This window comes from Pedobacter ginsenosidimutans, from assembly GCF_001442625.1.
In the GTDB taxonomy this organism is placed as follows: Bacteria; Bacteroidota; Bacteroidia; order Sphingobacteriales; family Sphingobacteriaceae; genus Pedobacter; species Pedobacter ginsenosidimutans.
The window spans coordinates 1-57,671 of sequence record NZ_LMZQ01000001.1 but is presented as its reverse complement, the minus strand read 5'-3'; the positions used below and the strand labels follow the sequence as shown (position 1 = coordinate 57,671).

Sequence of the window (57,671 nt, the reverse complement as noted above, 5' to 3'; positions counted from 1 at the left end):
AATGTAAAGGAGATTAAAAACAAAGTTTCGATTCTGGATCTCCTAAAAAAAATGGGTTTTTCACCAGTAAAGGAATCTGGTGGCGAACACTTCTTTCTAAGTATGCTGAGGGAGGAATATACACCATCTTTGTGCGTGAACGATGAATTAGGTGTATGGTATGATCATGGCGGTGCAGGAGTTTCTGGGATTAGGAGCGGTAGTGTCATTGATTTTGGGATGGCATATTGGTATCCCTCTTCTTATCCTGAAGTCCTGGCAAAGATAGTAGAGTATTCGCAGCTAGATACGGTAGCTTTCGAAGACAGGAACCAGGGATCCATCCCGAAGAAACGTATAGATCGGGAGCCTCGTTATGGTATTGATTCAATTGAAATTTTAGGTGCAAACACTGCCATTGTAGGATATCTAAATAATAGGGGGATTCTGGGAGCTGCACCTGGGAATGTCTATGAAATATACTATCATGTCCTGGATGAAAAGAAAGGACGTAGAAATTACTTTGCATCTGGCTGGCCTAATGAAAACGGTGGTTGGGAAGTTAGAAATAAATATTTTAAAGGATGCCTTGGTCACAAAGGGATGAGCTTCGTGGTGGGCTCAGCTGACAGGCTTTGTGTTTTCGAGGGGTATTTCGATTTCTTAAGCTGGCAATTAGAAAATCAAAATGATCCTGCTTCGGTATTGGTTTTGAACTCCCTTTCGTTTCTTCAGAATGCAAAAGCCAGGACAGCTGGTTATGCCATGGTAGATCTTTTTTTTGATCATGACAAGGCTGGCTTTGCCGCAACCCGGGAGTTTCTTTCAGATATAAAAATCAGTAGGGATTGTTCGCTGGCTTATAGTGGATTCAAGGATTATAACGAAAAAATTGTTGCGGAACTGAAATCTAAAAATGTTGGCTATAAACAACTCGATCAAAATATCATTTCTGAATACGATAGGACTAGGTAATTGCTTTGTCTTAGTTAATTAGCTCAATCATAATCGTTTCCCTGGATTGGTAAGAAATAAGTTTCCTGCTGGAGCCTGGTAGCTTATCACATCTATTAGTAATGTGTTTTTGTTTTAACTCTAATGCTTTAAAGTTATGGATATCAAATTTGTAGATGCCCTATTTTATAACCTTGAGCTTGAACTTGTAGAAAATGGAACAAGTCTTGGATTTTATGCTCAAAGGTTATCCATTATTTCATCCGCTCTAAAAGTGCTCAAAGCACACGTGCTATCAGATGGTTTTATAAATGAAGATGAAGAAATATACTTCTTTAAATATTTGAAACCTCGTTTTTATATGCTTTATGTTTATGAGGTCGAACTATATAATCTGATTAGCGGAATCCCAATTGGTACAGATGAGATGGTATGGAATTACTATCTCTCGGAGCTTTCTGCTTTGAATCGTTTTTTTTCGCAGCATAACTTCATTTATAATTATTATGCTCGTGAGGAAAAGGGTATGGATGATTCTTTTTTTCTTCGACGTAATTTAGATGTTTTAAATCCTGATGTGGCAAGTAGTATCTTGCCTGGTATCACTGATGATGGATTCACCACTAATCAGGATTATAATTTTTCTAAGTTCAAGGCTTTGGAAAAGTTGCGCGATTACATCTTGGGCAGGATCAGATTGGTTTATGTTAAACCTGAACCAACTTTTACTGTGGGTTCTGAATTAGGTAAGAAACTCAAGTGGACTGGTGAGAAAGTTGAATTGGTTGAGCTCGCTTACGGTATTTTTCTTTCCCAGTCGATTAATGCTGGTAAACTGGAAATTGCTGATATTGTCAACTGGCTAGAGCAGAGTCTGAACATTGATCTTGGTGTGGCTTATCGAAAGTTTATTTCCATAAGCAGAAGAAAGAATCTAAGCTACACAAAGTATATAGACGGAATGAGAGACAAGATCGTTGCATATATTTCCGAGAAGAACCGCTATATTCCCAAGGGTTTCTAGTTATTTGATGATTTTGACTGAATATGAGTTTCAGTCTATCAAATTTTTCAAAATTTAAAGAAGGTCGCTTTCATCATGAGGCTGATTATGCTTTATTAAATATTTTTATGCAAATTCTCCAAAAGCAGATTTATCCGACAACTAAGTTGCTCATGAGTCTCAAGTGTAGATAACTATTCTCATTAAATTTCTAGAAATCCCAGTCATTAATACCTGAAATAATGCGTTTTGAGTTGAACTATTTGCTCATGTAGTTAATAATTCCTAGTAAAAATATAAATGTGTTTTTCTGATAAATGTTTTTAGTTTGGCAATGTAATCTTGAATTATATGCGAAATTTGAATCCCTAAAGCTCTTATCTTTTAACTATCTTAGTTTACACTAAATATCCTCGTTAATTATAAAACTTCATAATATTGGTTATGCAGATACTTACATTAAATTCTTCTGATTTTCTGAATTAAATATTTAATCCGCCAAAAGTGCTAACAAGTATAATCGATAGTACAATCAAAGTGATGATTACGTACAATCTGTCTTTTTCGATAGCGAAGGCGGTGAGCGAAAATATGATCCGCATAATTGGGGTCATGATTAGAAGTAAAGCTCCAAACTGTATGATTGCCATTGGGTTCATTGTAAAAATGCCCATAAATATCCCTTTAAAAGTAACCAGGCTAGCCTGTTCTCCTTTAAATATATCATAATCGGGTCGGGGCTGTGAGCCAATACTGAAAAGGTATAAAATACCGCCGATAAGGACAATTATGCTCGATGTTACCACTCCAAACCTAAGGAGTTGCCCTACTGATTTTTCTACATCGCGTTCGGAGAGTGCAATTTTATTTTTTTGTACGTTCATGGCCTGATTTAAAATTTGTGTTGTATGCCATTATAGATCATCTCGATGGCGATAAATGTAATTGCAATGCAAAATATAATTCTCAATGTCGATGCATCGATTCTTGTTAATAGCTTTGCACCTGTAAACGCGCCACCCAATACGCCAAGTACTACCGGAAAAGCAATTCCAGGATCCATGTAGCCGCGTTGCAGGTACACTACCGCGCTAGCTGCCGCGGTAACGCCTATCATAAAGTTACTGGTCGTTGTACTGACTTTAAAAGGAATCTTCATTGTGGTATCCATAGCCAGCACCTTGAGCGCACCTGATCCAATACCTAGTAATCCAGACATTATACCCGCCAGTCCCATGATGGAAAAGCCTCCGGTAACATTGGCAAGCTTATATTCTACTTTCCCTTCTTTGGTAGGGTAGCTTCCGTTTAATTTAAGTATTTCTGCAAGCCGGCTTCCTTTATTGAGCGCATTTTGATTTTTCTTTCTTAAAGTCATCGCTGCAGAAAAAAGCAATACTGCTCCAAACAGGATAGCGATTGTATTAGTTGGGGTATAAACAGCTATGAGTGCGCCTCCAACTGCACCAAGGGTGGTTGCAATTTCAAGGAACATACCCAACCGGATATTTGTGATGCCTTCTTTAATATATGCGCTGGCTGCGCCAGATGAATTAGCGATAGAGGCCAGGAGTGCCGCTCCAATGGCATAGCGTATATCCACATGAAAAACTAGTGTTAATAGTGGTATGATTACCACTCCGCCGCCAAGACCAGTGAGGGAACCAACTAAGCCTGCAAGATATGCACCCAAGATAAGTACGAGCGTAAAAGTGAGTATAGACATAATGTAAATATTTAATGGTTATTATTTAAGATGTTTGTAATGATGGAAAGTGCGTGATGTGTATTCTGCTGCAATATTGCCTGATGTAAATCCTGATGAAGGTGATGGCTCATTGCAAAATGCGTAATTCCTGCAGGCTCTCTTCTTGAGAAAAAATCCTTTATGATATTCGTGAAGCTTTTATACAAGTCAAATAAAACTGTATTGCCAGAACCTTTAGCGATAGCCAGGTGGAAATTAACATCGGCAGCGATACATTCCTGTCTTTTGCCTTTTTCAATACATTGTTTTCGCAAAGTCAACGCAGCTTCCATTTCTTTAAGATCTTCATCATTTCGATTTAATGCGCAGAGCGCAACAATTTCCCTTTCCAACATTGCCCTCACATAATTTATATCCTCGAAGTCTGACCCTCTTAGGCGCTGTTCAAGTGGTTCTGATGGTATCTCGTTTATGATTGTTCCCAGGCCTTGCTGAACCGTTAGTATTCCAGAGAGTGTCAGCGATTTAATAGCCTCTCTAATTGTTGAGCGGCCGACATTGTAAAATTCCATTAACGCTGGCTCTGAAGGTAATTTAGTCCCTGAAGGAAATGTTTTATTCTCTATTTTTTTTCTGATATCTGCAGCTATTTTCTCAAAAAGTCTATTCGATTTTTCCATGGGAATAACAATAATTTATTCAAAGGTATGATGTTTTAATTAAACATAAGATGTTTAGTTGTCATATTTTTGTTTTTAATTTTTAGAAAAGTGCTACCGCTAAAATTTTTCTAAGTTTAGCCCATTTGGAAAGCTTGGCTTCTAAGTCTGGAAAAAATCAAAATATATTCTTTTATAGCTCAACCATCTTTTCCTTTAGGAGTAACCGTAAACTAAACAAACAGTTGATAAGGGGATACTACTAGAGATTAAATGAGGTATTTTCTTATTTTGGCCTTTAAAGCTGTAGCCAGAAATGGCTGGTGTAGAATTCCGGCTAAAGCGCAGCTTGGAGCATTGATTTAGTTATTTTCTTAAAAGAATTTATTTCTCCTGGCGGAGTAAAAAATGAGCCTAAATGTTTATACAGTATGAATACCGTATAGGTGTAGATATCTAGGGGATATCTATTCCCTTTAGCAAGCTGACACCTTTTCCATACCAGCAATACATTTTATCTGAATTATAGGAAAGGTCGTACGTTTTCCAAGGTGTCTTATTACAAATGGAGGAATTTTCTTTTCGCATTTTCAGATCGCATGAAGTAAAAAATGGACAACAAACTTCATCCTCGCCGGCCTCAAAAAAATCTATCTGTTCCTTCAGTGTGTAGAAGACTACACTGGCATAATGGGTGTGTGCAATAAAAATATTATGGTGAGCGGCAAGCTCGATGCCCCCAATTTGTTTGAATTTAGTTGTACCATAAAAATCACGCATGAAGGTATTTTTATTGTTAAACACGTATGTAAAATCGCAAGGTGGAACCAGGTTTAGAAGATCTTCAAGCGGTTTGTCAAATATCATGTCCACTTCGAATGCCGGATTTTTTGTTCTTTGAAATCCTGAAGTCAAATAGTGCTTAATCAGTTCAGTGAAAGCGATAATTAATGACGATCGGTTAGAATATGATTGAGCTATCGCGTAAAGTGCCGCACCTAAAAGATTATGCCGGTCAGCGTATACTGTTGCCACATTTCCCCTGATCATATCTATGACCTGAGTTTCAATCTTCCCGGTTTTTAGCTCAATTTCCAGCCTTTCCAGCATAGAAATATATATAGCACCACAATTTACGTATGCGAGCGAACAAGATGCAAGGATAAGCATAGTTCTTATGCTTATCGAGGGAACGATGTGCCTGGATAAATAACGCAGTATAGTATACTCCGTTCCATCTTCCTCATCTTCATGTGCTAACATAACCTTGTAAGAAAAGACCCTTTCAAGTTCGTAAGCCAAGCCCTCATAAAGATAGAATTTGTTGAACTTTAAGTATTGTTTGCTACAGCCGTTGATCACTTCCAGTTCTGGGATTTCTATCTGCTGATCCACAAGTTGCGAATCATGAGGAACTTTAATTGTTACCCATTGGAGCGTATAGTTGTTAATTGATTTCACTAAAGAATCTGGATACATATCGCCAATGAGGCAATCTATAGTGTCATCAATCCCTGCCATGAAATTGGCATCTTCGAGGGAGAGTGCAAGATCTATATCTGAATTTGTTAGGTCTTTAGAAACATATTTTGAAAGTATGGCTCTCAATAAGACAGAATAACCCAATCCCAATGTGCCTACATAGGTGCTAACTTCGTGAAGGTAATGCATGTACTCATGGACAATTGATACAATGTTATCTGTCTGTAACTTTCGGATATCTTGGTCGGCGACCTTTCCTCTTTTTACCTTATTGGTATAAATTTTAAAGAAGAACTGATCCATAAAGTATTCCCCAAATGCCGAGGATTTTAATAGATGCCGCTTTCTGATTCTTGGTTTATTCATATCGGCCTGATTTATGGCAATTTTAGAAATATTGTATCGTAGATAGAAAAGTCACTAATTCCAAAAATATGAAAAACAAATTTGCATGAAGCTCAGTACGCCGGTTGCAATGACTTCTACGCCTTATATTTGAAACAACTTCGCATTGTTTAGTAAAATATCACCCGGCCTTTTATTAATTTCTAATTCAGACGGTTGAGTTCGTTTATCTTTTAATAGGACTGAACTACATAAAAAAACGGAAACAAAGCATACGCCTTATTCCCGTTATCTAAATTAACGCTCTCATCGCTAATTTATGGGATGTTCTAAGTATATCCAAATTTTTACATGAATTTATTTATATGTCTTTTAGAAGAATGGTGATCTGAAAATTAGTTAAATCTGGTCATTATCTAAATATGTTCTATATGGTCAGCAGGAATCTAGAGATAGTATGCAAAGGATATCTTGCTCGATAAATGGTTAATATATACTTAGATGACCTTAATGATGGGTTTATTTTAAACATTGATCTAAAACATTAACAATGAAATTTGATTATTTTCTGGATTTAGAGTAAAGGTTTTTCTATAACATCTCATTTGTGTACTAAAACAATTATGAAGTTAATTCGTTAATTTAACAGTTTGTTTGGTGGAGTTTTACTAGTGGATGCTACTTAGAACTCATTATGGCCCCTTGATTGGGGCTTTCTTTTTGGTCAAAAATCTGGTAGAGATAATAGGAAACTCTATATTAAGCAAATGTCATAATTGTTTTTATTAAGCTTCAGTTGATGTATAAAGTACGCTAAAAATTTGTGTCATGCAGTCGAAAACCTTTTAAAAAATAATTTTATTACCCCTTTTTTTAGGTTAGTGTGTCTTTATTATAAACTACATGAAAAACTAGGCGGTTATTTCTAACAATATCAATTAGTGTAGTTAGGGTTACCATTTATTGCGCCTCGCTGGATCATTTTCGGAGCTCAATTTAAGTGAAATGGTGAATTAGGAACAGTAAAAGTTTGAACAGAATTAGTTTATTAGTAGAGTCTTATGAAAATAAATACTAAAGTGATTTATAGCTTCGTAATCTTCGTTGGTGTCACGTATTGGTCTTGTACTAAAAAACTTCAACCAGAAGCTAAAAGTGGTCATCAGATTAATAAAGGATGGGACCGCAATCAATATTTCCCTACAGGAATTAAGTCAATAAAGGATAGTATTACATCGGTAAGCTTCTTTCAAACCGCCCGGCCCTTCTATCTGGAAATGAAAGATTCGAGAAGTAAAAAATGCTTAGACATGCTACAACGGGCGAGAAATGAGCAATCATTAGTAAATATAAGACTTGAAGGCAATTCAGGTAAAATCGTAGAGGTGAAGTTTTCTGCGAAGCAATCCAATGAAATATTTCGTCGGTCAGTAAATATTACACGCAAAAAATAATCAAATTCAACACATAGAATTTTGCTATCAACCTGAGAAACCTTTCAATTTAGATTTGGAAGAATACAGAAGCAATTTTAGATTATGTTGCTGAAAAGCCAATACAAATAAGGCCCTTTTTACCGTAATTTTAAAACAGCATTATCCATGTCAGTCAATCATCATGATGTCTTACATCAAGCAATTTTAAAAAAGCTTCAAGTAAGGAAAAAATGTATTCTGAAATGAGTGCTAGAAATAGAGAATAGACTTTAAAATTATATAGACATCAAAATATATCAATTACAAAAGTCCTAGAATACAAATTCTTTACGAAGCGGATTAGTTATCTTCTCGGGATACACAAAGCTGATAAAGCCAGGCTTGCTTTTTATCAATCCCTGTTTACTTCTGTCAACTATCTACAATATGAAACTCATGTAGATCTAATGAAGTAAAGTATAGAAATTTTATTATCCATGTGAGTTAGTCGGGTCAAATATTTTAGTATTAACCATTTAACCATTTTTTATGGTGTAAAATATTTTTATCTTAGTGGCTAACAATCTCAAATTAATTAACGTGACGCTACTCCTCCTCTCAATTAATCCAAATGTTTTAATCATTGGATTTACCGCAATTTTAGCATTCATTGCTGTTCCCATCGCAAAGAAAAATAGAGATCAGAGTACCATTCTAAAAAGGTACGATGTTAAAGCCAAGATTAGCTTGGTAGCGATTTTTCTAGTTGGCGCCTTAAGTTTGTGGAATGAGCATGATAATGCGCGGGATAAAGAAAAGCAGGGCCAGGAAAATGAAAATCTGCGTTCGAGCATTAAGAGTTTGAGTAGTGAGAATACCTTTATTATGTTGAATCTAAAGCTACTTGGACTTGATTATCGCAATGGCCAATTTTTTCCAGCTACTGAAGTCGCCAGACAATTGATTGCGGAAATGAACAAAACTAAAGGCTCAGAAGATACCTTTTCGCTTGGTTTTAATTCATCTTTTATCAGAGAATATATTGAGAACCATAGCAAGCATAAATATTCCCTTCATTCACCATTAGTCATAAAAATTGGGTATAGTGGAGAAATCATCAAAGAGAATAATGGACTCTATCAGTATCCGGGGGGCTTTTTGACTGTTGAGATCGATAAATTAAAGCAAAAACAAGTCCTAGATATCGAACTTACTAGAACTTACCAGGCAGGTAGCCAGCTCTCCTCCGTTGAAAAGGATTTACAGGCACAGATTGAAGTGAGCACCAGAAATAGCCCGATGAAAATCGCCAAAGCCATCCTTCAATGCTTAAATTAAAGCCGATAATTCTAGTTGTCTGTTCATTGTATAGTTTTTTTCTCCAGGCGCAAGAAAAAAATACAATTCTAATACATGCCAAAAATGAGCAAATTTTGTTGCCTGTGGTTGAAAAAGTGCTAGATACAATTACTTTCCGTGGTAAAAAAGTGTTTGATTCAACTACCAATCTCAATAAGTTGTTTTCAAGTATCGAAAATGAAAAATCCAGTGCTGCTGCATTTAGCTTTTTGACCAACAAAAACCTTAAGCTTTCCAAAAAAGATATGTTGCTATATGATAGCCTGGCTTCGCAAATAGCCAATTATAAATATTTTCTCAATGTACATATCAATAAGATCAATAACTTACTGGAAATTCAGTTTTATCTTTATAAGACCAGCAATCTCGGGGTAAATGAGATTAGTGCGGCACAAGATATGATTGCAGTAGCAAAGGTGAGCAAACCTGAATACTATACCTCTTTCATCATTGATTTGGTTAAGAATGACTATAATGAGCGCATACATTGGGAAGTCTCGAAGATGCTGCCTGATTTTAATGAGGTTCCCAAGGCTGTGATTTAAAATAATATGGTGGTAAAAAAAGAATATGACCTGGCAGTTGGCGATACATTATCGCTAGGAGCAGATTATTCGAGCGATAAAGAGACTGGAGCAAAATACCTTTATTTTACTTGGTCTAGAAAAAAAGTCAGTAGTTTGGATAAAACCGTAGAAGGGATGAAATCCATTTTTTCTTCCTCTTCAAGAATCGGGTTTGTGGCCCCTGATCCCGGTAGATTTCGATTATATCTTTCAGTATCAGATGGTGCGAATATTTCTTTAGAAGATTCTGTGGATGTGCTGGTCAATTATAAGCCTAGAATAGAGATATCTTCAAGAACCCAGATACAATATACATATCGCTCGGTTTTCCGTGACAGATACCATCAGCCCGCAACATTTTTTGTTAAAGTTGATAATTTTTTCAAGCCTTTTCCAGAACTACATATCAATAGGGATCCAGTTGATTCAATAAAGCAGGAAGAAAAGCTTAAAAAAACTTTTAGTTATCGCATGATTTCATTACTCTTCCCAAGCTTTACAAACTTTCCAAGACTTTCAGGTTTGCATTTTGAACGGGAAGTAAAGGTTATCAAACCATATACAGTAGATACTCTTTCAACTGGTTATTTAATTAAAATAGCTCAGGACAAGGCTTTTGAAGATTTTCAAGCGAGCTATGAGGTGTCTATTTCTCACCACAACCTCAAGAGTGAATCATTAAAAATACAATATCAAAACATTGTTTACAATGCGATCTCTTTATATGCTGCCTATGAAACTTTTGCTTTTGGCCGCTTTCCGGAAAACCGTAATATGCGGGCTGTCTTCACCAAAAAAAGGATAGTCAGATTTGGCTTCGCATATAATTTTAGTCCAGAATTTTCCAGTCTTAGAGGACTCTATGGAACATTTAGCTTTGGAAGCTGGAAATATAATATGGTTGATGGGATTGATGTTGAGTCACCTGTTGAAACTTCACTTTATTTTAAGTTTGCTAATTTTTTTCCAATGATATTTGGTGCATATGGTCGGGTAATCAACATACGCACCAGTGAAATAGAAGTACCAAAGTTGGCAAAAACAACGGATAACTACAAATTAACCGCGGGAGGTTTAATCGGATTTTATCTCCATCCGACGAAAAAACTGCCTTTGGCATTAATGCTCAGTACTGGGGTATAGTTCTCTCCAATTAGGGTTAATGAACCAGAAATTGGATATGGATTTTGGAATGTTGGCCTAAAATACTTTATAAGAGAATAAAGTAACAAACCTGCATACGTAACTATTGGCGTGATAAAATATCCTTCGCCGAAATCTAGATTAACATCCAGCTATATTCTATATTTAATAATCATAAATGCTAGTAAGCCCATTTGTTTTTTTCCTGGTCAGCATGCCTCCTCCAATATAGTGAATTGAATCGAAAGTTGGTTTTTCCTTGATCATAATCGCTTTGACAAAATAGCTTATCATTTGGATGCATTCCAGTTAGATTTGGGAGCCCATTTAGAAAAGGTATAAATACTCCAGATAAGGATAATTGTGCTGTATGCTACCATGTCGATCCTGAGGAGTTGTCCAGCTGACTTCTCTACATCGAGTTCGGAGAGTGTAATTTTAATTTAGCTTACCACCATTCCTGAGAGTTATTCTCATACAGGAAAATTCTTTCCTCATTACCACTGGTATGATTTCTTAGCCACAAAAGTGCGCCAATTGGAACGTTTTTGAATTTCAGCTTACTAACGTTATCGTATACGCCATGCCCGAGTGAAACCCAGTGGTCGTCCCAATAATAAAGTTCATAATTCATGCGTTGATCAATTCCGTTTTCATCATTACGCGGACTAAATCCAATACCCGCAATGTTTTTTGGGCTTCCAAAGTCCAATCCGACCCACTCATGATCATAATCAGCTAAGCCTGGGGTATTGATATACTTGCTTAAGTAACCATCAAATGCCAGTTGCGTATCTCTATCCGACACCTTAGATGAATGTATAGGCATGCCCTTTAAAGCCTCAGTTAAACTAGAATCCCCATAGAAGCAGATTTCAGCAAGTGACCCGCCGGAGCTTTTAGGGAAACAGTAACGAACGTACCTGAAACTTTGCCGGGATATCGGTCGCCTGTTAAGCATCATGTAAAATGGATTTTGAATATTGTATAAAGTTTTTGATCCTGAGAAATCAGCTGTATTGGCACCCTCAAATCTTCCATCCAACATCAGCTTAATCCAATCCAGCTTCTCTTGAGATAATGGGTATTTTCGGGATATGGAAATGGTATCGGTGGTTAGTTTATCAATTTGTACAGCCCTTACAGATTGATCCTTTTGCAGGATCAGGGGCGGGGATACCGGAATAAGTTTATCCCGTAATACCATAGGCAGATAAAGCACACCAAGACCCATATCCTTAAATAAAACGGTCATGCCATCGGCTGAAATGGATGTGCTGACGGGAATCCAATAGTGATTATCAAAGACGCAGAGTTTCACCGTTTCCCCTGCATTTACTGCACCTGGCCGTAGCTCTACTATTAGATTATTAACAGGAATAAATTGCTGTGTAGCATCGGTTCTGAATCGATCTCTGTATTCTGACCATGCGCCCCTGCCCATTTCGTCGGCCAATAGACTGTCATCTTGAATAGCATAGCCCAAAGTATATATTTTGGGAGCCACATAGGGCAGCTGATATTGATTTGGAGGGACCTCGGCCCCCAGAAAAGAGACAAACTTACCATCTTTATTGAGTACACTACTAAAATCATGTCCGAAACTTCGGTTTGCCCATTGCTGAACTACTTCAAGCGTTACAGGAATTCCCATCGCGCGCATTGCGAAATTGGCGATTCCTGCCTGATCTAGACATTTTCCCAGTCCTCCATCTAACAAGCTATTGGGCCCCAATGCTTTTCCGTATCTTCCAAATTCTCTGTTGAAAGGGAACTCACGTCGAAGTGATTCATTGATCAGCTTACAGGCAAGGACAGGATCTGAACTATTACCCATCGCTTCTGCAAGCCAGGAGAATTTCTGCATATAGCGTGGACGCCAGGATTCCAGAGCTTCATCGTAGAAGCGGTATGGAAGGACATACGAACAAAATTCATCAAAGCACAAGTGGCGGCTCCAGGGCATTTCCCAGGCTTTGAAAGCATAGTCAATGTTCTCGATAAGCAACTTCGCTGAAATCACCTTGTTGTCAAATAGATAATCTTCACCTGCATGGCTTGTTGCTGCATTTGCCATAACAGCGTTCCAAAGCTGGTTTATCTGTGCGTCGTTCTCTTGTTGCCAAAAGTCATAACCTGATATCTTCTTTGTCCTGGTTCCGTAACGGATCAGCGAATCTATACCTTGTTGCAAGTACCCTCTGTAACTGAAATGTCCGGTCATATTTGCTATCAAAAAATAAGCAGCTTTAAGTTTTAAACTATCTCTTTGGGATCTGGAATAATGGTCAATAACCTGCTGCAGTTCTGTTTTATTTTCGCCTGCGAAATTCATGGAAATACTAAACTTGTGATAAGTTAGGAATTCAGGTTTCTGCGAAAATGCACAGAAAGTAGATAAGCAAATAATCAAAAATATTAGTGTTTTTGGTTTCATAAAAAGGTTTCTTCGTATCGTGCTATGGTATCTTTAAGATTCATAGTCTGTATATAGAAATTTTGATGATTTGTTACAAGTAGAAAACTATTCAGGGTGTGTTCTTTGCGGGTAAGAAGTTGTAAGCTGAACCCAGCTTCTTCGAATTCTGAGCAATTTTTAGTATATCAATTGCCAAATTATTGTTAACTCTTGAATTAAATAGAAATATTCTGTCTAATTCAAGAGTAGCTTATTCAGGTAATTAATTCTGATCCTTATTTTTTTTATTTATATATTTTAATATTCTTATCATGAAATAAATGATGAAAATTGTTAAAATAATTCCAAAGGTTACCCAAATAGTTAGCGGAAAAGAGCTTACTTCTAAATTCATATATTATATATTAAAGTTATTAAAATTGTTCTAGAGAGGTCATAGTTCCCGTATACTTGTTTACTTTCATTATAAAATTTAGCTTCTGCTTATAGACGGTACCATGACCCTCTATGAAAACATTATAATTTAATTTTCCATATACACGTATGGTTAATTCAGTTGATGATGCTGTACCGTCTACTGTATAATTTGATTTATTATAGCTGAAAAAAGCGGTTATACCCCATTCGTCCGTCGTTACTTCCGAAACACTATAATTTCCAGAATTTTTTGATAACTTAAGATCAATATCTATCCCCATGGTATGCGTATAACCTAACGTAATATGTGCTCTAACCAATGTATCAGCTCCATTTGTATTCGTGCTATACGTAACGGACATTTGCGATGCAGCATCTAAGTAATTGGTTTGAAAATCATCAACAGAATTAGGTGTATATCCATTGTAAGAATTGATTGAGTTATCAAATGTGTAAGAGTCGCCAGATTTCAATATAGCGTTTAGTTTATTAGCAAGATTACTATTGCCGGAACCTGGGTCTGATGGATCACCACCTCCATTTTCATCACCCAGAGACATCACCGTCAGGTTATTTCTCGCAGCGCTTTTTTCCCAGGTTTTAGTAACGTGATAATTGCCTGTAATATTGATAAATCCTTCCTCTATTGGCTTCCCATTAATGCTATAAACACGAACGGTAGTAAAATATTTATCAACCTTATTGTACTCTTTTATAATACCAGTGTATGTGTCTTCAACAATGCTTATGACTGCCTCTCGGCTTGTGTTTCCCTTAGTATACAAGGGGGTCGTAAAAATACGGGTATCTCCAACTTGTTTAATAGTCATTTCATTCCAGTTGGGGATGTTTCTTGACGCAAAGCCAGTATCAGATCCAGTTTTGATGAGCTGGTTGTTATACCATTGGGCGATTTCTGTTGCATCTTTTTCCAGAACAGATTCGGAACTTTGCGGTACATAAAGTTCCTTTTGACATGCGCCAAAAAACAGCGTGGTTGATACTAGCAGGGCCTTTACCCATGATGAATAATTTTTGATCATTTTTTTAAAAGGTTAATTAAGATATTTACAATATTATTTTTTATTTAAAAGAGGTGGCTTATCATTTTGAGATACAAATAAATACTGCCGGGCAGCATTTTTGATCTCAGATATTCTTAAAGAAGGTATTTTGACTGGTTTGTCGATAATTTTTCGGGCAATATTCTGAGCTTTAAAAGTTTGTCCTGTGTTTCTGTAAAAAACAAGCAGGGTATTGAACGGGACAAACCTTTTTGGCTCCATGTAGGCGCATGATAGATAATATCTTTCTGCCTTTCCGTAGTTTTGCATCCTGTTATAGATTATCGCCAGGATTGTTGCCAGTTTTGGATTGCTTAGATAGCGCTGTGCGCTGGTCAATATATTCAAGCTCTTATCATTTACATTCATATCTGCCAGTAAAGCGCCATAGTTAAATAGAAAAGCACCGTTGTTGTCCAACACATGATAAATTTTCTCATACTTTCTTAACGCATCGCCTTCGGCATAAACCATGCTGCTTTGCGCTTTTCTCCAATCATTCAGCGCATTTATTTTTCGCATGGATAGCCCGAACAACAGAATTACAGGAATAAGCATTGATATCTTTTTGATCCTGTTAAAATTAAAAGTGTATAATGACATTTGAAAGGATGCGATCGCTGCAATAGAAAAGTAGAATACACAGTTGATGGCATCACTTTGGAGTGGATATGAAAACATGCCGAAAATCATAATAACGATCAACATAGATATAAAAACTATTAGATGGGGGTATTTTGCCTTAATCCGACTCCAGCTTCGGATACAAAGAATTAGCATCCATAAAAACAAAGCAAGACCGATAATTCCATTTTCGACGGCAACCTTTAAAAGCTCGTTAAATGGATAGTAATTCAACCCGGCAGTTTTTACTTCCTGCAATGTCCCATTACCTGATTGAAAATATGCAGCCTGGTAATTCCCATATTCTGTAAAGAAATTGCCATACCCAATTCCAAAAACAGGGTAATCCATAAACATTCGAAAGCTGATCTTCCAGATCAGGAATCTGCCCGAAACCGACAAAGTATTTCTTTGCCACAAATAATAGAAAAGACCAATAAAAGCGATGATGAAGGCACCCAGAAGTAAAAAGCGGAAGCGCATAAACCATACGTGACATTTAAAATCAAGGCGAGGGGACAACAAAATGCCTGTCCCTAACAGAGCCGCAATGTATGCTGTACGGGAGAGAGAAAATATGAGGGCGGCCAAAACCAGCATAGTTGTAGTAATTAAAAAAATCAAACCTGGTTTTGTCCCTTTGTAAATAGTAATCAGGTGAATGATAATAATCAATCCAACAGCCATAAAGCAACCATATATACCGGGGTTGATAAAGCCTCCCTGGATGCCTGATCTTCCAATATATACTGGTGATAAGGTTAAATATTGTAACAAACCCCAGCAAGCTTGTAAAAGTACTCCTGAAAGAATCCCATAAAGTAAAAATGTGCCCTCACTGCTAAAATATCCGCTCATCCTCATCCAGCTGTAAAATGCAATAAACCCAAGTAGACCATAGATACGGTCTGAGGGTAGAAATGGAGATGCCAAAAGATAGGCACTTGAAATACTGTATATAAAAAAAATAAAGATTACAATATCAATAGCATTTAACTGAACAACGCCCTTGTGAAAATTAATTGCAAATGCAGTAAAGAAGCATACTATTGAGCATAACAAATATTGAGGCAACTCCACCGCCCAGAAGATTTCTCTGAATTTAAAATAGTTAAGCGAGGAAGTGATTATTAGAACGATTGTTAATGAAAGTACCGAATAAAGGCATCTAATATTTAAGCTTACATACTGATGAATTAAGGAACTTGAATTTTTATTGACAGGATGCAATATAATTTTTTTTAAAATTGTTAAACTAATATTTTTCTATTTTAACATAAATCATAATTTTCTTATTATGTCATATCAATACTAAAGACACATAAGAACTTAAAAAGGGGTAATCACCAATCTTTTTTTTTAAATAATTAAAAATATAGGCCGTTTTCACCCATCAACATATTTTCATATCCTTGCATAATATTTATTTCTTTTAAGTGGGAAATGTGTGATTTTGAGTTTTCACATTATGATTGATTTCTAAATGCCTTTGTTTTACAAAGTCAAATAAAATGGATGGGATGGGCCTGAACGCTAGATTAGCGATCCATTAAAGAATTGAATAGATACTTAATTACAGGCAATGATTTTTGAGTACTTATTCAAGGTCTGCAGAATTATAACCTGTAAATATTAATGGAATTCTTTTACAGCTGTTTGGAATGTCAGCTTTTTTATTTGTAGTATATAACCGGATTTTGGATCCATGGTTATAGTTGAACTCTAAATATTTAATTAATCTCATAACAATTGTCGATAGCCTATCTTAGTCAAAGGATTTCGTAATGAAATTACGGCGAAATAATCAATGGCTGTCTGCGCTCCAGTAATGGAAGAAATGATGAAAACTAGCAAATCTTAGAATAAGATGCTATTCTAATCACCCTATTTAATTATTGCATTTTAAGTGTAACAGATAGAATGAGCTTATTTGTTACTGGAAATGTTTCTTAAAATTGTCGAGAATTTATATAAAATGTCAATTTTCTGCTTTTTAATGAATTTTGAACAACTAAAAATTCGTTTTTCAAATACAGGAGTGAAATATTGTCCAGCTTTGGCTGGGAATTTTGCGAAGTTTCCAGATTACCTTGAAATGGTGAATGTGTACGGGCATAACTAAAGCCCTGGTCAGAGAATATTACTTGAGTAATTCCGAATTATTTAGAAATATTTTTTTATACCTTTTTTACTATAAAAATTTAAAAGGACTGTAAGCCGCTTTTTTGATTGATAGTTCGTTAAGCATATTAAGTTCGACTTTCGCATTTGAAACAATAATTATTAAGTTTAGTGACCCTATTGCAACTTTCATAAATGCATTAACTGGTCTTTTTGATGAATTATTAATTACAATCATCTCTTCCCAATTATAGTAAAACCATTTACCCTTATTCCCTATTGTTTAAATTTGTAATTGGATAAGGCTTGGGAATAATTCAATCAATCTTCAATATTCATTTCACAATCGTATAGTCCTTCGGAAGTTATCTCCATCTGACTAAAAAACTGCCACTGGCATCTAATACTGAGTAGTATAGCAAAGTTTTCTACGTTCAGGTTTAACGGATTGGAACTTGGATATGGATTTAGGAATGGCGGCCCAAAATACTTTACAAGAGATTAAATTAACTAATAATCTGCATCATCAATCATTAGCGGGGTTTCTAGTTGAATTCAATTGAAAAACTAAAGCAAATAAAATTTATTAAGCCGACCACATTATTAATTATCCAAAATTGGAAAAATCCAGTGGCAATGAAATTATAAATACTGTGTATAGATAAAATCTGCAGGATATTTATCTATAGCCATTAATTTAAAGATTACCACGCACAAATTAATTACGATATTTCTTCAACTATCAGATACTAATGGTAAACAATAATCTTGTCCGCAAATAGCACATTATCGGTACTTATGATAAAAAAAATCTTTTTTTTTATAGTATTTTTCTTTGTTCATATATGGCCGGAAGAGGTCAGTTCATATCGAATTAATTATTAAATTAATTTCCTTACCTGTGCTATTAGATTATCATAATCGAAGGGTTTCGCAATGAAAGCCGATGCAAAATGGTCATTTGCAATCTGCTCCCCATCCCTGCTGGCAGAAATCATGATTACTGGCAAATGCTTATAAGCAGGTGTTGTTCTAATCATCTGTAAAATCTGATCACCAGAGAGTACTGGCATCCATAGGTCAAGGATTATCAAATCGGGCATTTTTTTTTCAATCAATGACCGAACATTCAGACTGTTTTTTTCAGGAATAATTGTATGCCCAGTCTCCTCTAATATGAGCTCCAGCACATCCAAAATTCCTTCATCATCGTCGCAAATCAATATGTTCTTACTGCTCATCACTACCTTTTCCATTTTTTGGCAACGTAAAACTAAATATTGAGCCTTTTCCTTTTTGACTTTCAACCCAAAGCGTTCCTTTATGATTTTTGATTATCTGATCACAAACATAAAGTCCTATTCCCATACCAGGGAATCGCTGCTGAATTTCAGAACCCCTAAAAAAGCGTTCAAAAACTCTTTTGGTATCTTGTGCACTCATTCCTACACCAAAATCTTTTACAGAAACTTTTACATATTCACTTACATTGGATATATTGACTTCAATAATTTCTGAATCAGGTCCATATTTTATCGCGTTGGACAAAAGATTATTCAATACCTGTATTATATGGGTTTCATCAGCAAGGATACTCGTATTTGTTTTTCCCTTTAAGATTATCTTATGGTTATGTGCAGAAGACTGGATGCCGTCGACAACATCTGATACCATTTTATCGAACTCAAATCTAGCTTCATGGAGCTCAATATTTCCAGTCTGAATCCTTGATACATCAAGTAGTTCAGAGATGAGGTTATTCAGCCTTTCTACATATTGGCTCACCTTTCCGATTGTAGACTTAAACTTTTCTGAAGCTTCACTCGGTAAACTTCTTTCAATAACTTGCATGTAGCCCTTAATAGTAGTCAGAGGGGTTTTAAGTTCATGGCTCGCAATGGAGAGAAAATCATCTTTTCTTCTTTCTATTTCTTTTCTTTCAGTGATATCTTCAATAGCTAGCAAAATCTGATCTTTAAACTGTCCTTCAAGTTCAATTCGATAAGCATTAAGAAGCATAAGCTTTTTTCCTATGTGGGGAAATTCATGTTCAACCTCGAAGTCAACTACGGGATTATTGGTAGGTAATATTTTAACCAGTAGGTTACGAAGTAAGGGAATATCCCACTGATTATTTCCAAGCGCATAAAGCTGCTTTCCAACGGTTTCTTCAACAGTTACTTTGAAGGTTTTCAAGAAGTGATAATTGGCACTCAGCACCGTAAAGTTTGGATCTAAAACCAACAATCCTTCTCTTACTGTCTCGATGATACTTGTCAAAAATGCTTCACTATCCCTTAATGCAAGCGTTCTTTCTTCGACCATTTTTTCCATATTTGCCTTTTGTTGACGCAAATCATGTTCAACCTTTTTTCGATAGGTAACGTCATTCTGTACTCCAATAAAGTGTGTTACTTTACCATCACCATCTTTGACAGGTGACATATATAGTTCATTCCAGAAAAGGTCACCATTTTTTTTATAGTTACGGATCTCTACAGTACAACCCAATCCTTCGTTCACAGCTTTGGCAAGGATCTCGCGCTCTTTCTGACTTCTGTCATCCGCCTGTAGAAACCTGCAATTATGACCAATGATTTCATTTCTACTATAGCCACTCATGCTTTCAAATGCACCGTTACAATATACTATAGGATTATCAGGTTGACTATTATCCGTTATAATAATTCCTGAAATGGATGCGTCAAGTGCTTTAGTCAGCAGCTCAAAACTTTCATTCTTAGTAGCTCCGGAAAATAAAAATTTTCCTCTCTCAAATGTATTCAAAATAGTAGTTTAATATTTGTCTAGTTTGGCTTATAACTTTCAATATGAAAAGATATTATATAACCATTAAAATTTAATTTAGTTTTCAATTAACATAAGTAACCTTTAAATGTTAAATGGATATAATGTAATCGTAAAAATTCTCTAAATTTACAATGGAAATTAATCGAATGTCTGCTATTGTTTATCATTCTCTAAAAGATATCTCGATTTCGTTCATGTTGCGTTCTTATGCCAAATTTTCTGTACTTAAATTCAATACATTGTCCCTTTCTAAATCATCCTAAATCCTTCGTAAAAGTTATTTTAGTTTTCGGTAAAATGTTCTTTAGGCTATTACTGTAAATTAAATGGTAGCATAGGGCTATATTAATAAAAGACACCAGTTTCCTCTCCATCGAGATTGTTAAATGACTGCTGTATAAATTTCTTCTATCAAAAAAGAGTAACTAGATCAGTATCTATATGCACCTGTAGTCTATGCCGAGATTAATTATTTAAAAAATGATTCTCGTTGAATCTTTTCATGATTAAGAGCTCAAGTCTACGGAAATCGTTTTATTTCGCCATAGAGAGACTTTTTAAGCCATATTATTAGTATGATTTAAAATCGTTAGCACTTTGGTTAAAGTGTCAATTTTCTGCTTTTTTCCTGATGAATTTTGATCAACAAAAAATTGGTCTTTGACATACGGGAATGAAACATTATCCAGCCTCGGCTGGAAATTTTGCGAAGCTTTGAGATGACGTCAAAAAGGTGAAAGCGCATAGGCAGGCCTAAAGCCCGGATCGGAGGATCTGACGTGAGTAATTCCGAATTATTTATAAATATTTTCTTAGTTCTTTTTTACTATAGAAAATTCTACAGGGGCGGTAAGCCCCTTTTTTGTTTCTTATTATTGTGAATTTAGAATAATGCCTGATTTTGCTATATATGAGTATAGATATATAATTATTTATGCTATATCTAAATATTAACCTATTCAAATATGCAATGCGATACTAATTCACATTTCTACATGTTTTTATAGACAAATATTTCTATTTACCGATATACATATATTGGAATATAAACGTAGATGAATATTCCGATAGACCGATATGTACATAGGATCATAGCTGAATATCAAAAAATATGCATAGATGGATATTTCGATTCAGCAGTTGAGGATCGACCTTTGAATTCGAGCCAATAATTATTTTTATAAGTGACGGTATTGCATTTTGCATAAATGCATTAATTTATTTTTTGATGCTGTTAAATTATAATCATCATTTTTCCGATTACTATACAACCGTGTACCCTACATATTTCCTATTATTTAAATTTGTAATTAGATATGGTTTTGGGAACAAGTTAATCAATCTTAAATATTCATTTCGTTATAGTATAGTCTTTGGTTTTTTATCCTGCAAGTTGTGTTTTTGTTGCACAAAAACCCTTTAACTTGCCCGCCTTTTTTGCCGGTAATCGGCAGCGGGGTGAAAAAATTCGCAACTCGTTTTTCTCTTGGAGGATCAAATTAATATTTTATGGGCACTAAGCAGAAGAATGGAAGGCCGTTGAAGCTTAAGGGCAAAAGAACAAAACATATCAAGGCCAGAGTAACAGAGGATGAATATAGCTTAGCCACAAATCAGTGGAAATCCCTTTCGATGAAGGAAAGCGATTACGTGCGTTTGATGGTTTTGAAGCCTCATTCTATAAGTCTTAAAGTCAATGCGCATGAGGTGATACGGCTACTCGACCATTTGGGTGGTGAATTAGGCCACTCCGGAAACAACATCAATCAACTTGCACGACATGCAAATTTTTTCAATAAGCGAGGAATGCTTAATGCTGAAATAGTAGTGAAGTTTAATGACCTGTTTTCAGAATACATATCCATTTTGCGAGAAATAGAGAAACAAATGAGGCTACTCTTGCGGGAGTTAAAAAGTTAGCCATGATCGTCAAGATATTGCGCAAATCTAAAACATTCAGAGCTGTTAGGTACAATACTAATAAAGTTGAAAAGGATAAAGGCGAGCTTTTAAAAGTTTCAGGCTTTGAAGCGTTATCCGGTTTTTCTGAATTAAAACCTCAGGATTATATCAACTATCTATCCTCAGTTGCAGCATTAAATAAAAGGGTTGTTTATCCACAGTTCCACGCAATGATTTCCTCAAAGGGAAGAGCAGCGGATAAGGAAAGCCTAGTGCTTTTGGCAGATAAATGGTTATCGGGAATTGGCTACGGAAGTCAGCCGTATATGCTTATATTTCATAAGGATACGGATAACAATCATATCCACATCGTATCTTCCAGAGTTGATAGGGAGGGGAATAAAATATCTGATGCCTTTGAAAAGATTCGTGCATACCGTGTGCTTAACCGTTTAATCGGCCAGGATGAAAAAAAAGTGGCAAGTGAAGCGGTCATGAGAGCACTGAAATATAAATTTTCCACAGTAGCACAGTATTTACTGATTTTAGAGGCAAGAGGATATTCTGTCAAACGGGTTGGCGATACTTATAACGTTTCAAAATTTGGTGAGCTGGTTGCGCAGGTAGAGCTTTCTAAGATCCAGAACAGTTTAGCCGAAATGGGGTTTTCTGAACAGCGGAAACTTCAGTTGAGAAAGATTTTTGAAAAATACAGTTCATTGGTAGATGCTAAACTTTTACCCATTTTTGAAAAACATTCTGCTTGTGCAAATGGAAAAATATTAAAATATTTCTCTGGCTTAAGCGAAAGACTTTCTGCTGACTTCGGGCTGGAATTTGTTTTTCATTTCAAAGATGACAAAATTCCTTACGGATACACCGTTCTTGACCATGTTCAGAAAAATGTTTTCAAAGGCGGCGATATCATGTCGCTTGGCAAATTTTCAGCGTTTGCAACTGTAGAAACTCGTCAATCAAATGAAGCCTTCCAATCTGGTATTTTATCCCCACCTGTGCATTTTCCCCAGGAAGATATGCTGCTTGAAGCCTCAACACTAACATTTACTGATGATTTGTATTGCGAATTTGAAAACGGAAATCATATTGGCGATTTCTCATTCGGATTTGATATCGCGGATGATATCGATGATGAGCAAATTAATGGTCGAAACCGCAGAAAACAAAGAAAGGCAAGGACAAACACACGATAAAACTTATTTGATATGGTTATACTACTAGGCAACCAAAAAGGAGGCGCTGGCAAAAGCACGCTTTGCCTACTTCTCGCATATTACCTTTCTTCAATACAAAAAGCAAAGGTTACCGTACTGGACATGGATTATCAGGCCTCAGTTTCAGGTAAGTTCGAGAAGGCAAAGATTCTGGAGAATGAACCTATTTACGAAGTTATAGCATCGGACCTTAAATACTATCCTGCTTTACTCGAACTGCTGACGCAAAATACCCAAGAGTTCGTGCTTATTGACTTACCAGGTAAAATGGATGATGATTTGTTGATTCCCGTGATAAGCTCTGCAGAACTTATAATTTGTCCATTTAATTATGATGAATTTTCTGTCGATAGCACCGTTCTTTTTTCTCTGGTCTGCAAGGAGATTAATAAGTTCTCGCCAATTGTGTATGTACCCAACCGGATCAAATCCACAGTCAAATATGAAACCAAGGAAGAGGTGGATCGGGTATTGACCAGGTTTGGAATGGTCTCCCCGAATATCTCGGATAGGATTGATTTTCAACGGGTAGGAACAGTCCATATTCCAGCTGCACTCATTCCAGTTTTTATGCCTGCCCTTGATTTTATTTTCAATGCCCATATGCGCAAAGGAGCTTCACCATGAGCCAGATCAAATCACTTGCACAGCAGCTTAAACACAAATTAGAGGAGCAAAAAGGTGTGCCCATAATTGATGATGCTGAAAAAACGCCAGTTCAAAAAGAAAGGCAGCAGCCCGAAGATAAAGAATCAGCCAGGGAGGCAAAAAAGATTGCAGCATTTCTTTCAGCACTTCGGGAATTCAATATGGATGGGCAGGAAAAAATTCTGATCCGTCTTGATAAGCGTACAATTGCGCAATTAAAGCAGCTAAAAGTCGCAACCAATATTGAAATGATTAGGGTAATTGCCTTTGCCCTGCAAAATTTCCTCAAGTCCAATCCCTGGTTAAACGACTACATTTCTGAAAAACTAAAACAAATGTCACATGAGCTGGATTAACTTTTTAACGGTAATCTTTATCGTTTACCTGGTCTACTATTGCCTGAATCTATTCTATGATTTATTCCTTTCACCGCGTGTTCCTCTTGGAGAAATCTGCGAGGACGAACTGTTTTTCACCGAAACCTATACTCCTGAACTTATTACTGCCAAAAAGATGGTAGAGCCGGTTTTTGAGGATCCAGAAAGAGAAAAACCCATAGTCTATTTTCCAAGCGGACCGATAAATGCCAGTGGAGGCATTAGCTTAAAACATCTTTTCTCCCTTGCCAAGGATAACCTTATTGAACATACACGCACAATACCGTATTAATCTTGCAATGAAGATTTTTATAAGGTGTGTGAAGGTGGCAACAATTGCCCTTTGTATGCTCGCCGCCATTTCTGCGGCTGCCCAGCCTGGTATTTCTGAATTCTATTCAGCCTCGTCCGAGGTTTACAGGTGGTATTTTTCGCTTTCCGATCTGGTTTTAGTGATTGGCGCTATTTCAGGAATCCTCGGCGGACTGAGGATTTACACAAACTGGCAGATGGGTAAACATCACATTGATGCCCAAGTGATGGGCTGGTTCTTTTCCTGCCTCTTTTTGTCTGTTATGGGCGTTTTTCTTCGGGGGCTATTCGGGCTGTAATTACAAAATTTAACTTCTTAAATATTATTTTTATGACAATAAAAAGCAAAAAACTTTTACTGGTGGCTATGCTGTCGAGCATCGTCAAAGCTGGTTTCGCACAGACTGGTGGCGGGACTACTGGCATCAACGCGGCGACATCTTCGCTAACCGCCTATGTAGACCCGGTTTCTACGCTCACCTTAGCAATTGGTGCCGTAGTTGGTATCATCGGCGGTGTCCGCGTTTATATCAAATGGAATTCCGGTGATCAGGATATCAACAAGGAAATTATGGGATGGGGCGGCTCCTGCCTATTTCTGGTGCTGGTATCTGTTGTTATCAAGGCATTCTTTGGCGTATAAAAATTATGCGCATGTATCCAATTTACAAAGGGCTTCAAAAGCCCCTTGTTTATCGAGGCTTCAAGGGTAAATTCATTGCTTATGGCATTTGCTCACTTGGTTTGGGATTGGTGCTTGGGGGCTTCAGTGGGGCATTGATCAATATGTACTTCGGAGGAATTATAACCATTGTCTCTATTGCCTTGGGCTTATTCTACACTTTCACTAAACAGAAATCCGGGCTGCACGAAAAGACCAGATCTAGAAAAATACACATTCACCCAATTTATTTAAGAAGAGGCTATGGGAAAATTGGAATTTAAATTGCCTTATGCCGGGATTGAAGAAACCAGCGGGCTAAATATTCTATATGGCCAGGCTGGTGATTTTTCAGTCATTCTTTCCATGGAAAACCCAGTGCTGATCTATTCTGCCGACCCGGCCGCTTATCAAAGCTTTCATCTTTTACTGCTGAACGTGATCAAGATTTTGGGAGAGGGCTACCTCATCCAAAAACAGGATGTTTTTGCCAAAAAGAAATTTGCCAGCAAAGCTAAAATTGATCCCTTGCAGCAAAAGTACGATCAACACTTTTTAGGAAGGGACTATATTGAACATTCCACCTATCTGGTTATAACGCGTCAGGTTAAGCGCAACGCACTTTACGTTTATGATAAAAAGGCTTTAGTAGATTTTATCTCCCATATTAACAAGGTCAGTGAACTTCTTAAAGGAGCATCATTATCTCCGGCTTTATTGGACCGCTCTTCAATTGAGCGCTACGTATCTCGAATAATGGGCATGGATTTCTCCTCTGAGCATTTTTCGCTAAATAATTTCAGACCAGGTGATAATGAGATTGGCATTGGTGCAAATTCGGTCAGGTGCATGAGCCTGGTCAACATCGATTCAATCGATATGCCAGAATCCATTGGCCCTTTTTTATTGGCAAATGATGGAAAAGGACTTGAAGACTTTCCCCTGGATAATCTCTCCTTTCTTTCTTCTGTCCCAGCGGTAGAGACCTTGATCTATAACCAGCTTTTGGAAATTCCGTCCCAAGGGGTTACCTTAAATAAGCTCAGGCTCAAGCGCAAAAGGCATTCGGGTGTTCCCGATCCTGCAAACCGGATGTGCGTAGAGGATATTGACAAGCTTCTTATCGATGTGTCAAGAGAAAACCAGCTCCTGGCAAACGTGCATTATTCAATAATTGTCTGTTCACCAGCGGCAAAACTTGACACCAGCTGCAATTATATCGAAGCAAATCTTTTTAAACAGGGTATTATCCCATCAAAAAATGCATATAACCAAATGGAGCTCTTTAGGTGCGCCTTGCCGGGAAATGGAGCCGAGCTTAAAAAGTATGACTGGTTTTTGACCACTGCCGATGCAGCACTTTGCCTGTTCTACAAAGAAAAGCTGATGAGGGACGAACCTTCGGAATTTTTGATCCGGTTCACTGACCGTAGGGGAATCCCTATCGGAATTGATCCTGCAGACCTGCCAATGGATAACGGAAGAATCACTAACCGGTCCAAATTTGTACTAGGTAGCTCGGGAACAGGGAAATCCTTTTTTATGAATTCCCTGCTTGAACAATACATGCTTTATAATTACGATGTGGTAATCGTAGACGTCGGGCATTCTTATTCCGGCCTTTGCAGCTATTTCGGCGGTAAATATTATACCTATACCGAACAGAAGCCAATTACCATGAATCCTTTCATGATTTCGGAAAAAGAATACAACAGGGAGAAAAAGGATTTTTTAAAAACGCTCATCGGATTACTTTTCAAGGGCGCAGATGGTGCCGTCTCGCAGATTGAGGATACCGTTTTTTCAAATGTGATTTCAGCTTATTATGCTGACTCCTTTTCAGGTAACCAGAATGCCGGTCTATCATTAAGCTTCGACTCTTTCTATCATTATTCCGTAGAAAAGATTGCCCAGATTAAGGAAAATGAAAAGGTTTCCTTTGACCTGGATGAGTATCGGTATGTGCTTCGTAAGTTCTGTGTTGGTGGTGAATATGGAAGATTGCTCAATGAAAGTACCAATGCTTCCAATTTCAACGAACGTTTTATTGTATACGAAATCGATTCAATTAAGGAGAATAAGCTGCTCTTTCCAATCGTTACCTTGGTGATAATGGATCTGGTTCTGCAGAAAATGAGACACCGGACAGGGCAAAGAAAAGCGCTCATTTTGGAGGAGGCTTGGAAGGCGATCGCCTCTCCACTAATGGCAAACTACATTTTATACCTATATAAGACCATGAGGAAATTCTGGGGCGAACCGATAGTGGTAACCCAGGAACTTGGGGATATTTTAGGAAATGCGGTCATCAAGGATTCCATTCTCGCCAGTTCAGATACGATCTGTCTGCTCGATCAATCCAAGTTTCGCGGCAACTATGAACAGGTGGCAAAATTACTTTCACTGAATGAAGTTGAGCAGCGAAAGATATTCACCCTGAATGCACTTGATAATAAGTCCGGGAGAGGGAAATTCAAAGAGGTCTATATCAAGCGCGGCAGTATTGGTGAAGTATATGGCGTAGAGGTTTCAATGTTTCAATACCTTATTTTTACTACTGAAAAGCCAGAAAAAACAGCCGTAGAATCCTATGTTGCCACATTCGGTTCATACCCTGCCGGATTAGAAGCATTCGTTTCAGACCTCAAATCCAGCGGCCTTCGCCTTGGCGATTTTGTAAGGCAGGTAAATGCCGAATAATTCACGATAAACCATTTTCTATGTTTAAAATAATCATCTATTTTTTGCTTGGCCTGTCCATCCAATTTGCTTCTGCGCAGATTTATGTCGACCCGACCACAGCCGCTGCCACAGCCGCGCATGCCGGAGTAATGAACAGTGGCCTTTCTAAAACCAGTGATAACCTCACCCTTGTTCAAAGGGCCCAGCTTGCGGTCACAGGACAACTCGGAATCGTTAATGATCTGCAATCTACCATTTACAAAGGACTCTCAGAAGTTTCTGGAGTGATGCGTTCGCTGCTTTCAGTAAAGGATATCTACGAGATCTCCCAGGATATCATCATTGACGTAAACAAGGCGGTAAATATTTCCTCTTCGGATCCTGTTTTACTGCTCTTTGCTGAAGGCGGCGCCAGGGAATTCAAAAGCAGATCCATAAATCTCGCTGCAGAGGTCAGCGCCTTTGTTTTAAAGGACGGGCGGGATGCATTGATGGATTCAGGGGAACGGGCAAAGCTGCTCAATAAAATTGTAGTAGAGCTTACCATTCTTAGGGGGATAGCTTACGGGATGTACAGAACAATGTACTGGGCGAAGCAGCGCGGAATCCTGAACTCTTTGAATCCATATGCCGGGTATATTAATATCGATAAACGAATAGCGGACGATATCCTTAGGAACTCCAAATCCTTGAGACAATGAAAAAAGGACTTCTTTTTGTAATACTAAGTTGGTTTTTCCATAGTCATGCCCAGCTGAATGTCGAGCTTTTACATCAGCTGGTGGGAGAGAGCAAGACTGAACATGATAAACAGACAGATGCCAGAGATAGGCAGGTCGCTTCTTCTGCGAATGAGGAAACTAATAAAACCTTGATGGTAAGGTTAAAGAATAAGTACAGGGAAATTCACTCCCGTTTTAAAACTGTTAGTCTGGCCATCAACGCAGCGCAAATTGGTATCTATGCTTATCCGCTCCTAAACGATATTGCAATAAGCCAGGGAAAAATCTATGACATGTGCAGGGATGATGCGTTGCTCCTGATTCTGGCCATTCACTCCGAAGCCGATATGGGTGATCGGGCCTATTCATTGCTTAATTTTTTATACGCGCTTAGCCTTTCCTTTGAAGATATCAACCAGATGAAGCCCAGTGATCGCAAGCTGCTTTTTTCCCATGTAGTCACTGAATTGAGAAGTATTGCCGGAGTATCGCGGGGTTTGGCTACAACGCTACAATATTCTTCGAGGAAGAAAATACTCGATGGACTAAACCCTTTTTCAGGGTTCATCAACACTGATAAAAAATTGGTGAACGGTATTCTTAACAAATCTCAGCAACTTAAAAACTGATCTTATGCAAATAATTTTTCTGGCGTTTGTTTTGGCCCTTTTTCAGTTGCAGGCCTTCGCGCAACGCGCGGTATTCGACCGCGGCCATTTTAATATCGTTAACGAAAATGGCGCGGTCAGGCTGGCAGCGGAGAATACCTATAACAGCTATCTTAATAATATAAATAACCGGCTCTCGGATGTGAATGTAAATCTATCGGCGGTAGTGAGCGTGCAGTCAATAATCCTTTCCTCACTAACCGAGGTTGATCAAGGGCTCAAAAGCGCACTAGCCGTGAGGCAGATGGGTTCGCTGGTCGCAGAGATTGCTATGGAAAGCAGTGAAATGATCAGAATGGCAAAATCAGATCCACAGCTGCTGCTCTTTGCTGAAGCAGTGTCCCGGCAGCTGAAAGATAGAGGAGTCAGCCTGTTTTCCGTGGTTTCTGCATTTGTACTGAAAGAGGGCGAAAACGTGCTGATGGATTTTGAGAAGCGTGATGCGCTCCTTAAAAAAATTGCGCTCGAACTTCGGGTCATCAGGGCATTGGTATTCAGTATGAAAAAATCGATGTACTGGGCCAAGGCAAATGGCCTGCTTCGTTCACTAAATCCATATCAGGGATTTATCAATCAGGACCTGCGCTTAGGCAATGACATCTTGGTCAAGTCCAAATTATTGAAACAATGAAATCAACATGATTTGCCCAAGCCCGAAGAGGCATGGATATTATAATCATGATACCTTCATCAATTTAAAAATAAAATATTAGAGATGAAAAAATCACACCTGCTACTTTTTTTATGCCTCCCAGCAATGACCTGTATTGGTCAGAAAAAGATGTCCGACAAACACATCACCTACCAGCAGGAAAGAATGGTTTTTAAGCAGTGGGATGCGGATAAGTTTACACCAAAATCCGGATTTTTGGGACTTAACCCAGATTACTGGATAACATGGGCGCTGCATCCGAATTACCCCAAGACCGATCTTAGGCCACTTGGCCCGGTAGGGCCACAAACTCAGCGGCTGATATTTGCCGCTGCCATGCAAAATTCTGACAATATTTATAAGCTCCATACAGATACCTTGCGCAATACTGCGATAAGCGAGGCGGTCAACTATTCTGGCGCCCTAAGTGCTGCAGATCCGCTTTGGCAGATCTACTACCGAAAGGAGTTTGAGGGGCTTTTGAACTCATCAGATGCCGAATTGTTGTCAGGGCTGTCTCCGGCGGAACAAAAATATATTGTCTCCACCGGTCTGTATGATTGGTATAAGGAAGAAAGTAATTCATTACTGGAAAGGCTTCAGCTAGCGAGAAATACAAACGTTGACCGTGGATCCAGAATAATTGCTTACCACAGGATGCTTTCGGAGTATCGCAAATTGAGGGCCGGCTGGGAGATGAAAAAATCAAAGGCAAAAACCTATCTTAATATTAAATCCACAGCGGAAAAGATCAGGAATAGCCATACCAGATCGCCCGTAACCTCCAAAAGCGATATCCAGATTGCAAACGATATCCTGAAAAAATCCAAACTGTAATTTTATGGGCTTATTAAATCTTTTCACCGGCACTGCCGGTTTTTTTGCGCAGTCTACGCCCGATTCCTTTAAGGACACATTCAATTTCCTTCAGGGAAACGGGGTATATGAAGAAGGGATGATGCATTTTTTGCATGAGATGAAAAATACAATCTGGACGCACTACGATGCATTCATAGCGGATGCGCAGGCTCTTGCCGCTATTTTCATGCTTATCTTTTTTGCCATTAAGAGCTATGAGATGATTTCTGGCGATAAGCAGCTGGAGATTATGCCATTGCTTCGTCCCTTCGGCTTAACTATGGTCATCTTATGGTGGAGCATATTCACCAGAATTCTCGCTTATCCTACCGACCTGGTCGAACAGAAGACCTCAGCGATGTTCGATGGCAGTCAGTCCGAGATAAATGATCTCAGGCTGCAAAGGGCAAAGCTGATGGTGGAGGTTTCCGATCAGTTACTTAAAGTACAGGCAGAGACTGAAACCGCAAAGACCGAAGCGGATACCTGGTATGAGAATGCCTGGGAGTCGGTTAGATCCTCTGTAAAAGAAGGGTTTTCTGAGGTGTGGAATCCAATAGTGGAGATGAGAAACCGTTTGCAGGTGGGTTTGCAGCTCCTGGCGACCTCGCTCCTGGAAACCCTTGCCATATGGCTCCTGAGAGTCTGCACCTATATCATTTTTATTATTCAGATTATCTTTTCAACAATATTAATTATTCTGGGGCCGTTTTCCGTTGCAGTTTCCATTTTGCCCGCATTCAGGGATTCGTTCTCGACATGGATAGCAAGGTTCATTTCGGTCAATCTGTATTCTGGCATCGCCTATCTAGTAATGTATGTTGCATCACTTTTTCAGCATTATGCCCTGGAAGCAGAGATCACCCGCTATCAGGAACTTGTAGGTACAGGCGGCGCGAGCCTGGAAAAACTGGGCTGGTTTGCAGGCAACGGGGTGCTTTCCTTTGGGATGGTGATTGTAACTTTCGTCATTGGGGCGCTCACCATGCTCACCGTGCCTAGCATATCGACCTGGATCGTATCGACTTCAGGAGTATCGTCGGCTGCAAGTTCAATGGGTAGGGGCGCATCGAGTATGACCCGCGTTGCAGGACAAATGATGGGAGGACTTTAAAATGATGATAAAAAATATCGAATCAAAAATTCGCCTGGCGACTCTTATTTCCTTAGGAAGCTTCGTCCTTTGTCTTTGCGTTGTAGCGACAGTCTCATTTTTCGCCTATGGCTATGTGAGGGATTCCAGAAAAAGTATTTACATCCTTGACCCCTCCGGAACGCCTGTCATGGCGAAACAAACTGATGTGCAGTTGAACCGGGCGGCAGAGTACCGCGCACATATTGCAAGGTTTCATTCCCTTTTCTTTTCTCTGGTACCGGATGATAAATTCATAGAGTATCAGATGAAACAGGCCATGTACCTTATAGATGAAAGCGGTGCGCTTCAATATAATAATCTAAAGGAGAAAGGTTTTTTTACCTCAGTCCTTTCTTCATCTGCAGTATTGACATTGCGCACGGATTCCATTTTTTTAGATGAGAAAAAAATGTACTTCCGTTTTTACGGCACCCAGAAGATTGACAGGCGCAGTTCTACGATCACCAGATCGCTAATTACCGAAGGAAACCTAAAGGATCTGGAAACCCGTTCTGACAACAATCCCCATGCCGTGCTCATTACGCATTGGAAGACGCTTGAGAATAGAGATATTTTGACAACAGAGAAAAATGCTTTCCAATGAAAAAAGTAACCGTATTATCTGAGCTTCGGTCTGAGTTCGCTGGGTTGATTGCACGCATGCAAAAGGTTGTCGCTGCATTCACTACAAAACATCCGAAGCTGATTTTCTGCGCAATGGTAGCGCTGATGCTTTGCTCTTTTTTACTGTGCTTTACCCTGCTTAGGATGAAAAGTGAAAGCGTGCCGAAGAAATTAAAAGTCTTCAGTAAGATAGAGGGAAATCTTGGTGAAATTGGGACAACGGCTAGAAAGCTAAAGAGCATCCTTGAAGTAAGGTCGGCTTTGGAAGTCTTGCTCGCGAAGGATTCGTTGACTAAAAAGGATTCGCTATTAATGGAGCAGTTGTTAGGAGCAGTTGATAAATCGATGACCATCAAAAAATAATAAATATGGAAAAAATAGATTTCAAAAAGCCGCGGTATGCGCTTCCGTTAATTTGCCTTCCTTTTTTAGTGCTTTTCTTTTACGTCTACAAAAGCAGCTATGGCAAAGAGGGCACTAAGGTAGTAGGCAGGGATTCGCTGCAGACCGACATGGCAGGCGTTTCAGCACAGGTCCGAAACCAGGAACTTTCCGGAAAGCTTGATGCGTTTAGAAACAGATTCAAACAGGCAGATGGTTACACAGCAGTTGGTACCATTGGTGAAGAAAACCAGCAGCGGGCAGAGATAAGTTCAGCCTACAACGCAAGGGAAAAGCGGATGCTGGATTCCATTGATCAGGTGATGAAGGCAAAATATGGAACGCCAGGTACTGAAAGTATCAAAGCATCTAACCGTTTTTATACTGGAGCAAACTATTCCAGTGACCGAGCCTCATCCAGCGCCCAGCAGGACAAAGCGCTGGCTGATGCGCTCTCTAAGATAAAGCAGAGGAAAACAGATTTCCAAGTCCAGGGAATTCCAAAGCCCGAGACCGACCCCTTGCAACTGTTCCGTCAGCAGATGGCGCTGGTTGATAGTATGGGAAAGGCAAATGATCCAGCGCTTGCGGAAAAGCGGGAAAGGGAAAATCTGATTAAGTTGGCTGAAAAGGAAGATAAGAGCAAAATAGTTATCCCGGTCAGGCGATCCATTTTAGCCTCAGGAGCGTTCAATACAATCATTTCATCCGAGCAGCAGCGGCCGATATCTGCGATCATTGATCAGGATATTACAGGTTTTTCCGGTTCTCGTTTGCGGATTAGGCTAACAGATGATGTGCTGGCAGGAAAATTCCTCATTAAAAAAGGCACCTATCTCTACGCCACAATCTCGGGCTTTTCCTCCCAGCGGGTAAACCTGCTGATATCAACCATCTTTCATGATGGAGAAATTCTCCCCATAAACCTACAGGTTTACGACAATGACGGTCTTCCCGGAATTTATGTTCCCTCATCAGCATTTCGGGAATTCACCAGAGATGCCAGTGCTTCCAGTTCACAGGGGATTACCATTCAGCAGATGGCAGAGAATAACAATCAGCTGGTCATGGGTGTGCTTTCTAAGATGTTCCAGTCCACCACAACCGCGGTCAATAAACTTATCCGGTCAAATAAGGCAAAGGTCAAATACAATACCCAGGTTTTTCTGATCGATCCTTATGAGCTAAAAAGAAAACAACAATCCTATTAAATTTTATGAAAAAATTATTATTAATTGCCCAGATGCTTCTGCTCAGCGTATGTCTTCGGGCGCAGCAGACTCAAGGCGTGACCCTTGGGCAGGTTCCAGCAATCGGAATTTCCGGCACGGTTTCGCTACATTTTATTTCTCCGGAAAAGATCTCATACGTCGACTTGTCCAGTGCTGCGCTGATTGGCGATCTTCCCGAAAAGAATTTACTGAGGGTAAAGGTAGTACAGGATTCAATTTCCTCACTGAATTCTGGTAGCGATGCTGGCCTGGTGACAGTTGTAGGTGAGAGTTTTATTGCCCAATATAAACTGGTTTTCCTCCCGCATTCCGATTCAGGGCAAATCTCTACACAGGTAAATATTCTGCCCTCAACAATGAGACCGCTGGATATTTCCGGGATTAGCCTTACCCAAAGCGATTTCAAGGTTAATGCTTTTCGGTTATTGAACCTGTCGAATAAAAAGCCCGTAAGCACGCAGTCCATGTTCGGAATTTCAATAATCGTGAACAAAGTACTTTCGCTAGGCGATTTTGTGATGCTGGATCTCTGCTTTAGCAATGACACTAATTTACGGTTTGATGTAGATGAGCTGAGATTTAAGATTGAGGACAGGAAAATAAATAAATCTACCAATATTCAGTCGGTGGAGGTTAGTCCGGTTTTTCAGCTTTACCCTTTTGAGAGGTTTAAAAAATCGTACCGGAATATCTATGTGCTGAAGAAGGCGACTTTTCCTGGAGACAAGATATTCAATATTGAGCTTTCCGAGAAGCAGATTTCCGGTCGAAACCTGCGCGTAGCGCTCAGGTATTCGGATATCCTTGACGCGGATACTTTTTAAAGTGCGTTATGGAAGAGAGCAAAGAGCAGCAGAGCTTGCACCGCTTCCTCCAGTTCGCCATTTACCTGGCAGTTTTGCTGGACATATTGATGTTCGTTTATGCGCCGAAATTGCTGATGGACGCGGGCAGTTTTCATATTGGCCTGTCAAGACTGCTGGTTCGCATCTCGAGGATAGTTATATATGAAAATCCATTCTACAGCCGCTTTTTTCTTTTGCTGCTAATTTCTCTTGTATCAGTTGGTACCTTGAGCAAAAAAGAAAAGGATTTAAAAACGAGGCCGGCCATTATCTATCCATTGACAGCTGGCTTTTTATTAATGGGATCCAGCATATTTTTCTTTGGTGAGGCTGGAAAGGAGATTTATTACCGTACAAGCTGGTATGATCTGGGCTATATTTTGAGCTTGACCCTAGGCACTGTTATGGTACACATCGCGATGGATAATGTTTCCAAGATCATCAGTTCCTCTTTTGGAAAGGATAAATGGAATACCGAAGAAGAATCATTTATGCAAGCAAGGAAACCGGTGAACGGACCTTTCGCCGTAACCATTCCATCCCTGTTTTATTACCGAAAGAAAATCCATTCCGGGTTTATCAATATTGAGAATATTTTCAGGGGTACATTGCTTATAGGCACTCCGGGATCGGGAAAGAGTTTTGGTATTGTGATGCCCTTTATCAGGCAGCTTATTGCCAAGCAGTTTTGTATATGCTGTTATGATTTTAAGTTTCCCGATCTCGGCCAGATAGCATATTATCATTACCTCATTGGTAAGAAGCAGGGAAAGCTATCGGATTTTGATTTCCATGTAATCAATCTGACCCAGGTAGAGCGAAGCAGAAGAATAAATGTGCTCCGGCCTGACTATATCGTCACGCTTGCCGATGCTGGTGAGACTGCGGAAGCGCTGGTGGAAGCATTGAAGAAAGGGGACAAATCAGGGGGCAGCGATCAGTTTTTTACCCAAAGTGCGGTCAATTTTCTTTCTTCCTGTATCTACTTTTTTTCCCAGTACGAAAATGGTAAATATTCAACGTTTCCCCATGTGCTCTCGTTTTTGAACTGCAGCTATGAGCAAATATTTTCGGTGCTTTTCTCAAACCCAGAGCTTAAAAGTCTGCTTTCTCCTTTCGCAACAGCCTGGCAGGCAAAGGCCTTTAATCAGTTGGAGGGGCAGATTGGCACGCTCAAGGTATTCATATCCAGGCTCGCTACCAAAGAAACGTTTTGGGTTTTTTCCGGTGATGATTTTAATTTGAAGATCTCTTCAAGGAGTGATCCCTCAATTTTAGTATTGGCCAACGATCCAAACACCCAGAATATCAATTCCGCATGCTATTCTGTGGTACTGAACAGGCTCACCCGGCTCATTAATTCCAAAGGAAACCTTCCCTCTGCGCTGATTATTGATGAACTGCCCACACTGTTTGTACACAGAATTGAAAATCTTATCGCAACGGCCAGATCAAATAAGGTAGCAGTATTGATGGGGCTTCAGGAACTTCCACAGTTTCAGCAGCAATATGGTAAGGATACCGCTACAACTATAACCTCGGTAGTTGGAAACGTACTTTCTGGTTCGGTAAGGAACAAGGATACCCTGGAGTGGCTCGAGCGGCTTTTCGGGAAAGTCAAGCAACAATCTGAAAGCCTTTCTATCGATCGGACTAAGACTTCAGTTTCGCTTTCAGAAAAACTCGAATCATTGATTCCAGCGGGTAAAATCGCCTCCCTAAAAGCAGGTGAGCTCGTTGGAATGCTCGCCGCGGACGCTGTTGAAGATTATATAGGCAAATACGAAACATCGGCAATAAATTGCAGGGTAAATCTGGACATGGATTCCATCGCAATGGAAGAAAAATCCTATGTGGAAATGCCTGTTTACTATAATTTTAGCGGCAAAAAAGAGGAGATATTAAAAGAGAATTTTAGCCGTATCAATGAGGAAGTGAGCGAGCTCGTTAAGCGGTTTAAATCTGAGGGAGCCAAAAGTGCTGAAACACCCAAATCATCCATGTCTGGAGGGATGAAAAGGTAAACATTCATTAATTTTTAAATTCCAAATTTTATGGAAGAACTATCTGGTAAGCTGGTGGCCATCAATCCCTTGCTTACTAATGATCCCTCCTTTAGGCAGGGCCAGATTGGAATCATCGCGATGGCTGATTTAAAGTTCGATACCGTTAGCATTGGGTTTTCATCCGGTGAGATGGGCAAGTATTCTACAGATGCTGTACTGGTACTTAAAGATAAAAGAGATCTCTATCATGATATTATGACTGGTGTAGGGGACATGGATCGCAATACTTTCAAACAACTGCTGGACATCAATATGAAACAGGAACACGCTGATTATGGGCATCAGTCTTCAGCAATGAAGATAGCGCTAAGCAATCCAGAAATGCTAAAGAGGAGTACTATTTCTCTTGCAGAATATCTTTCGATAAATCAAGTAAATGATATCAGTCATGAAACGGCTTTTAAACGCTAGCGTTCTTATCGCGATAGTTTTTGTTTTAACGCTTTCAGTTTTTACGGTCAATGCACAACTATCGATGCCGCTGAATGCTATGAGGATAAACAGCGGGTTTGGAAAAAGAATACATCCCCTCACGCACAACGTGGATTTCCACAGAGGGATTGATCTGCATGCGAGAAATGAACCTGTGTATGCTTTTTTCTCTGGCAGGATATCCGAAGTCGGATGCAATCCAATCCTTGGCAATTTTATCAGGATTGAAAAAAGTGGCCTGGAGTGTATCTATGGTCACTTATCGATTTTACTGGTCAAGAGAGGTGATGAAGTTGAATCCGGCGAGGCAGTAGCTGTTACAGGAAGAACCGGAAGGGTAACCGGTGAGCACCTGCACTTCGCACTCAAACAAAATGGTAACTATTTAAACCCCGTTCATTTCATCCGCGGCTACTATCAGGACAGGGCCAACAAAGAAAATATTATGGAAAATACAGCAACCTATAGCTTGCGGCAAAAACTCGAATTGCTTGTGATGATGGAAGAAGTCGCGCTAAACGAGCAGGAATCCTCGCTTTATGGTGTTGACTTCGCGGACCGGGAGGATCCAGAAGATGAATAAAAAAGAGGTCACTAAGCCAATGCATGTTCAGGTTGCGGAAAGAGTCATCGAGGCTTTGAAGGCTGGTACAGCCCCATGGCAGATTCCATGGGATGCCGGGGGAGTGCCTTTTGTGTTGCCCTACAATTTGCAGAGTGGAAAGCGATATAGGGGAATTAACTCGCTTTCGTTACTGATGAGTGGGCGGGAGGATCCAAGGTGGATGACCTACAAGCAGGCAGAGGAAAGCGGGTTTCAGGTGCGCAAAGGGGAAAAATCCATGATGATTCAGTTCGTAAAAACTTCAGACGAACGCACTAAGCGCGATGCTTCAGGTAAGGTATTACACGATGAACTGGGGAAACCAATCACAGAAAAAATGCAGCTCTCCCACGCCATAGTGTGCAATGCCTATGTTTTTAATGCAGATCAGATTGACGGAATACCAAAACTTGAACTCGAAAAGCCTGGCGGGCTGTGGCAGCCGCTGGAGCGTGCCGAGAACCTTATTAGTTCTTCCAGGGCGATTATCAATCACGTAAATTCAGGCAATGCATTTTATGATCCTAGCAAAGATGCTATTACCGTCCCTCATAAGGACTGGTTTTCTGGGGGAGATAAGTACTATGCCACACTCTTACATGAGCTTGGCCATTGGACAGGTCACAAGGATAGGTTAAACCGTGACATGGGAAATGGCTTTGGAAGTGAAAGTTACGCCAGAGAGGAACTTAAGGCCGAGATTGCATCGATGCTTTTGGGCCAGGAAATAGGTATTGGTCATGATCCCGGGCAGCATTACGCCTATGTGGAAAGCTGGATATCGATTCTGGAGAATAACCCATTTGAAATATTTTCAGCCTCAATGGATGCCGAGCGGATTTTCGGTTACGTAACCAATCTAGAGAAAGTTAGAGAAGTTTCTTCAGAGGAAAATGAACTTGCCGCATTAAAGGCCACACCCTTAAAAACAGTTAATTATTTAACGACAGGCGATAAAATCCAGTACAATGGTTCTGTTTACGAAGTGCTTGGCCATTTAAAGCAGGGACGCCTGAAAATGCTGGAAAGTCTGAACGGTAATGCATTTACCCTGTCGCATCAGGACAAGCTTTACAGTGCCCTTTCCTTTTTAAAAACTCAGATGGGCAAGGAAGAATCTCAACGCGAAGGGCAATCGCTGCTTGCACGGTCAGACGACCACTCTACTGAAATAAATAGATAAAATGTATTATGGAAAAATTGAATATCGATGAAGCATTGCCAGTGGCAGAGCTTTCCAGACTCGGACTATATAAGGACGGCAAGCATTTGCTATCCTCAGATGATATCACAGCCCTTCTCGCAGGGAGACGTACATCTCTGGTCAACCTTAAAAACTTGATTGGTGAGGCTTTCACTATTGAAAGCCTTGATGTGAAACTTTCCCTTCATCACAGTGAGCGGTGGGGAGATGAGATCATGCTCCATCCGATATATAAAGATATTACATTGGCCAAGGGAATGACCGAAGAAGAACTTTGGCCAATATTGACGGGTGAAATGACTAATCTTGTTAAGATTGTCAATAACCCTGAAACGCGAACCGATCAAACCCTTGTATTTGAATATGATGGCGAAACAAAAGAATTTATTTCTTACGACCCACTAAAGGTAATAGTCCCTTTTCAGGTTAATGGTGAAAAACTTGATATAAAACAGCGTCAGGATTTTGCGCACGGAAAAATTGTTGAGCTTAGTGATGGAACTAAATTTCAGTATATGTCTTCGCTTCCCAAAGGTATTGTATCCAGCCGCTCAGCGCTGATCTTGGCGATGTCTGATAATAGGCAGTCTCCAAGATTTCTTTTAGAGGGGCTTGCGCCACTGATAGTCTCAAGTGTTCAAGAGCAGCCTTTCTCACCCGCATTTGAAGCTGCATTTTTGGAAATGAGAAAATCCGAAGGAATACAAGCTGAGGACAGGTTGCAAATTGAGCTTGATGATCTTAAAAATGATTACCATAGCCCCCTAGGTCTGGGGGCGTTGAGGTAATTGGGAAGTATGTTCGTAGAAGCTGATGGATTTTCATACCATATTCCAGCGGGTCTTCCGGAGATAACCATCAGATTAGCATATCTTTTCTATGAAGAAAGGGATGTGCCAGTTAAACTAATTGACAAGAAAAAATCTATGAATAAGGCTATTGCCATTGTACTGGTTGGCTTCCGTCCTAATATGGAAACCATGTCAGCTATTGCCAGCTTTTTTTATAGCGCAAGATTTAGAACTGCATTCGGTAGGGATCTTCCGGCACGTGTGTTGGCATGCCGGATATCCCTCTGGCTAAAAAATACCGATGCTCAGTTTTTGTTATTATCTAACCGTATTCATTTTCGTTATAGGTCTAAAGCTTTTTCATGTCCCGAGGAAATGTTCTCTTTAAGTAGGTTCTGCAGAATTTCTGGGTTGAGGACTAACCTAACCATTTTCATTTAACCAAGTTTTCAAACCCATGATTCCTGAAATTTTTAAGGAAAATCTGAATGTCAATGTGCGTGTATTCGGTTTTGAGGTAAATGTAGATTATTGCTATCATTGGCCTTCGATCAGCTCAGACGGAAAGGAACCTCTGGCTGTACATTTTGAGTTCCGTTCAGATTCAAAGATCATCTCTTCAACTGGCTATAAGTCCCATTTTCTTTTCTCGTCCTCTTTAAAATACTGCGAATACACTTCTATCGAAGAGCTATGCACCGCGATTGGAGAGCATTTGGCTAGAGAAAATGGCTACGAACCTCCAGAGCCGGAGCAACAGCTCAGCCTGTTTTAATTTTTAACAACAATTATCTTATTATTTATGAATGAGCAAAATTTAGAATACCTTAAAAAGAGCCTGGATTATCTCGGCTTTGGAACGAAATTAAACGATGTTCTAGAGTCAGCGATATCCAGGGAAATTCCTGCCTTTACCCTTGGTGTGAACCAAAGTTACACTTCTGCGCAGGCAAAAAAAAGTCCCGCAGTTGGTAGTGATCAAATGCGGGTTATGTTGAATTTCAACAGATCCAATCAAAGCGATATGTACTTCCTAAACGATTATGAAGTGACCTTGCTTAAAGCAGGAAGTGCATTACCAATCAAGCAGGTATTTGATCTGGAGCGAGATAACCGAATCACTGCACTGCAGGCTTATAAGTTATTATCTGGGAACTCATTAGAACGTGATGTCTATTCAAAGAGCGAAAATGGTGAAGCATCTGAAAAGAAAAAGGTTTGGTTTAAGCTGAACCTGGATGTTCAAGATGCCTACGGAAACCATCCGCTAAAAAAGTTTTATCCCGAATTTAAATTTGATTTATCGGATGCTATTGATAAATATCCTTTCAAGGGCCTGACTGAACTTGGAAAAGAAGGCATGATGAAAATGCTTAGAAGTGGTAACATGGCACAGGCTGATATGTTGGTGGGCAAAAAATCGGTTGCCGTATTTATAACTGCTAATCCACAGTACAAGGGGCTTGATGTTTACGATAAAAATATGGTGGCAATCCGTCAGGATGAGATTTTCCCTAAAGCAGAAAAGGAAAAAAGTAATGAGACTTCCGCCGGGCAAACAGAATCCAAAAAAAGCGAAATTACGGCTTCCAATACCGAAGAGCGCTTCCCCTGGGAAAACCAGCATGATAATGATATATCTCAGAACGGGGAAATTGGTCGATAAATTTTTAGCGGCAAAAGAAAAAATAAGGGAATTAGTAAAGAGAATAGACCATGTCCACGCAAGAGAATTGGTAGCAAAAGTAGAGGTGGGTCTACTGAAGTCAGCTTTGCCAAATTTTTAAAATAACACACAGCAAGAATGTGAGCACTTTGGGTGCCGACAAAGCTCTGGATGCATCTCGCGTCCAGAGTATCTTGCTGTGCGCCAGACATTCCGAGCGATCGCTGAATCGTCGGCAAGATGAACAGTTCTCTCGCATCTACCAATCTTTATATTCCTCAAAATGCCTTTCTTAACTATCGTTACGCTAAATAAGCATCATGGATATAGAATTTGAATTAAATGCAGAAACTATAGTGCGCCAGCATGACTTAACAATAGAAGAGGTGCTATCAAAGCAAATGTTTTCACATTTAACCAAGGAACAGGCGCAGGATGTGATCCTTAACATAAAAAAAATGTCTATAATTATTTTTAATGCAAGTGAAAAAAAGTAACAGAAAACTTGATAAAATTGTTGATTATAAGTATCTTATAATGTAATCAAAAGTGTGTTATTTATGTCAGATATCTTTTTTTTCGATTCATTTGCAAAAGGCAAAAAAAGTAAGAGTGTTTCTAAAAGCCTTGAATGTGTTATCTATACTCGGGTTAGCAGTAAAGAGCAGGCTGATAATTTGAGCTTAGGAACCCAGTTAAAAGCCTGTATGTTATATGCAGAAAAATTCGGATATAATATTGCCGCTCAATTTGGCGGAACATATGAGAGTGCTGAAAATGATGAGAGAAAGCAATTTACTGCGATGCTTTCTTTTGTGAAAAAATTCAAAGGAAAAATATCTTCTATATTAGTGTATAGCCTAGAAAGATTTTCAAGAAATGATAACTCAATCTGGCTTAGTGGAGAGCTTAGGCGTTTAGGGATCGAAATAATTTCTGTAACACAACCTATTGATACCTCAAGCGCTTCAGGACAGATGCAGCAAAAATTACTATTCCTCTTTGGGGAGTTTGATAATCAGCTGAGAAAACAGAAATGTAGCGCTGGAATAAAGGAGATGTTATTGCGTGGCGACTGGCCGACCAGCCCCCCATTAGGATTCGAAATCGACCGTTCTAAAAACAAACGGCAGATTGTTATAAATGCTAAGGGAAGGCTCCTTCGCCAGGCTTTTGAATGGAAGGCGTATGAGAATGTTTCAAATGAGGTGATTCGGGATAGGTTGGCTCAGAGAGGACTGAGGTTGATTCATCAGCGTATATCTGAGATTTTTAGAAATCCCTTTTATTGTGGTCTGATGGTGCATAATATGTTAGAGGGTCAGGTTGTTGCAGGTAATCATGAAAAATTAGTCAGTCGGGAGCTTTTCCTTAAAGTAAATGGCATACTTGATAAGGTTCCTCATGGATTTTCACTCAATGAAGAGAATGTGCATATTCCCTTAAAACGCTTTATGTATTGTGCTGAATGTGAAAAGCCCTTAAGCGGCTATCTTAATAGGAAGAAGAATATCTATTATTACAAATGCAAAACCAAAGCTTGTTGTAATAACAAGAACGCAGATTCTCTTAATTCAAGATTTGCAGACATCCTTGAATTCTTCAAAATTGATGTTGCCAAAGAGTATATCGAATTATTGGTTGAGCAAGTTGCGGCAACATTTAACCAGCTGACCGAAAATAAAAAATCGGACCTTTTAGAGTTGGAAAATAGTCATAGGGAACTGAAACGGAAAGTTGAACGGTTAGAAGAAAGGTATATTGAGGAAGATCTTAGTCAGGAACTTTATAAAAAATATCATGACAGATATTCGGAGGAGAAGAAGGAAATTGAGCGGAATTTGCTGATCCTTTCAAATAAAAGTTCGAACCTTGTAAAGTGTGTTAAGTTGGCAATAGAATATGCCACTCAGCTACCCTTAAAGTGGGTTTCTGGTGATTACCATACTAAGCAGCAACTGCAAGTATTACTGTTCCCTAGTGGTATGAGTTATGATAAGAAAAATGATAAAGTTCGAACCACCGATATAAATTTAGTCTTTTTCTATATTGCTCATTTTCAGCAGATTACGCTTAAAAAAGAAAGAGGCATACCAGAATTAGATCTGAATTATGCCTCTTTCGCCGATTCGGTAGCGGGGAGCAGGATCGAACTGCCGACCTCAGGGTTATGAATCCTGCGCTCTAACCATCTGAGCTACCCCGCCGGGCTTAATATTTACTACATAACGTAAATATCGATGTGGTTATTTTTAAGAGTTGCAAATATAGAATAAATATACATTCTATTAAAAAGAAATGTGAAAAATACTTTAAAGCCTTATTGCTCAGTAAATTTGATTGTTTTTAAGAGGCTGTAATCGTCATTTTAGTCCTTTAGGGGAGCCTGTTTTTAGAAATTAATAACACAACAAAGCGCAGCATTTCGGCGGATACCGCAGAATTAACTGCATTCCTGGTCTTAGTATATGATCAAGTCTATTGCTTACGCTATGTGCGAGGGATATTTCAGCTGACCATTTGTGCTCATAAAATTAATGGTTTCAAAGATTGATTACCCCCTGGTGCTACCAAGTCATCCCCAAGGTAACTTTTGCCGTAGCTGATATTCGCAAATCCTTTACCTTTTAGGTAATAAATTAGGTAACGCCAGGGTAAAGAAAAGGTAACCGTGGGGTAACCCTGGGGTTAACTTGGTGTACAGAAAGGGTAAAGAAAAGGTAAACAAAGGGTAAAGAATAGGTAGAGAAAGGTAAACAAGGGGGTAGAGAAAAGTAAACAACATTTTGCCTCCTATACTGAAATAATTTCAACAATTACCCGCCTTTCTTAACCACATGAGACATATAAGGTTCATATCAGTTCAATCGAAAACTTAAATGGACTAAAATTCCTTATATGGTGAAAGAGGTGGACGCCCGCTTTTTATAACAGATTTAGTGGTATTCTTTACTCCCCACAAAGTGGTCAGCTACGCGGCATCTTTTTCTTAATCATATAAGGTTTATATAAACATCAGATTTTTTATTGGTTAGTATTGCAGATGTTGAGCAGAAATTAGGAGCCGATTAATCAAATACCACCCTGTGTTCATCATCAAAATAGCCCTCTGGCATGAACTAACGAGGCGAATGACCATTGACTAATGAACTAATGACCAATGAACTGATGCACCTGGAACCAATAAAAATTATATTGTTGCAGATATAGAATAAATTACCTTTCTTTAGAAAAATAATATTAAAAAATAGTCCGGAAATTATCCTGGTAGTGTACTAACATGGCAGAAAAGAAAAAATTTACACTAGAGTACGAAGTTAGATCGTCACCAAGAATATTGTATAGTTTTATAAGTGAGCCAAACGGCTTATCGCAATGGTTTGCGGACGATGTAAATTTCCGTGATCAGGTATATACTTTTACCTGGGATGATGAGCAGCAAAAAGCAAAACTGGTTTCCATTAAAGAAAATAAGCTGGTTAAATTTAAGTGGCTGGATGATGAACCTCAATGTTACTTTGAGATGGAAATTGTACAGGACGAACTAACCAATGATGTTGCCCTCTCGATTACTGATTTTACGACCGATGAGCTTCTTGCAGAGAAAAAATTAATCTGGGATAACCAGATCGATTACCTGATTAGCGTATTGGGTGCGTAATATTATCTTCGTATTGTTTACCTTTGTAAGGTGAAAAAAATACATCTTCTATTAATAAAAGCATTTGTGAAGCCATTCATAGCAACATTTTTTGTTATGATGTTTATTCTATTGATGTTTTTTCTGTTTAAATGGATTGATGATTTAATTGGAAAAGGTTTCGAATGGTACACCATTCTGGAGCTGATGTATTATGCCTCGGCCGCCAACGTATCGATGGCGCTGCCACTATCGGTACTGCTTTCATCCATCATGACTTTTGGTACACTGGGCGAAAATTATGAGCTGGTGGCCATTAAATCGGCGGGGATTTCTTTACAGAAAGCCATGCGCCCCCTGTTTGTGGTGATTTTGATGCTCACCATAGCCTCCTTCTTTTTTGCCAACTACATGCTGCCTAAGGCCAACCTCAAATTTGGCTCACTACTGTACGATGTCAGGAACAAAAAACTTTCATTTTTAATCAAACCAGGGGTTTTTAATAATGCCATTCCGGGTTATGCCATCCGTGTCGATTCGAAAGAGGAAGACGGCACGCTGCACAATATCATGATTTACGATCACCGCGAAAATAACGGGATTCCGAAAGTAATTCTGGCCAGAGAGGGTAAAATGAATAAAACTGCCGATGGTAAATATTTGGTGCTTTACCTTAAAAATGGTATACAGTACGAAGAGCAGTCTTCGAAAAACGGGATGTACAACCCACGGCAGATTTTTACTCGGAACCGTTTTAAAGAGACCTCACCGCGTTTCGATATGTCGTCTTTTGATGGCAATACCACCGATCCGAATGCTTTTGGAAACAGTACGCCCATGTTAAACCTGAAAGGGATTGTTAAAAAGCGCGACTCGCTGACCAAGCAATTGGATACCATGAAAATGCAGACCATTGCCAACCTCACCAGCAACTTTAAGCAGTTTAATGTAACTAAAGGTTATACCAAAGTAAAAGCCGCACCGAAAGAGATTGATGATGTAATACTGAAGAGTATCCCGAACGGATCGCGGAAACTGGCCCTCGATAATGCAAACAATACGGTGGCAAATATTATGCAGCACGTACCCAACTGGGGCCCGCGCCAAACCGATTTAACCGGCGAGATTATTTTTACCACAGTAGAATACCAGCGTAAATTTACCCTGGCTGCATCCTGTATCCTCTTGTTTTTCATAGGTGCACCATTGGGTGCCATTATTAGAAAAGGGGGCATGGGTTTACCTGTGGTGGTAGCCATTTGTTTCTTCCTGGTGTACCACATTATTACCACGGTGGCCGAAAAATCGGCACGCGAAGGTAATTTAAACCCAATATTCGGAATGTGGATTGCCGTAATTGTTTTATCGCCTCTGGCAGCCTTTTTAACCTATAAAGCTACAGTAGACTCGGCCTTGTTTGATGTAAATTACTACAAACAGCTCTTCGTTCAGCTGTTTAAAAAGAAGAAAAAATAGGCGCCTTTTCCTTTACTTACAGATGATATTTTAATCCAAATATTGCTCAATAAGGTTGTACATTTGTACGGGTTATTGTTTGTGGTAAAAACTGATTTTAACACGCTTTACACAACATTTGCCCCATAATGTTTATAAAATGCAAACAAAATTAAACACAATAGAAGAGGCCATCGCAGATATAAAAGCTGGTAAAGTGATTATTGTTGTAGATGACGAGAATAGAGAGAACGAAGGTGATTTTTTAACGGCAGCCGAAAATGCAACGCCAGAGATCATCAATTTTATGGCTACTTACGGCCGTGGTTTAATCTGTGCGCCCTTAACAGAAGAACGTTGTAAAGAGTTAAACCTGAACCTGATGGTGGGTAAAAATACAGCCGCTTACGAAACTAATTTTACGGTTTCCGTAGATCTGGTTGGACACGGTTGTACCACAGGGATCTCAGCAAGCGACCGCTCTAAAACCATGCTGGCCCTGGTTAATCCTAAAACCAACCCAGAAGAGCTGGGCAGACCAGGACATATTTTTCCTTTAATTGCCAAAGATGGTGGCGTAATCCGTCGTGCTGGTCATACAGAGGCTGCGGTAGATTTGGCGCGTTTAGCGGGCATGAAACCTGCAGGTTTATTGGTAGAGATTTTAAAAGAAGATGGCGAAATGGCCAGACTTCCTGATTTGTTTAAAATTGCCGAACAGCACCAGTTAAAAATTATATCAATAGAAGATTTAATCGCTTACCGTTTAACCATAGATAGTTTGATTAAACAAGAGGTGAGCATCGATTTACCTACCGCTTGGGGTGATTTTAAAATGACAGCTTATACGCAGTTAGATAACAATGCCACCCATTTAGCCATTTCTAAAGGCGATTGGAATGCCAACGAACCGATTTTAGCACGTGTACACAGCTCTTGTGTAACGGGCGATATCTTTGGGTCTTGCCGTTGCGATTGTGGTCCGCAGTTGCACAAGGCACTAGAAATGATCGAGAAAGAAGGTAAAGGTATAGTGGTATACATGAACCAGGAGGGTAGGGGTATCGGACTGATTAATAAATTACGTTCGTACAACTTACAGGATGCCGGTTTCGATACGGTAGAAGCGAATATTAAATTAGGCTTTAAAGGCGACGAACGCGATTATGGTGTAGGCGCGCAGATCCTGCGATCGGAAGGGGTGACTAAAATGCGTTTAATGAGTAATAACCCAACCAAAAGAGCTGGTTTAATTGGTTATGGCTTAGAAGTGGTGGAAAACATCCCCATCGAAATTGCAAGTAATGTACATAACGAGCGTTATTTAACCACCAAAAGAGATAAAATGGGCCATTCGATTATGAAAGGATAATTCAGTTGACAGTTGACAGTTTGGATTGTGCGAACTGAAAATTGTTAATTGAAAACGTATACAAGACCAACAGTTGAACAGGTGTTCGATTGTTGGTTTTTTTGTTTTTTATTGGTCAGTGTCTTGCCAGCCAAATAGATAATGATTCTATTTCATGTTGTTCACACTGATTAAGTTTCGGTCGGTGGGACACCAACCGATAGGTAAGGAGATAAACGGTCTAGATGTATCGTCATCTCGACTGTAGTGTTCCAAAGGAACTCCTTTGAAGGAGAGATCTTTTAATATAGTCCACAGATCTCTCCAATAGATTTCTTCCAACCTTTGCGTATAATTGTCATTTCGACCGGAGTGTAACGGAGTGGAGAAATCTATTTAAAAATCGGGCGTCATTCCAAGGGCGTTCGTCCTCCTGAACTTGTTTCAGGATCTTTATAACCTGATTTCGATTAATATTAGCAGTATGTATCTGCTTTTTATCGCTTCTAATCCAGGCGTCCCGTCATGCTGATCCGATAGCTATCGGATTTGTTTTATTAGTTGTGTTTATTGTTTAATGGTCTAATAGCTGCTTCGTGGTCAGGATCTATGTTGTGTGTGGTTCTAGTAATTAATTAAAGACTAGCATGCAATAGGCATTAAGATTCCCGCCTGCGCGGGAATGACGACCGCTATAATCTAGGTAAGGAGATAAACGGTCTCGAAGTATGGTCATCTCGACCGTAGTGTTCCAAAGGAACTCCTTTGGAGGAGAGATCTTTTAATGTAGTCCACAGACCTCTCCGCTACGCTTTGCTCCGGTCGAGATGACGCCGATTTTTAGAATCTGTCATTGATAGCCAGTCTGACAATACCTATGCTTAACTTAATGGCATTGCCCGCCCCGTCTAATGGACCAATGACCAATAAACTATTGACTAATGAACCAACCCCCTCTACCTCCTCTGGTTCCCTTTACTCTGATTGATAATTGCTTCTTTATTGATCGATTTATTTGTTTTAACAGGAGCCTGGCTTTGTTTCCGCTTTAAATTTCGACGGTAAGCACCAGAAATTTTCTGAATAAACTCCTTAAATGTATCAAATTGCTGGGTATACACTAAACCAAAAGAGGTTACGTTTGCCGTTGAGCTAATCCCGCTGTTTAGGAAGATACTTTGTTGCGTAGGTGGTTTATTTGCGGCCTTAATGGTTAAGCTTCCATCTTTTTTAATTAAGAAAAGGGCCTCAACCTCTCTGCCTACGTTGTCTTTAGAGAAATCGATAACCGTAAAATCGTTCACACTGTTCCGGTCTACAATACCTGCGTTGATGATTAAACGATCGCTAAAAAATTTGAACGATGCATTGGCCTCGCTCAAGGAGCGTACATTCAGATCGACAAAGTTTAAGTTTAATGAAGAAAGTACATTGTTAAACTGGTTAAATACCAACTCGGTAGCTGTACTGGCTGCGGTAGAACTGAGCTGGTTCCCGATCGATTCTCCTCCGTTTCCTGGGGCAAAACTTCTTCTGATAATTAAACTGAAAGCCTGCAGGTTCAGGTTGTTCTGATCGCTGAAATAGGTTTGCAGTTCTTCTTTGATAGAGGGCTGAGCAGGGAAGTTAATATCAAGTTTGATATCTGGTTTTAAAAGTAAACCTGTTAAGCCCATCTCAACCTCGGTATTTACCCTTTGGTTGGCATTACTACTGGCATCGCGGTTGGCTGCTTTATAAAGGTCGTTCAAACTCGCCCTCAAAGCATATACTGCTTTTAAGTTTATCTGTGCAGCTGTAGGATTACCTGTCCAGCGGATGGTTCCACCTTGCCGGATTTCGAATTTTTTGTTGATGACCTCCTGGGCCGTAAAATCGAAACTTCCGGTCTCGATGATATAATCGCCAGACATTTCGAAATCGCCGAAACTGTTGATGTTTAAGTTCAGCTCGGCATTACCCTTGCCACTTAAATTACCCAGGGTAGTAAATATATTCGCCGTGGTATTCGGGTCGATGGTTAATTTGAAGGTTAGGGTAAGGCCATCAAAGTTGGTCTTTTTCTTAACCAGAACGGTCGAATCGCGGCTTACAAAATTAATGAAATCTTTATCCGATATGGTTTCTGAACTGTTTAAAGGCAGGTTAAACACGGTTCCTTTCTCCGTTTTCGCCTTAATATCGATTTTCATTTTATTGGTAGGCCCCGTAAACGTAAATACACCTGTGCCATAAGCACGGCCATAGTATATCGAATTGTCTTTCGCGGTAGTGTTTAAGGCCATTAAACTGTTCGCATTTACCTTTACATTCAATGTGGGGTAGTTAATGTCGTTTAAATCTACGGTGCCGTTTGCGGTGGCTTCGTGGCCTTCCAGGTCCTTAAGCTCAAAATCGCCGAGTTGAACTACGCTGTTATTTATTTCCACATCATCGGTAATTACATAAGTGGTTTTAAGGTAGTTTACCATGAGCTGGCCTTTATCTAGCGCTACAGTTCCGTTAATTTCTGGCTTTTCGAATTTTCCCTTTACCGTTAAATCGGCAGAGATGTTCCCTTTTAAATTCGATACCAGTTGTTTAACGAAAGGCTCAAGGATAGTGAGCTTGCTCTCATCCATTTTTACAGCAAGGTCGATTTCTTTTTCTTTTAGATCGAGGTTTCCGGTCAGCTTAAAAGTCTCCGAATCGTCGGCCATGATGCGGGTAAATACGTTGATTTTTTTGCTTTCGTTGCTGTACGATGAGGTATCGGTTAAAGTACCGATATAGATATCGTTAAAATTTAATGAATCGATCTTTAAATCGTCGGTTACCCTTGGTGCTTTTAATATACCGTACAGATCGGTTGTGCCGTTCAGGTTTCCGCCCAGTTTAACACCAAAACCTTTGGTAAAAGGGTTGAGGGTTTTTAGGTTGAAATCTTTAAAGCCAACACTAATTAAATCTTTAGGGTCTTCCGAAATTAATCCATCAATAATAACCTGCTGCTTTCCGTTGGTTAAATCGAAATTAGTGATCTCGGTTTTACCATTGTTGAGCACAATGCGTACCTTCTCCTGGATGCGCCATTCCTCGTTGTTGATTTTTAAGATTGATGGCAATACGCTTAGCCTTGCCGTGGTATCCTGGTTTTTGGTAAATTCTACCAGGCCGTTTAAATCGAGCTGATTGTCCTCTTCGGCGTTCGACATTTTTACGTTAAAAGCCAAACTGTCATTCCGCAGGATGTTGGAAATGTTTACATCTTTAATAAACAAACTATCGTTAATCTGCACCCGGTCGGAAGTTACAATCAGTTGAAGCTGTTGTGTGGTGGTATTTTCATCGAGGATGATATTGTTTACCACTATACCATTGTACTTTAGTTTCTTAACAAAGCCGTTCAGCGTTGCAGTATTGTTGCGCGAATCGAAATCGCCGGTTACTGTAGCCCCTTCTTCTAATTCTAAACCCGGTACAAATATCTGCGCCAGCGGTTCGAACTTTTTAACCTTTAGATTGAACTGAAAAATCTGGTTCTTGTATTTGATAATATCGGCCTTTAACGAAGGGATATACGTTTTGGCGATGGCTTTGTAATAAGAAACAATAGAATTTAGATCGTACTCGCCTTTAATACTGGCATCTAAAATATCTGATCGGATATCCAGTACGCGGCTGGCACCCGTTCCGGCGGCCATTAACTGTACCGAATCTACACTATAGATACCCTTCGGGTTTTGCAGCCTGATTTGTTCTATTAATAATTTACCCGATATATTATTCAGGTTGGTGCCTGAGAAATTGGTGGTAAATTTAGCATCAACCTGCAACGAATCTTTCAGGAGCTTTAAAGCCTTTAATCTTGCTTTAGAAATGGTGGCATTAAAGTTAAATACCGGCAATTTAGGATTTAGGTTTACCCCGCCATCAAAAACCAGTTTAACGTTACGGTCGTTAATGCTCAGCTTGCCATCGAAATACTTTTTGTTAAAAGTTCCGTCAATCTTTACATTATGGTAACGGTAATTATTAAAGTCGATATAGTCTACATCGCCGTTTATCTTCTCGGTTAAATCTTTAAGCTCGGTGCCGCGGCCCTTAACGTATAGCGAGGAGCTGATACGGCCAAGGCTTTTTTCGTCAATCAGGTTGCCAAGGTTAAAATCGTAGGTTTTTACGTTCCCGGTATAAGACGGAACATCATTTTTATCGATTTTCATGTTCACATCCGAAACAATACGGCCAAGTTTGGTTTTAAATTCGCCGTATGCAATAAAGTCGTTCTGGAAACCGGTAAAACTTCCGTTAAAGTTAATGTTGCCGAATTTATTTACAATTACCGGAACAATTTTCTTTTTGCTGTTGGTAATGCCTGCCAGCACTTCCTCCAGGTCGGTTTTATTTGTTCCCGCCATTTCAATGTTGAGGTCCATAAAGGTCTCTTTCCATTTTGGCAGTCCCTTTAAGATAAAATCGCCTTTAATGTGTGTGGCCCTTCCGGTTCTTAACGACAGTTTTTTAGCTTTAAGGTTGTTCACTAAACCAGTAATCTGGCCATCAACATCCAGATCAAGTTTCATGGTGTTCATTTCTGGCGCAAAAAAAGCAACGTCTCTTGAACTGATGTGGCTATCTTTAAAAATGGCCTTCATCCGCACATTATCTACATAATGGTTAAAGTCTTTATAACTTTTAAACCGCATCTGGTAGTAATCGGTTAAACGGCTCTGATTGGTTTCCAGCAATAGGTTTTTCAGCTCGATGGCATTACTGTCTATCGTGGTTTGGGCCGTTAAGTTTTTAAGGTAAAACCCACTACGCTCTTTAAAAGTGAGGTTTTTAATATTGGTTTTAATCAAATGATTTTTGGTGTCGAGCCCTTCAAAAATTCCGCTCAACTCTTTAACACTTACGTTTTCGAAGTTTACACTTTTACCCTGGATGGTATCTTTTGCCCTGTAGTTGATGTACCTGAAGGCAAATTTATTTAGGATAATGCGGCCAATATTAATATCGTATGGTTTGCTTTTCTTTTTCTTTACAGTGGGTTTACCAGAATCGAAGTAGTTTATAATGAAATCGAGATTAGAAGACTTATCTTTGAAATCCTTTAGGAAAAACTGCCCATTGTTAATTTGAACGGTATTGATATCAATGATCTTTTTATCAATGGATAATTGATTAATATCCACCATAAATTGTGGCGTGCTTAGTAAAGTGTCTTTTTGTAAATCTAAAACCAATAAATCTTCGAGTACAATAGATTTAAATGGTTTGATGTAGAGACTCTTTATTGATACGGTGGTTTTAAGCTCTTTAGATAAATATGCAGCAGCCTTCTGCGCAAAATAAGTTTGAACAGGCTTAAATTGTAGCGAAAAAATAAGAAGCGCAAGCAGCAAGATTATTGATGCGATTACCCAAAGGAGTATTTTAAATAGTTTTTTAATAATTTTGCAGCTTAAATATTAATAATTTGTCTGTTATACTTGCTATCGAGTCTTCTTGCGATGATACATCCGTTGCTATTTGTAACAACGGCAAAATTACTGCCAATGTTATTGCAAACCAAACAATTCATCAAAATTATGGTGGTGTTATACCTGAATTAGCTTCAAGGGTACATCAACAAAATATTGTGCCTGCCGTACAACAAGCTTTGATTAATGCTAAAGTTACAAAACAGGACATTAATGCCGTAGCTTTTACACGTGGCCCCGGTCTTTTAGGATCGTTGCTGGTTGGTGTTTCTTTCGCAAAATCTTTTGCATTAGCTTTAAATATACCTTTAATTTCTGTCAATCATATGCATGCGCATATCTTGGCGCACTTTATTGATGATCCTAAGCCAGGTTTTCCGTTTATCTGTTTAACCGTTTCGGGCGGGCACACGCAGATTGTGCTGGTAAAAGATTACTTTGACATGGAAATAGTTGGCGAAACATTAGACGATGCTGCAGGCGAAGCTTTTGATAAAACCGCTAAATTACTGGCCTTGCCTTATCCTGGTGGACCATTGATCGATAAACATGCGCAGCATGGAAATCCGTTGGCCTTTAAATTTGCCGAACCGCAAATTGCCGATCTGAATTTTAGCTTTAGCGGTTTTAAAACTTCTATTCTTTATTTTATCAGGAAGCAGGAAAAAGAGAACCCTGATTTTATTGCCGAAAATTTAGATGATATTTGTGCATCAGTTCAACATAGCATTGTGCAGATTTTGCTGAATAAGTTAAAGAAAGCAGCAAAACAATACGGAATTAATGAAATTGCTATTGCAGGAGGTGTTTCGGCGAACTCCGGTTTAAGAAATGGATTACAGCAAACTGCCGATGAACTGGGCTGGAAGGTTTATATCCCCGCTTTTCAATACTGTACAGATAATGCAGGCATGATCGCCATAGCAGGCTACCAGAAATACCTGAAAAAGGATTTCGTAGGGCAGGATGTTTCGCCATTGGCGAGGATGGAGTTTTAGTTTTGGTTCATTGGTCATTAGTTTATGGTTAATTGCCTGGAGTAGTTAACTGTTAACGGTAAACTGGCAATTGAAAACTGGTTAATTCCCTCGTTCGTCATCCGATAGCTATCGGATGCGAGGAACAAAGCAATCTTATTACGGTGGTTAACGCAATATACCTCCGTGTTTCTGTGCTTCCGTGGCAAAAAACTGTAAACCGCCAATTGAAAACTGGCAAAGAGAATTGTTTAAATTGAATTTATATATATGACTGGAGCATCTTTAATATTTTGGATTGTTTGTGCGATACCGCTAATCGGTATTTTATATTGGTTGATCAGAAATGATAAAAACAAACTAAAAGGAAGCTGGGGCGTAATTATCCTGGGTGCTTTGGTTATTGCTGCGCTTTTGGTAATTGTATATGTAACTAAAGACTTTAGCGCCATTTTTAGTCAGAATTAAAAGAATATCTCTCTTAATCTTATTTAGACCTAATCTATTTAAGGTCGATTGCCTATCTTTGCCACAAATTAAAGATAGATGAAAAAAATTATACTGATCGTTACGGTCTTTTTACTTAATCTCCTTCGCGTGCATGCACAGAACGTTAAGGTTGAAGGGTATGTTAAAGACAAAAAAAGCGAAATCCCATATGTAACCGTTTCCCTGTTAGGGCAAAAAGTTCAAACAGATAGCAGAGGTTATTACTCATTGTACATCAAAAGCAATGTTCCTTTTAAAATCGATATTAATGCCGTGGGTTACAAAACGTTTACCCAGCATATTTTATCGGTTAAAAACGATACTACTATAAATGTTGCCCTGGAAGCATTAAGCAATACGCTTGATGACGTTGTGATTTCTACTTCCAGGAAACCGGAGGATATTAGAAACGTTACCACTTCGGTAAGTATTGTAAATAAGAAAAAGCTCGAAAAAGAGATGGCCATTAACCCTGATCTGAGTGCTATACTCGCCAATCAGGTACCTGGTTTTGCACCTACTGCACAAACAGGTAATAATGTGGGTCAGAATTTAAGAGGTAGACCCATGTTGGTGATGATTGATGGTGTTTCGCAGTCTTCGCCGTTAAGAAATGCCGAGGTGGATTTAAGATCCATTGATCCTTCGGTATTGGAGCGCATAGAGGTAGTAAAAGGCGCAACCGCAATTTATGGAAACGGTGCTGCCGGAGGATTGGTAAATTATATTACCATGGTTCCGGATACCGGGGCAAGGTTTGCCGGTAAAACCCAGATCAATTTAAACGGTTCGCTGGTAAAGGTAAAAAACGCTGAGGGCGGAAGGATTAACCAAATGTTTTATGGCAAACTTGGAAAGTTCGATTATGTGGTGAGTGGTATGTACGAGCAAACCGGGGAGTATAAAGATGCAAAGGGCGATGTTGTAGGTCCTAATTATAGTTTAGGTGAAACCGACAGCTATAATGCTTTTGCCAAGTTTGGTTATGCACCTGCAAAAAATCAACGTATCCAGCTTACCTATAATACATACAGCAGTTTACAGAACAGTAATTTTACTTTGGTAAACGGTAATCTGGCAACTGGTCAGAAAGCAACGGGTGTTTTAGGAAAGCCGCTTGGCATCCCAACCGGAGTTGATTATAACCACAATTTAAATCTATCGTACAAGATTGACAGTACTTTTCTTAATTCGAGTTTGAACGTAGATGTTTACTACGAAACCCGTAAAGATGTTTTTTATGTTTCTCTAGGCCGCTTTGATGGAGGTGATGGACAATCGCTTGCCAAGAACGATAAAAAAGGAGCACGTTTGTTTTTGGAAACGCCAATATTGAATCTTGATTTCTTAAAAGCAAGGATTGCCTATGGTGCCGATTTTATGAAAGATAAAACTGCTCAGCCACTGGTAGATGGCAGGGTGTGGGTACCAACCATGGATATGACCAATATTGCTCCATTTGCCCAGGCAGATTTTAATATTTTAAGAAAGCTCGTATTCAAAACCGGACTGCGTTACGAAAATGTAAACATAGCAGTTGATGATTACCGTACTTTAAGAACTACGGGTGCCAATAATAGCACCATTACACCTTCTTTCGACGTAACCGGAGGCAATTTGAAATACAGTACCTATCTTTTTAATGCAGGATTAAGGTACAACCAATTTAATGTTTTTAGTCCATTTGTAAGTTTCTCTCAAGGCTTTTCTGTAATGGATATCGGGCTTGCTTTGCGCGATGCAAAAGTAAATAGTATCGATAAGATCAATACCGATGCGGTAAAAGTTAATAATTACGAGGCAGGTTTTGAAAGCAGGATTGCTGGACTAACATTTTCTGCTTCAGGATACATCAGTACTTCTAAGTTAGGTATTGAAGTGGTTTACGATCCTGCTACCGGTTTATTTAATACCGCCAGAAATCCTGAAAAAATTTATGGTTTTGAGCTGGCCGCTGATTACCGTTTGCTGGATGAACTGGGGTTATCTGCAAGTTATAGTTATACGGAAGGTAAACGTGATATCGATAAAAACGGAAAGTTTAACGATGACGGGGATCTGTACCTAAACGGCCGCCGCATTTCTGCACCTAAAGTTACGGCTTCGGTAAGCTATAGCCCGTTAAAGGTATTAGATTTAACATTGAATTATACCGGGATCAATTCCCGCAATAGATTTGAGAAAAACAGCAATGGGGTATACAATGGAAACGAAGGTGCAGTAAAAGCCTATCATCTATTCAGTTTTGCCGGGATTTACCAGGTTAAAAAGAACACTAAACTTAGTTTAGGCGTTGATAATATTTTTAACCAGGATTATTTTCCTGCCAGGGCGCAATGGTTTATGCAGCCAGGTTTTTACTCAAAAGGGAGAGGTACTGCTGTAAATTTTGGAATTTCGGTTAGTTATTAACCAAATTCTAAAATAGAAAAAGAGGCTGTCTTATAAATATAGAGTTGTCATCCTGAGCTTGTCGAAGGACCTGTTTTAAATGTCTTACAAGGCGTTTCGACAGGCTCAACGTGACAAAT

General features: G+C 39.1%; 50 protein-coding genes and 1 tRNA gene (1 of these 51 running past the window's edge). 40 read left to right on the top strand and 11 right to left on the bottom strand.

The window, feature by feature from the left end; genetic code table 11:
* Positions 1–954, top strand: the 3' portion of a protein-coding gene (locus tag ASU31_RS00250; RefSeq protein ID WP_057930393.1) for a toprim domain-containing protein. 15 nt of this gene lie to the left of the window's left edge; 954 of the gene's 969 nt are visible here — the last part of the coding sequence; its start codon lies off the left edge, out of view; the stop codon is at positions 952–954.
* A gap of 136 nt (positions 955–1,090) precedes the next feature.
* On the top strand, positions 1,091–1,957 hold the full coding sequence (locus ASU31_RS00245) for an RteC domain-containing protein (RefSeq protein WP_057930392.1): 867 nt from the start codon (positions 1,091–1,093) through the stop codon (positions 1,955–1,957).
* A 461-nt stretch (positions 1,958–2,418) separates the two neighbouring features.
* On the opposite strand, the gene ASU31_RS00240 is transcribed toward ASU31_RS00245, so the two are convergent.
* From ASU31_RS00240 to ASU31_RS00225, 4 genes are all read right to left on the bottom strand, one after another.
* Positions 2,419–2,820, bottom strand: a complete 402-nt coding sequence (locus ASU31_RS00240; RefSeq protein WP_057930391.1) for a DUF1634 domain-containing protein — start codon at positions 2,818–2,820, stop codon at positions 2,419–2,421.
* A gap of 8 nt (positions 2,821–2,828) precedes the next feature.
* Positions 2,829–3,662 (bottom strand): sulfite exporter TauE/SafE family protein, encoded by an 834-nt coding sequence (locus tag ASU31_RS00235; RefSeq protein ID WP_057930390.1) that lies wholly within the window; start codon positions 3,660–3,662, stop codon positions 2,829–2,831.
* Positions 3,663–3,673: 11 nt separating this feature from the next.
* The gene (locus ASU31_RS00230; protein ID WP_057930389.1) at positions 3,674–4,324 is read right to left on the bottom strand and encodes a FadR/GntR family transcriptional regulator; all 651 of its coding nucleotides are present in this window, start codon (positions 4,322–4,324) and stop codon (positions 3,674–3,676) included.
* Positions 4,325–4,759: 435 nt separating this feature from the next.
* Complete coding sequence (locus ASU31_RS00225) at positions 4,760–6,151, bottom strand: hypothetical protein (RefSeq protein WP_157257878.1); 1,392 nt, start codon at positions 6,149–6,151, stop codon at positions 4,760–4,762.
* Between the two features lie 1,040 nt (positions 6,152–7,191).
* Here ASU31_RS00225 and ASU31_RS00220 point away from each other — a divergent pair.
* From ASU31_RS00220 to ASU31_RS00205, 4 genes are all read left to right on the top strand, one after another.
* Positions 7,192–7,584, top strand: coding sequence for a hypothetical protein (locus tag ASU31_RS00220; protein WP_057930387.1), 393 nt, complete (start codon positions 7,192–7,194; stop codon positions 7,582–7,584).
* A 534-nt stretch (positions 7,585–8,118) separates the two neighbouring features.
* The gene (locus tag ASU31_RS00215; protein ID WP_057930386.1) at positions 8,119–8,883 is read left to right on the top strand and encodes a hypothetical protein; all 765 of its coding nucleotides are present in this window, start codon (positions 8,119–8,121) and stop codon (positions 8,881–8,883) included.
* A complete protein-coding gene (locus ASU31_RS00210; protein WP_057930385.1) occupies positions 8,871–9,449 on the top strand; it encodes a hypothetical protein in 579 nt (192 codons plus the stop codon). Before ASU31_RS00215 ends, ASU31_RS00210 begins: the two co-directional genes overlap by 13 nt.
* Positions 9,450–9,455: 6 nt before the next feature.
* Positions 9,456–10,613: a hypothetical protein gene (locus ASU31_RS00205; RefSeq protein WP_057930384.1), complete on the top strand. Its 1,158-nt coding sequence runs from the start codon at positions 9,456–9,458 to the stop codon at positions 10,611–10,613.
* Between the two features lie 448 nt (positions 10,614–11,061).
* Here ASU31_RS00205 and ASU31_RS00200 read toward each other — a convergent pair whose 3' ends face one another.
* The 5 genes from ASU31_RS00200 to ASU31_RS00175 form a co-directional block, all read right to left on the bottom strand.
* On the bottom strand, positions 11,062–12,948 hold the full coding sequence (locus ASU31_RS00200) for a transglutaminase domain-containing protein (RefSeq protein WP_057930383.1): 1,887 nt from the start codon (positions 12,946–12,948) through the stop codon (positions 11,062–11,064).
* 497 nt (positions 12,949–13,445) lie between these two features.
* The gene (locus ASU31_RS00195; protein WP_057930382.1) at positions 13,446–14,492 is read right to left on the bottom strand and encodes a hypothetical protein; all 1,047 of its coding nucleotides are present in this window, start codon (positions 14,490–14,492) and stop codon (positions 13,446–13,448) included.
* Between the two features lie 33 nt (positions 14,493–14,525).
* The gene (locus ASU31_RS00190) at positions 14,526–15,995 is read right to left on the bottom strand and encodes an O-antigen ligase family protein (protein ID WP_057930381.1); all 1,470 of its coding nucleotides are present in this window, start codon (positions 15,993–15,995) and stop codon (positions 14,526–14,528) included.
* A 2,144-nt stretch (positions 15,996–18,139) separates the two neighbouring features.
* Positions 18,140–18,514 (bottom strand): response regulator, encoded by a 375-nt coding sequence (locus ASU31_RS00180; protein ID WP_083505211.1) that lies wholly within the window; start codon positions 18,512–18,514, stop codon positions 18,140–18,142.
* Entirely contained in the window at positions 18,489–20,045 is a 1,557-nt protein-coding gene (locus ASU31_RS00175; RefSeq protein WP_083505210.1) for a sensor histidine kinase, read from the bottom strand. Before ASU31_RS00175 ends, ASU31_RS00180 begins: the two co-directional genes overlap by 26 nt.
* Positions 20,046–21,578: 1,533 nt before the next feature.
* On the opposite strand from ASU31_RS00175, the gene ASU31_RS00170 reads away from it, so the two are divergent.
* From ASU31_RS00170 to ASU31_RS28070, 28 genes are all read left to right on the top strand, one after another.
* On the top strand, positions 21,579–21,989 hold the full coding sequence (locus tag ASU31_RS00170; protein ID WP_057930378.1) for a plasmid mobilization protein: 411 nt from the start codon (positions 21,579–21,581) through the stop codon (positions 21,987–21,989).
* Between the two features lie 2 nt (positions 21,990–21,991).
* Positions 21,992–23,182: a relaxase/mobilization nuclease domain-containing protein gene (locus ASU31_RS00165; RefSeq protein WP_057930377.1), complete on the top strand. Its 1,191-nt coding sequence runs from the start codon at positions 21,992–21,994 to the stop codon at positions 23,180–23,182.
* A 12-nt stretch (positions 23,183–23,194) separates the two neighbouring features.
* Positions 23,195–23,830, top strand: coding sequence for a ParA family protein (locus tag ASU31_RS00160; RefSeq protein WP_057930376.1), 636 nt, complete (start codon positions 23,195–23,197; stop codon positions 23,828–23,830).
* Positions 23,827–24,207 (top strand): hypothetical protein, encoded by a 381-nt coding sequence (locus ASU31_RS00155; protein ID WP_057930375.1) that lies wholly within the window; start codon positions 23,827–23,829, stop codon positions 24,205–24,207. Before ASU31_RS00160 ends, ASU31_RS00155 begins: the two co-directional genes overlap by 4 nt.
* A complete protein-coding gene (locus ASU31_RS00150; protein WP_057930374.1) occupies positions 24,194–24,520 on the top strand; it encodes a hypothetical protein in 327 nt (108 codons plus the stop codon). Before ASU31_RS00155 ends, ASU31_RS00150 begins: the two co-directional genes overlap by 14 nt.
* A gap of 7 nt (positions 24,521–24,527) precedes the next feature.
* The gene (locus ASU31_RS00145; RefSeq protein WP_057930373.1) at positions 24,528–24,839 is read left to right on the top strand and encodes a DUF4134 family protein; all 312 of its coding nucleotides are present in this window, start codon (positions 24,528–24,530) and stop codon (positions 24,837–24,839) included.
* Between the two features lie 32 nt (positions 24,840–24,871).
* The gene (locus ASU31_RS00140; protein WP_057930372.1) at positions 24,872–25,183 is read left to right on the top strand and encodes a DUF4134 domain-containing protein; all 312 of its coding nucleotides are present in this window, start codon (positions 24,872–24,874) and stop codon (positions 25,181–25,183) included.
* A gap of 11 nt (positions 25,184–25,194) precedes the next feature.
* Positions 25,195–25,485 carry a DUF4133 domain-containing protein gene (locus ASU31_RS00135; protein WP_245224444.1) on the top strand — a complete coding sequence of 97 codons (291 nt, stop codon included), beginning with the start codon at positions 25,195–25,197 and terminating at the stop codon, positions 25,483–25,485.
* A complete protein-coding gene (locus ASU31_RS00130; RefSeq protein WP_057930370.1) occupies positions 25,466–27,901 on the top strand; it encodes a TraG family conjugative transposon ATPase in 2,436 nt (811 codons plus the stop codon). The genes ASU31_RS00135 and ASU31_RS00130 overlap by 20 nt, the downstream gene beginning before the upstream one ends.
* Positions 27,902–27,921: 20 nt before the next feature.
* Complete coding sequence (locus ASU31_RS00125; protein WP_057930369.1) at positions 27,922–28,584, top strand: hypothetical protein; 663 nt, start codon at positions 27,922–27,924, stop codon at positions 28,582–28,584.
* Complete coding sequence (locus ASU31_RS00120; RefSeq protein ID WP_057930368.1) at positions 28,581–29,234, top strand: hypothetical protein; 654 nt, start codon at positions 28,581–28,583, stop codon at positions 29,232–29,234. The genes ASU31_RS00125 and ASU31_RS00120 overlap by 4 nt, the downstream gene beginning before the upstream one ends.
* 4 nt (positions 29,235–29,238) lie before the next feature.
* Positions 29,239–29,904 carry a hypothetical protein gene (locus ASU31_RS00115; RefSeq protein WP_057930367.1) on the top strand — a complete coding sequence of 222 codons (666 nt, stop codon included), beginning with the start codon at positions 29,239–29,241 and terminating at the stop codon, positions 29,902–29,904.
* A gap of 84 nt (positions 29,905–29,988) precedes the next feature.
* The gene (locus ASU31_RS00110; protein WP_057930366.1) at positions 29,989–30,762 is read left to right on the top strand and encodes a hypothetical protein; all 774 of its coding nucleotides are present in this window, start codon (positions 29,989–29,991) and stop codon (positions 30,760–30,762) included.
* A gap of 4 nt (positions 30,763–30,766) precedes the next feature.
* Positions 30,767–31,897, top strand: coding sequence for a TraJ family protein (locus ASU31_RS00105; RefSeq protein WP_057930365.1), 1,131 nt, complete (start codon positions 30,767–30,769; stop codon positions 31,895–31,897).
* Between the two features lies 1 nt (position 31,898).
* The gene (gene traK, locus ASU31_RS00100) at positions 31,899–32,522 is read left to right on the top strand and encodes a conjugative transposon protein TraK (RefSeq protein WP_057930364.1); all 624 of its coding nucleotides are present in this window, start codon (positions 31,899–31,901) and stop codon (positions 32,520–32,522) included.
* A complete protein-coding gene (locus ASU31_RS00095) occupies positions 32,519–32,905 on the top strand; it encodes a hypothetical protein (protein WP_057930363.1) in 387 nt (128 codons plus the stop codon). Before traK ends, ASU31_RS00095 begins: the two co-directional genes overlap by 4 nt.
* A gap of 5 nt (positions 32,906–32,910) precedes the next feature.
* A complete protein-coding gene (gene traM, locus ASU31_RS00090) occupies positions 32,911–34,134 on the top strand; it encodes a conjugative transposon protein TraM (protein ID WP_057930362.1) in 1,224 nt (407 codons plus the stop codon).
* A gap of 5 nt (positions 34,135–34,139) precedes the next feature.
* Positions 34,140–34,979, top strand: coding sequence for a DUF4138 domain-containing protein (locus tag ASU31_RS00085; RefSeq protein WP_057930361.1), 840 nt, complete (start codon positions 34,140–34,142; stop codon positions 34,977–34,979).
* An 8-nt stretch (positions 34,980–34,987) separates the two neighbouring features.
* Positions 34,988–37,024: a type IV secretory system conjugative DNA transfer family protein gene (locus tag ASU31_RS00080; RefSeq protein WP_057930360.1), complete on the top strand. Its 2,037-nt coding sequence runs from the start codon at positions 34,988–34,990 to the stop codon at positions 37,022–37,024.
* A 30-nt stretch (positions 37,025–37,054) separates the two neighbouring features.
* Positions 37,055–37,477, top strand: coding sequence for a hypothetical protein (locus ASU31_RS00075; protein ID WP_057930359.1), 423 nt, complete (start codon positions 37,055–37,057; stop codon positions 37,475–37,477).
* Positions 37,455–38,081, top strand: a complete 627-nt coding sequence (locus ASU31_RS00070) for a M23 family metallopeptidase (protein WP_167346137.1) — start codon at positions 37,455–37,457, stop codon at positions 38,079–38,081. Before ASU31_RS00075 ends, ASU31_RS00070 begins: the two co-directional genes overlap by 23 nt.
* Entirely contained in the window at positions 38,074–39,285 is a 1,212-nt protein-coding gene (locus ASU31_RS00065; protein WP_057930357.1) for an ArdC family protein, read from the top strand. Before ASU31_RS00070 ends, ASU31_RS00065 begins: the two co-directional genes overlap by 8 nt.
* 8 nt (positions 39,286–39,293) lie before the next feature.
* Entirely contained in the window at positions 39,294–40,094 is an 801-nt protein-coding gene (locus tag ASU31_RS00060) for a DUF4099 domain-containing protein (RefSeq protein WP_057930356.1), read from the top strand.
* A 9-nt stretch (positions 40,095–40,103) separates the two neighbouring features.
* The gene (locus ASU31_RS00055) at positions 40,104–40,538 is read left to right on the top strand and encodes a hypothetical protein (protein ID WP_057930355.1); all 435 of its coding nucleotides are present in this window, start codon (positions 40,104–40,106) and stop codon (positions 40,536–40,538) included.
* A 16-nt stretch (positions 40,539–40,554) separates the two neighbouring features.
* Complete coding sequence (locus ASU31_RS00050) at positions 40,555–40,872, top strand: hypothetical protein (protein WP_057930354.1); 318 nt, start codon at positions 40,555–40,557, stop codon at positions 40,870–40,872.
* Between the two features lie 27 nt (positions 40,873–40,899).
* Complete coding sequence (locus ASU31_RS00045; protein WP_057930353.1) at positions 40,900–41,763, top strand: hypothetical protein; 864 nt, start codon at positions 40,900–40,902, stop codon at positions 41,761–41,763.
* A gap of 320 nt (positions 41,764–42,083) precedes the next feature.
* Positions 42,084–42,260, top strand: a complete 177-nt coding sequence (locus tag ASU31_RS27335) for a hypothetical protein (RefSeq protein WP_157257875.1) — start codon at positions 42,084–42,086, stop codon at positions 42,258–42,260.
* Between the two features lie 63 nt (positions 42,261–42,323).
* The gene (locus tag ASU31_RS28070) at positions 42,324–43,937 is read left to right on the top strand and encodes a recombinase family protein (RefSeq protein WP_425339026.1); all 1,614 of its coding nucleotides are present in this window, start codon (positions 42,324–42,326) and stop codon (positions 43,935–43,937) included.
* On the opposite strand, the gene ASU31_RS00040 is transcribed toward ASU31_RS28070, so the two are convergent.
* A tRNA-Met gene (locus ASU31_RS00040) sits at positions 43,897–43,970 on the bottom strand. The genes ASU31_RS28070 and ASU31_RS00040 overlap by 41 nt on opposite strands.
* A gap of 1,073 nt (positions 43,971–45,043) precedes the next feature.
* Here ASU31_RS00040 and ASU31_RS00035 point away from each other — a divergent pair.
* From ASU31_RS00035 to ASU31_RS00025, 3 genes are all read left to right on the top strand, one after another.
* The gene (locus ASU31_RS00035; RefSeq protein WP_029278206.1) at positions 45,044–45,424 is read left to right on the top strand and encodes an START-like domain-containing protein; all 381 of its coding nucleotides are present in this window, start codon (positions 45,044–45,046) and stop codon (positions 45,422–45,424) included.
* Positions 45,425–45,454: 30 nt separating this feature from the next.
* On the top strand, positions 45,455–46,879 hold the full coding sequence (locus ASU31_RS00030; RefSeq protein WP_057930352.1) for an LptF/LptG family permease: 1,425 nt from the start codon (positions 45,455–45,457) through the stop codon (positions 46,877–46,879).
* 139 nt (positions 46,880–47,018) lie between these two features.
* The gene (locus ASU31_RS00025; protein WP_057930351.1) at positions 47,019–48,230 is read left to right on the top strand and encodes a bifunctional 3,4-dihydroxy-2-butanone-4-phosphate synthase/GTP cyclohydrolase II; all 1,212 of its coding nucleotides are present in this window, start codon (positions 47,019–47,021) and stop codon (positions 48,228–48,230) included.
* Positions 48,231–49,165: 935 nt separating this feature from the next.
* Here the strand turns inward: ASU31_RS00025 and ASU31_RS00020 are convergent.
* Entirely contained in the window at positions 49,166–53,596 is a 4,431-nt protein-coding gene (locus tag ASU31_RS00020) for a translocation/assembly module TamB domain-containing protein (RefSeq protein WP_057930350.1), read from the bottom strand.
* 74 nt (positions 53,597–53,670) lie between these two features.
* On the opposite strand from ASU31_RS00020, the gene tsaD reads away from it, so the two are divergent.
* From tsaD to ASU31_RS00005, 3 genes are all read left to right on the top strand, one after another.
* A complete protein-coding gene (gene tsaD / locus ASU31_RS00015) occupies positions 53,671–54,672 on the top strand; it encodes a tRNA (adenosine(37)-N6)-threonylcarbamoyltransferase complex transferase subunit TsaD (RefSeq protein WP_057930349.1) in 1,002 nt (333 codons plus the stop codon).
* 249 nt (positions 54,673–54,921) lie between these two features.
* The gene (locus tag ASU31_RS00010; RefSeq protein WP_057930348.1) at positions 54,922–55,119 is read left to right on the top strand and encodes a hypothetical protein; all 198 of its coding nucleotides are present in this window, start codon (positions 54,922–54,924) and stop codon (positions 55,117–55,119) included.
* A gap of 78 nt (positions 55,120–55,197) precedes the next feature.
* On the top strand, positions 55,198–57,552 hold the full coding sequence (locus ASU31_RS00005; protein WP_057930347.1) for a TonB-dependent receptor: 2,355 nt from the start codon (positions 55,198–55,200) through the stop codon (positions 57,550–57,552).
* Positions 57,553–57,671: the final 119 nt, after the last annotated feature.

Bases quoted from the DNA above. Each gene is read 5' to 3' on its own strand.
- ASU31_RS00245 (WP_057930392.1), top strand. From the start codon at position 1,091: ATGGATATCAAATTTGTAGATGCCCTATTTTATAACCTTGAGCTTGAA.
- ASU31_RS00240 (WP_057930391.1), bottom strand. From the start codon at position 2,820: ATGAACGTACAAAAAAATAAAATTGCACTCTCCGAACGCGATGTAGAA.
- ASU31_RS00235 (WP_057930390.1), bottom strand. From the start codon at position 3,662: ATGTCTATACTCACTTTTACGCTCGTACTTATCTTGGGTGCATATCTT.
- ASU31_RS00230 (WP_057930389.1), bottom strand. From the start codon at position 4,324: ATGGAAAAATCGAATAGACTTTTTGAGAAAATAGCTGCAGATATCAGA.
- ASU31_RS00225 (WP_157257878.1), bottom strand. From the start codon at position 6,151: ATGAATAAACCAAGAATCAGAAAGCGGCATCTATTAAAATCCTCGGCA.
- ASU31_RS00220 (WP_057930387.1), top strand. From the start codon at position 7,192: ATGAAAATAAATACTAAAGTGATTTATAGCTTCGTAATCTTCGTTGGT.
- ASU31_RS00210 (WP_057930385.1), top strand. From the start codon at position 8,871: ATGCTTAAATTAAAGCCGATAATTCTAGTTGTCTGTTCATTGTATAGT.
- ASU31_RS00205 (WP_057930384.1), top strand. From the start codon at position 9,456: ATGGTGGTAAAAAAAGAATATGACCTGGCAGTTGGCGATACATTATCG.
- ASU31_RS00200 (WP_057930383.1), bottom strand. From the start codon at position 12,948: ATGAATTTCGCAGGCGAAAATAAAACAGAACTGCAGCAGGTTATTGAC.
- ASU31_RS00195 (WP_057930382.1), bottom strand. From the start codon at position 14,492: ATGATCAAAAATTATTCATCATGGGTAAAGGCCCTGCTAGTATCAACC.
- ASU31_RS00190 (WP_057930381.1), bottom strand. From the start codon at position 15,995: ATGAGCGGATATTTTAGCAGTGAGGGCACATTTTTACTTTATGGGATT.
- ASU31_RS00180 (WP_083505211.1), bottom strand. From the start codon at position 18,514: ATGGAAAAGGTAGTGATGAGCAGTAAGAACATATTGATTTGCGACGAT.
- ASU31_RS00170 (WP_057930378.1), top strand. From the start codon at position 21,579: ATGGGCACTAAGCAGAAGAATGGAAGGCCGTTGAAGCTTAAGGGCAAA.
- ASU31_RS00165 (WP_057930377.1), top strand. From the start codon at position 21,992: ATGATCGTCAAGATATTGCGCAAATCTAAAACATTCAGAGCTGTTAGG.
- ASU31_RS00160 (WP_057930376.1), top strand. From the start codon at position 23,195: ATGGTTATACTACTAGGCAACCAAAAAGGAGGCGCTGGCAAAAGCACG.
- ASU31_RS00155 (WP_057930375.1), top strand. From the start codon at position 23,827: ATGAGCCAGATCAAATCACTTGCACAGCAGCTTAAACACAAATTAGAG.
- ASU31_RS00150 (WP_057930374.1), top strand. From the start codon at position 24,194: ATGAGCTGGATTAACTTTTTAACGGTAATCTTTATCGTTTACCTGGTC.
- ASU31_RS00145 (WP_057930373.1), top strand. From the start codon at position 24,528: ATGAAGATTTTTATAAGGTGTGTGAAGGTGGCAACAATTGCCCTTTGT.
- ASU31_RS00140 (WP_057930372.1), top strand. From the start codon at position 24,872: ATGACAATAAAAAGCAAAAAACTTTTACTGGTGGCTATGCTGTCGAGC.
- ASU31_RS00135 (WP_245224444.1), top strand. From the start codon at position 25,195: ATGTATCCAATTTACAAAGGGCTTCAAAAGCCCCTTGTTTATCGAGGC.
- ASU31_RS00130 (WP_057930370.1), top strand. From the start codon at position 25,466: ATGGGAAAATTGGAATTTAAATTGCCTTATGCCGGGATTGAAGAAACC.
- ASU31_RS00125 (WP_057930369.1), top strand. From the start codon at position 27,922: ATGTTTAAAATAATCATCTATTTTTTGCTTGGCCTGTCCATCCAATTT.
- ASU31_RS00120 (WP_057930368.1), top strand. From the start codon at position 28,581: ATGAAAAAAGGACTTCTTTTTGTAATACTAAGTTGGTTTTTCCATAGT.
- ASU31_RS00115 (WP_057930367.1), top strand. From the start codon at position 29,239: ATGCAAATAATTTTTCTGGCGTTTGTTTTGGCCCTTTTTCAGTTGCAG.
- ASU31_RS00110 (WP_057930366.1), top strand. From the start codon at position 29,989: ATGAAAAAATCACACCTGCTACTTTTTTTATGCCTCCCAGCAATGACC.
- ASU31_RS00105 (WP_057930365.1), top strand. From the start codon at position 30,767: ATGGGCTTATTAAATCTTTTCACCGGCACTGCCGGTTTTTTTGCGCAG.
- traK (WP_057930364.1), top strand. From the start codon at position 31,899: ATGATGATAAAAAATATCGAATCAAAAATTCGCCTGGCGACTCTTATT.
- ASU31_RS00095 (WP_057930363.1), top strand. From the start codon at position 32,519: ATGAAAAAAGTAACCGTATTATCTGAGCTTCGGTCTGAGTTCGCTGGG.
- traM (WP_057930362.1), top strand. From the start codon at position 32,911: ATGGAAAAAATAGATTTCAAAAAGCCGCGGTATGCGCTTCCGTTAATT.
- ASU31_RS00085 (WP_057930361.1), top strand. From the start codon at position 34,140: ATGAAAAAATTATTATTAATTGCCCAGATGCTTCTGCTCAGCGTATGT.
- ASU31_RS00080 (WP_057930360.1), top strand. From the start codon at position 34,988: ATGGAAGAGAGCAAAGAGCAGCAGAGCTTGCACCGCTTCCTCCAGTTC.
- ASU31_RS00075 (WP_057930359.1), top strand. From the start codon at position 37,055: ATGGAAGAACTATCTGGTAAGCTGGTGGCCATCAATCCCTTGCTTACT.
- ASU31_RS00070 (WP_167346137.1), top strand. From the start codon at position 37,455: ATGAAACGGCTTTTAAACGCTAGCGTTCTTATCGCGATAGTTTTTGTT.
- ASU31_RS00065 (WP_057930357.1), top strand. From the start codon at position 38,074: ATGAATAAAAAAGAGGTCACTAAGCCAATGCATGTTCAGGTTGCGGAA.
- ASU31_RS00060 (WP_057930356.1), top strand. From the start codon at position 39,294: ATGGAAAAATTGAATATCGATGAAGCATTGCCAGTGGCAGAGCTTTCC.
- ASU31_RS00055 (WP_057930355.1), top strand. From the start codon at position 40,104: ATGTTCGTAGAAGCTGATGGATTTTCATACCATATTCCAGCGGGTCTT.
- ASU31_RS00050 (WP_057930354.1), top strand. From the start codon at position 40,555: ATGATTCCTGAAATTTTTAAGGAAAATCTGAATGTCAATGTGCGTGTA.
- ASU31_RS00045 (WP_057930353.1), top strand. From the start codon at position 40,900: ATGAATGAGCAAAATTTAGAATACCTTAAAAAGAGCCTGGATTATCTC.
- ASU31_RS27335 (WP_157257875.1), top strand. From the start codon at position 42,084: ATGGATATAGAATTTGAATTAAATGCAGAAACTATAGTGCGCCAGCAT.
- ASU31_RS28070 (WP_425339026.1), top strand. From the start codon at position 42,324: ATGTCAGATATCTTTTTTTTCGATTCATTTGCAAAAGGCAAAAAAAGT.
- ASU31_RS00035 (WP_029278206.1), top strand. From the start codon at position 45,044: ATGGCAGAAAAGAAAAAATTTACACTAGAGTACGAAGTTAGATCGTCA.
- ASU31_RS00025 (WP_057930351.1), top strand. From the start codon at position 47,019: ATGCAAACAAAATTAAACACAATAGAAGAGGCCATCGCAGATATAAAA.
- ASU31_RS00010 (WP_057930348.1), top strand. From the start codon at position 54,922: ATGACTGGAGCATCTTTAATATTTTGGATTGTTTGTGCGATACCGCTA.
- ASU31_RS00005 (WP_057930347.1), top strand. From the start codon at position 55,198: ATGAAAAAAATTATACTGATCGTTACGGTCTTTTTACTTAATCTCCTT.